The organism is Staphylococcus sp. SUC_1.2, from assembly GCF_026222585.1.
This window is the reverse complement of sequence record NZ_JANJPM010000004.1, coordinates 57,672-100,409: the sequence shown is the minus strand read 5'-3', so window position 1 is coordinate 100,409 and position 42,738 is coordinate 57,672. Positions and strand designations below refer to the sequence as shown.

Below are 42,738 nucleotides of genomic sequence, written 5' to 3'. Positions count from 1 at the left end.
TTAAACCTATGATTATTTAAAAAAATAAGTTATAATACATTCAAAAATATTTTTGAATGAGGTGTAATTATGATTCAGACTATTGTAACTGCTGCTATTCTTTATATTGTGACAGCATTAGACTTATTAGTGATTTTATTAATGTTCTTTGCTAGAGCAAAGACTAGGAAAGAATATCGCGATATTTATATTGGTCAATATGTAGGATCTGTGACATTGATTGTCATAAGTTTATTCTTTGCCTTTGTCTTAAATTATGTTCCTGAAAAATGGATATTAGGATTATTAGGGTTAATACCGATTTATTTAGGAATTAAAGTGGCTATTTATGGTGATAGTGACGGAGAAGAGAGAGCTAAAAAAGAATTGAATGAAAAAGGATTGTCTAAACTAGTTGGTACGATTGCAATTATTACCATAGCAAGTTGTGGCGCTGATAATATAGGTGTATTTGTTCCCTATTTTGTGACATTAAGTGTTACTAATTTATTAATTACTTTGTTTGTCTTTTTAATTTTAATTTTCGTCTTGGTATTTACTGCACAAAAATTAGCTAATATTCCAGGAGTTGGAGAAATTGTTGAGAAATTTGGTCGTTGGATTATGGCTGTTATTTATATAGCTTTAGGTTTATTTATCATTATAGAAAATGACACTATTCAAACAATTTTAGGATTTATATTTTAATTTAGGGTGTGATTTTATATGAGCTATGAAAATGCTTGTGATGTGATCTGTGTACATGAGGATAAAGTTAACAATGCTTTAAGTTTTTTAGAAGATGATAAATCTAAGAAATTACTTAACATTTTAGAAAAGATTTGTGATGAGAAGAAATTGAAAATTATATTATCTTTGATTAAAGAAGATGAGTTGTGTGTTTGTGATATTTCTTTGATATTGAAAATGAGTGTTGCTTCAACTTCACATCATTTAAGACTTTTATATAAAAATGATGTACTTGATTTTTATAAAAAGGGAAAGATGGCATATTATTTTATTAAAGACGATGAAATAAGAGAGTTTTTCTCTAAAAATCAGAAGGGTTTTTGAAACGAGTGAAACGAGTTTCTTCTTGAACTTTGGTTTAAAGAAAATATTATTAAACACCGACACGTCGGTGTTTTAGTGTTCATGTGAATATTAAAAAATAATGGAGTGATAACACATGAACACATTCGTTTTCGGCGTGATTTTAAAGAGATTAGAAGAAAAAGGACTAATGTACACGAAGTATTCAATATGAGCGATAAACAGACTAAAAAAGACTTATTTGATGATTTATACCATTATGTCCGCTATACAAAGCCATGCGGTGCAGAATTAACGATGGTGGCATTAAATGCTGATGAATTGATGCACTACTTTGTATGCTGTTATATGGAACGTTATGCTTACAAATTGAACGCTTAACCGTTACGACATTTTGCAAATGTCGTGGAACTCAAAAAAGAGGTGACTGCAAATAGTCACCTCTTTTTTTACGTTTAATCTTCAAACTCTAAAGGTTGTACATACATTCTTATATAATAATCCTCAAGCTCATACAAAACATTCATAGCATTTAAATAATCATAGCCTTTAACACCACGTTTTTGTATAGACTTCCATTATTGTAAGCAATCTATACCATACACATCTTTAATTAAATCCACATAATCCTTACGACCAAAGCCCCTTAGGTTATTTTCTGCGAAAAAAAATAAGTGGCTAATTGCTAGCCACTAAGTTCAAATTCATAAATACTAAATAATAAAGTTCTTTCGTCATCTGTTTGTATTTGAGTTATAAATTATAGATGCTAATCCTAAAATGGCAACAAAAGCTACCAATAAATATACTGATAAATTATCAGTTTGAATATAAAATTTAAATAGTAAAAATGCTAAAAGTGCAACTATAAAATAAACAGGAATAAAAGATTTCTTCCAAAATATTGAATCTTTCATATAATCAACTCCTTAAATAGGAATTAAATTGACTAGAAGCATGAAGCCGCAGCACCAGTTGCTGTACCTAAAGCAGGAACTACTGAACCAGCACTAGCTCCACCTAAACCACCAGTTCCTGCACCACCGGCTGTGCCTAGTGCACATTTACCCCAATTAGTCTTTCTTTCTTGAGATGATTTAATTACTTGTACATCAAATCCATCTCCAGATTTTTTATATGCTAGTACAACCTCATTACCATTTTTATCAGTAGCATTTGTAGGCATTTGCTTTGTTTCTTTACCATCAGATAAAGTTAATTCGCTGTTTGAACTAACTGTACCCTTTATATTTTTATTGACTGATAAATGTAGTGTGCTTTCATTTTTTTGACTTAATTTGCCTATACCTTCTTGCTTTTCTGCTGCATGCGTTTGATTATGATCAGAAATTACAAATGGAGCAGCCACAGAACCTGTTACAATCGCAGTACTTAAAATTACTTTTGATAGAATGTTATGTTTCATAACTGAGATTTCTTTCAATTTATTTAATTAATTTTAGATTATCAAATTATTACGTAAATATAGTGAATATTTCTTAAATGTTATATCATAGTTCCAAACTGTATTTAATTTATTTTCAATTTCCAAAACATTTTCAAGGAGAATGTACCATAATATTATTTAATTAATAATTTATTAATTCGACAAAATTGCAAAGTACAGTTATAGAAGTGTGTGTAAAATAAAAAATTTATAAAGTTAATAATGTATGAGTTATACAAAGTGACTACCCATAACACTTTATTATGTTAACTAACTCAAAAGGCTTAAACATTGTTAGATCAACGTTTAAGCCTTTTGCTTATGATTATCATTTATACAGATTTTATACATCACTGGTCTGACACGTTTTCATTTGTTTTCATTAGTTAGTATCTTGTATCTTTATTCAAAATTCTAAATTAAAAATAAGAGTTACTTTTTTTTATCTAATTTTCTTCCTAAAGTTCCTAAGATACCACCTATTAGAAATAAAATTATAATGGAAATTAAGTTGACTAATTGATTATTTATATCTAGATTAGGCAAGATATACAAAGCATAAATTATAATAATAAATAAAAAAATGCTACCCATAATTATTCTGTTTTTCATAAGTATTCATCCTATATTATTTATTTTTTCTATTTTTCTTGTGATTTATTTTATAAAGTGTATTCATAAAAACTATAAACAAACCGATTACAGTAAAAATAATGTACAGTTTAAATCCAGTTCCAGTAAAAGTTTTTAAAGATGTGAATTTAAAAACAAAAAACACTATAAGAGCAAGTATTAAAGCATAAAGTATTGTAAAAAAATTATTGAAATATTTCATTATACAAAACTCCATTCTTGCGTTTTTTTGACTTTTATTTTAATAACGTAATTTATTGCTATTATTCTATTCTTTCCAATCAACTTCCAACTGTTTAGAAAATTCTTTTCTTTTTTCTTCAAATTGGGGATCATATTCTTCGTTTTGTATTTCTTGATGGTATGAACGTTCTTTTAACCATTGTGGTGTTTTCTCTCGGCTTATGAATTGTTTCTGTTTATCTATATCTTTCATTTGAGGTTGTCGTTTGCTATGAATACGTTTCTCAGCGTCAAAAGTAAATTCTAAGTATTCAATTTTGCGACCTTTTCTAGCTTTAATTTTATTAATATGTAAATTTATAAAGATAAACCCCAATTCTTTGGTTCTGTTGCAAACTTGAAAATTATATAATATAGATACAAAGAAATGAAAAATAATAAAATCCAACCGAATAATCTGTTGATATAATAGTATATAATTTACTGCTTTTGCATAACTTTGTATATTAATTTAACTTTGCAACAGAACCCTAGAAATTCTTGTTCACATCACAACCACAGTCATCAGTGGTTGTATTGTTGTGTTATTTACGCATTGGCTACGTAATCGCAACGATAAATAGGCGACTTTAGTCACACCTAAAAAATCCCCTTAACACAAAGTACTATATTAAACTTAAGATTAAATATTTATCTTTCAACTTTACAATAGAACCTAGACGAATATGATATATAACACATGTAAAAAGATTTTTACAAAACAAAAATTTATCATCATTACACGTAAACAAATAGAAACAACTCAGATACAATTCAAAAAATAAAAGTATCTTGTCTTCTAAAATATTAGAAAACAAGATACCTAATGCTAGTTAATTATTCTTAATTATTTTTTTTATAAAAAAAGCACCTAAAATAACGAAGATTACACCAAGTACTACATTCAATAACATATTATTACTTAATGAGGACAAAGTAGTAGTTAATATTACTACAAGGAATAAAATTAAAAAAACTAAAAATGTTTTTTTCATTTAGAAACACTCTCTCAAATTTATTGTGGAGCAAATGTTATATTTTCACTTCCGTGTGGTTTTCCATACATTATAATTCCATTCTTAGGTATAGCTTTACCTGCATAAGCATTAACTAATTGACTAGCAAAAGCACCTGCAACAGCAGAACCAATTCCAGCAGTTAAACCGCCTATAGCAGTGGATGCGGCTGTAACGCCACCTTGAACTAAAGTAGTTGCAAATTTATGAGATAAATATATATCTATACCTCCATCTTTACCAAAAGTTACTTTAGTAACTCCACCTTTCTTCGCTGCAAAAGTAGTTACTGCAGGAGTATTTTCATCATTTTTTAATCCTTGCTCTGCTAATATATTGTTTTCTTCTACAGAACTGACATATCTAACGAAGTTACCATTTTCATATCTAACATTATTCGTGTTTTTAATATCATGATTTGTTGTTTGTAAATCGGATTCTATCTCTCTCACATCTTTAGAAGTGGCATTTGTTTCATCCATAAATTTTTCTTTATTAAATAAATACTTTTTAATTAGTTTGATCCGCGTAAATATATTTCTCTGCATGAGATAATGAAGACTTACCATTTTTCAAGGCAACATTTTGTGAGTCAGAATAATTTGTTTCTGAAGCTTTAACATCATTAAATGGAATTAAAGTAAAAGTTAAAGTAGCAGTTCCTGCAAAGAAAAGAGATAAAAATTTATTTTTACTATTCAAAAATAAAACCTCCATTATATACTGCAAACATTCCAACATCCCAAATTAAAAATAACAATAAAAATATAACTTATCAACATATATATTTTTATCCTAAATTGCATTATTCCAATTTTTTATTGTTAGGAACAACAAATTTTTATATGTTGTTAAGTTGGTATTTTTTTGAAATTAATCCCAACAAATCACTAAGCAATTCGCTAACATGTAGCTTATTCCAGATAATAAGTTTTCTCGGTATAATAATGCTCTTTACTTTTTATTTACGTATGCCCTATTATGTCTAGCCTGCTTTCTTTCTTGCTCTTAATATTCTTTAGAAATTCTATTGCAAAATTAATTTGATAGTATAATTTTAGCAAAAAAGGAGTCTTTTGTATGAACTATCTCAGATGTAAATACTTTAAAAGGACATTATCACTTGATCATTAAAAGTATTTAAAAATTTTTAACATGAGTAAAATTCCTTAAAAGATTATTATATAAGTACACCTAAAATATTATTTAAAATATGTATTAAAATAGGAACTTCTAACCGTTGAGTTTTCATAAATGATACAACGTAAACGATACTAGAAAAACCAAAAATTAAATATTCCCAAATGTTAGTGGGATTATGAGCTAATGTAAAAAGAATAATAGAAATTATACAACCAATAATGGGAGCCCCTCTAAAAACACCTTTGATTATGAAACCTCTAAAAATACATTCTTCAATTATAGGCACAAATATACCGAAAGTTAATAACAAGAGAAATGTAGAAGCTCTAGAGGTCATAGTATCTAAAGTATTTTCATTACTAACAGAAGATAAATTAAGATTGATAATAAAATTAATTAGACACAATATAAAAATAGCAATAGTTACAACTATCCACTGTTTTTTGGTGATTAATTTCCATTGAAACAATTTAATTTTTAGTAACTTACATAATCCAAAAATACCTATGAGATAGACTACTGTGATTGAATAAAGTAAGAATTTATCGACGAAAACCACAAGTAAGATTTCAGCAGAAAATAGCAATAAAATAATAAAAAGCGATTGAATTAACAATATAATATAGGACTTATTAGATAAATTATATGTATTGTTTTTAGACATAATTATTTGATTCCTTTCTTTAATTCTATTTTTATTTACACATTTACCAAGGCAGATATATTTTCATTAATAAAACCCCATTATGACAACTATTCGACGAGTTTTAGATTCTTTAAGTAAGGATTTCGAGACTCAACGTTAACAAAGCAAATATGTTAATATTGCTTAAAAAAAGTGGCTATTTTGAATAAAAACACAGTGCTAGATAAAGGTTATTTTAAATATTTTCTTTTTATTTAGATTAACTTTTATATGTGGTTTAGAAAATTTATATATATTAATTCCATATACTATTTTAATAGTAATAAATGCTGTTTATTTAGTTGTTAAAGTGGTTAAGGGCAATAAGAATAATTCAAAGAATTAAAAGCGATTTGAAATGAGTTTCCTCTTGTCTTGATACTATATAGAAATAACGCTTTTTAAAAATAGGGATATATACTAATATATCAGTATTTTTCCTGTTTTTTGTTAAGTTAAGAATACATATAAATTATTCATTATGTGGATTATAATTGGTATTTCTAGCCTTTTAGTTTTATAGTAAATCACTGAGTAAATAACTGCTGGAAGTCCATAGATTATAAAGTCTGTTATGCTTGTGGGACCATGAGCAAAAGTAAATAAAAGTATAGAAATTATTACGCCTATACGTTGCTTTTTTTGAAATAGAACTTTAATAAATATTCCTCTACAAATACACTCTTCTATTATAGGTATCAAAATTCCAAGTGTTATTATTGCAATAATTAAATTCGAATGATCAACTAGATTGTCTAAACTTTCCTGGTTATTTGGTATAGGAAAAAAAGTAGTTAGTAAATAAGTTGTTATTTCGATAACAAGAAAGCTTATTATAATTAAAGCTACTTCATTACGTTTTAAAGGTTTGAAAGAAAATAAATTAAATTTAAATACATTACATAATCCTAGAGTTAATAGCAAACAAATTACACCTATTATGTAAAATGCGGGTTTGTTTAAGTATGTAAAAAGAAGGGCTTCACAAGTAAAAAATAATGTAACAACAATTATTGATTGCACTATGAGTGTAATTTGGCATTTATCTTCTAGTTTTTTCATCGTCTCACTCTCCATTTTAGATTTTAGAAAAGTGTTACTTCTTTACATAACGATCTGTGTTTTTTAGGGTTTTTAATTCAAGTTTTATTTATTCACTTGTTAAGGATAAATTTTCATTAATAACATACAAGATAGAATAAAACATATCTTTCTTTTGTTATTACTAGTAGATATCTAAGTTAGTAATCATTGTGAAAGAATAACAAGTTTTTTAGGCATTTTACTAAAATCAAGGTTATTATTGTTACTTTTTGATGTTTATTTAAACATAAAAATGACTTATCGGAAGTTATCTGTAACTCAATTATTAGAAATGATATAATACAAAAGTCGTCGTTCACTTCTGTGCTGTATTTAGCATGGAAGGAGGTGACATCATGTTCAGTACACTATTTGTAACTATTATAGCTCCTATCATAGTAGGAGTTATACTCACGTTATTTTCTCATTGGCTGAATAATCGTGAAAAGTAATTTAGCGACGACATATAGCTAATACACCAAAAGAGCCCGATAACTATTCGCAGTAGTTATCGGGCTCGGTGTTTATCATGTTAGTACACTATTTGTTAATCAAATTATAACACTGGTTAGTAGAGGAATGCAAAGTAAAGAAAGTTCTTAGGAATCAATTTCTAATTTTTTTAATAATATTACTTAATTTTTTTAAACTTCTATTAATATCATTCTCATCAATGTATGAGTAAGAAAATCGAATGTAGTTTTTGTAGTTAGAATCATATATTTCTCCAGGTTGTATAAGTATATTTTCTTTTATAGATTCATTAAACAATTTTTTTACGTTTATTGATATAGAGAACTCAAACCAAATATAAAATGATCCACTAGGGTCATTCCAACTACCATACATAGATAAATGAGTTTTTAGGGCGTCTATAAATATATCTTTACGTTTTTTTAATTCTAATTTTAATTCAGATATATGTTTTTCATGATAAGTATTTAGCCATTTTGTGGCAATATATTGTGATATAGAACTAGCACCATAGTCATTCTGCATTTTTAAATCAGATAAGTGATTAATTACATTTTTATCTGCTACTATCCATCCAATACGCAGACCAGGACTTACCGTTTTAGATAAACTTCCTAAATATAAAACATTGTCACTATTTTTCAAAGATTTCATGGGCATCGGTCTTTTTTCATCAAACCATAAATCAGAATATATACTATCTTCAACAATAGGTATTCCGTTTTTTTGACATTGATCTATAATTTTTTGCTTTTCTTCTTTAGTATAAGTATTTTGAGTAGGATTGTGTAAAGTAGGTATACAATAAAATATGCTGTTTTTGTAGTTACTACTTATTTTAAATATATTATTAATATTTCGCTTTATATAGTTGATTGATAAAGGGATCATTTTCGATTTGATATTATGCCAAGTACGTATGGAATTAATATAAGAAGGTGTTTCAATAATAATTTTAGATTGAGGAACTAATAATCCATCAGCTATTAGTTTTAATCCTTGAACAGCACCTGAAGTGATACATATGTTATCCACATCACATATGACTCCCCTTTTTTTCATATAATTTACTACTTCTAATCTAAGACTTAATTTTCCTTTTGGTTCCTCATAATTCGTTTGTATAGAGTCACTAATACTGTTTGATATTATTTCTTTGAACAAATGATTTGGAATTAACTTTGGAGATAACTCGCCAGTACCTAGACGTATAATATTAGGATTGAATTCTAATTCATTGATTCTTTGAATATAAAATTGGTTGCTTTTAGACATGCTGTTCCCTATATAATTTTGCCAATGAATATTACTTGTAATATAAGCATTCCATTTATATTGAGATACATAAACGCCTTTTTTTTCAATAGTTTCCAAAATACCATAACTTTTCAAAATATCTAATGACTGTATAACTGTAGATCTATTCACATTATAATATTGAGAAATTTCTCTTTGAGATGGTAATTTATCTCCTGATGATAATTCGCCATTGTTAATCTTATTAATAATATCATCTATTATCATTTTGTATTGAAAATTTCCCATACTTCTTCTCCTTAAATCTGGTTGGAATTTTATCTTTAATCTGGTAGTTTTTTAAAATTTCAGATTATTATAACATACAATCCAAAGGAGGGGTTATGATGTCACTGAAATTAGAAAAAGCAGTTTTTTCTAAAGAAATCAAAAAAGAATTAAAACCTTTGATGAAAAAAGATAACTATCATAATATTTTTGCTTTACTTTTTGATTGGTTGGTTATTTTTGGAAGTGCTTATTTAAGCATAACAACAGGAAATATATTTGTTTACCTGCTTAGTATTATTTTAATTGGAAGTCGAATGCGAGCTTTTGACAATTTAATGCACGAAGCATGCCATCGTTCATTATTTACGAATAAATTTTATAATAAGTGGATTACTTGTATTTTTATAGCATTCCCCATTTTTACAAGTTTTACTACATATTGTAATTCTCACTTTCAACATCATAGGAATTTATGGGATGAAGAAAATGATCCTGATACAAAAAGATATCGTATTGTTGGACTAGATAAGCCACAGGAAAACATCAATAAATTTATAAAAGATCACATTATAAAGGTGTTATTACTGTTTCATGTGCCAAAGTATATACTAGGTACGGTATCAGCTAACCTTTATAGTAAGGACATACCTAAGTCAGAACTTTGGACTAGAAATATTTTATGGTTGGTTTTGATATCAACATCTATAGTATTTAATTTTTGGTTTTACCTTATTATCTTTTGGTTTGTACCACTTCTTACAACTTTTCAAATTATTCGTTACTGGGCAGAAATGGCAGAACATTCAGGATTAAACAATGATACTGAATTAACAGCAAGTAGAAATACGTTTGGTATGCCTTAGACAATATTTTTATTTCACCCACATCATGATAATTATCACTTGGTACATCATTTATTCCCAGCTATTCCGCACTATAATTTAAAGAAGGCACACTCTATTTTGATGCAAGATAAAAAATATAGAGAAGCACATCATTGCACAGGATTTTTCAAAACTACATTACCAGGATTTTATAGTGTGGTAAAAGATATTTGTACACCCAATAGTAAAATGAAAGAGAGTTAGTATTATGTTGCAACCAATCGTACATGGTGTTTTATTAGCGCTAGGTCTAATTCTACCGTTAGGAGCACAGAATGTTTTTGTATTTAATCAAGGAGCTAATCAAAAGAAATTTACAAAAGCTTTACCAGTCATAATAACAGCTGGACTATGCGATACATTTTTAATAACAATTGCAGTTTTAGGCGTTTCATTGATTTTAATGTCTTTACCTACGTTGCAATTAGTTATATATATTATAGGCCTTATGTTTTTATTATATATGGCGTGGTCATTATGGAATGAAAAACCTAATAATTTAGAAAATCATGACTCTATGAGTGCTAAAAAGCAAATTGGCTTTGCTATATCTGTATCACTATTAAATCCTCATGCAATCATGGACACAGTAGGAGTAATTGGAACAAGCGCTTCTGTTTATTCAGGTTCAGAAAAATTCTTATTCAGTATTTCTACTATTATGATTTCATGGATATGGTTTATTTTATTAGCTGTATTAGGGAAGATTTTAGGATCTATAGATCAAACTGGAAAATATATAATAATTTTAAATAAGATATCAAGTTTTATTGTTATTGTAGTTAGTTTGATAATTGTGAAAAACATCTTACATTTAATTTTTGGTTAGATGATAAAAGAGGTATTTTTATAAAATGAAGGCGTGGTCTTAAATGTCTAAAAGAACAGATGCAGACAATTATGTTATCAAAAAATACGGAAATGATATCAAATTCATTCGAGAAAGTGGAGGCATCTTCTATTATGAAATTAGTACTTTCTGGAGTGGAAAGTTTACAATAAAAGTTAAAGATGGTTTTCTTGGGTGGAGTGATGAAAAACTATAAGTAAAATTAGCGTTATATAAAATTACTTATCGGAAGTTATCTATTATCCCTTATTCAGAGATGATATAATATACAGGTTGCCTATCTCTCAGGCGTCAATTTAGACGCAGAGAGGAGGTGCATATCAGATGGTCGAAGCTCTTGTTCACATCACGACCACAGTCATCAGTGGTTGTATTGTTGCGTTATTTACGCATTGGCTACGTACACGTAACACTAAGAAAAAATAGGCGATATTAGCCAACACCTAAAAATCCCCTCACTATTGCGAGTAGTGAGGGGATTGGTGCATATAATGCACGAAGCTCTTGTTATCTAAATTATAACACTGGTTAGTAGAGGAACGCAAAAAGTAAATTTTATATAATAGATATAGAAAGTGTAATATATGATAGGTGGTATTTATGACAAAAGAGAGAAAAGATACTATGGATAGTAAGTATAAAAAAGTCAATTGTGTAAATAAAATTAAAAAAATACTCTTTTATTTATCATTAATCTGTTCTTGTTTCGTTACATTTATTTTAGATAATGACTTTAAATATTTAATTATAGTACTCTACATAGTAGTATTAGTGTTTTTCTTTGCAATTGATACTATTTTAACAGTCTGGTTGATTCCTAAAGTAGAAAATATAAGAAAAACTCATTTACTATCGAATTCGTTTGGAATACCTTTAAATGATGAAAAAACTAAAGGTTACTATAATAATGAAAGTTCGCCATCTATATTTCGTTTAGGTTTAAATACTTTTGAGAATTCATTATTTTCTTTTGAAATTAGTAAAAAAATGTTACATAAAGAAAGATGTAAATCAATAATTTCTTTAACAATTTTGTTGTTTCTATTAATATTACGTTCAACTCATATAGAGTTACTTTTATTTATAATACAGCTGTTATTTGGTACTAATATAATAATTAATTGGATAAAATTAGAAAAATATAAAATTGAAACAGAAAAAATTTATAAAAAATTTCGATATATATATCTTATAAATACAAAAGACGAAGGAAAATTTAACGAAAAATTATCTAAAATACTAGATGTTACTATTGAATATGAAATTCTTAAAGCTAGAATGGGAGTAATGCTTTCGACAAAAATATTTAATGAGATTAATAAAAAAACATCAGAAGAATGGGAAAGTATAAAAAAAGATCTGAAATTGAAATAAATAATTATCTTTATTTATAAAGGAGAGATTTAATGGTAAAGACAGTAGAAGCAGCATTTGAAAAATTCTTAAAAGATTATGTGAGATTAGATAGAATTGAAACGGATAAAGCCTTAAAAAGTAGAGATTGGTTAGTAGAACAACAAATAAAAATATTTCCGGATAAAGAAGAAACGTTTCCGAATTTATATATTGAGAAGAATATATATTTTGGTTCTTTTGCTCGAAAAACTAAAATTAAATATTTAGATGATATAGATATAATGATTGCATTAAATGCAGAAAATGGATCTTACATTGAATATTTAGATAAAATTGAAATAATAGTTGATGAGAATGCAAATATGTTAAGAAAATTATGTTTTGATGATTCAAATAAACTTAATTCTAGAAAAGTAATAAATAAATTTATTGAGTTATTGAATAAGATACCACAATACGAATACTTAGAAATAAAGAGAAATCACGAAGCAGCTACTTTAAAATTATCATCCTACAAGTGGAATTTTGATATTGTTCCTTGTTTTTTCACTAAAAAAGATTTAAACGGAGATACTCACTATTTAATACCTGATGGTAATGGTAATTGGAAAAAAACTGATCCTCGAATTGAAAAAAGTATAATTTCAGACTTAAATCAAATTAATGGTGGAAAGCTATTAGATGTAATACGTATTATTAAATATTGGAATAAAAATAGTATGGCACCTACAATGCCTTCTTATTTATTAGAAGTAATAATATTAAATTATTATCAAGATAATAAAAGAATAAAACAACATATTAATTTAGAGATACCTAACGTTTTAAATTTTATTCAAGAGGAAATTTATAATATGATTTTTTCTCCGGATAATCCAGAAGTTGATATTAACATTTTGACTCAAGAAGAAAAATATAAAATATCTCAAAAAGCTATTGAACACTCTAAAATATCTCAAAATGCCATAAATTTTGCATTAAATCTTGATGATGAAAAAGCAATAGATGAGTGGCGAAAAGTATTTGGTAAAGATTTCCCGTTATATGGTTAATGAATAAGAAAATATAGATTTGTTGCACAAGTATGATAAAATATTTTAAAATTAATTTTGTTATTTTTAAGTACATTCAAAACCCCCTCACAATAATAATAGTGAGGGGGGGTAGTATATTATTTGTTAATCACAAAATACATTGAACTTATTTAGATATTTTTCTTTCTGAAGACAAATACTACAAGAATTAAGAAAATAAATATATAAACAATATTACCAATAAATAATTCATGTAATTCTAATTTTGTAATTTTTTTAAAGCTTTTATCAATAATTTGAACCATGATATTCATCATGTTAATTGGATTCCATTTTAACCATTCCCATTTATCAATAACAATTGTTAATAAACCAGATAAAATAGAAGTAGCAAAATAAAAGACAATGCCGACTGCAATAGAAACACCTGGACTTTTCATTGCACATGAGATTAATAAAGTGATGCTTAAAACTAACCAAGTTCCAATAAATGTACCTAATCCAGTTAATAACATTTTACTTAATAGTGATAGTTCATCACCTTTACTCTCAAGTAAATTAATATCGTTAAAGAAAATAGCCCATAAAACAATAGCTATAGCTATTGTAATAATAAAATAAATTAACGAAAAAATAATTAAGGTTACGATTTTACTAATAATGATACTTGATCTTGTATATTTACGGTAAAGCAGATTTTTAATTGTACCATGATAAAATTCCATTGAAATGATTGTACTTGCTTGAATGATTAATAAGAAGATTAACCATGAAAATCCACTAAATGCTGATGAAATAGCTAATTTTGGAGAAAAAACGTCATCATAATTTTTAGAAACTACTGCTTGAGCAAGCATTAATATTATAATAATAATAGGGATAATATATGTTGACTTCTTTTTAAATAACTTGAAACACTCTTGTTTGATTAGCGTACTCATTTTATGATTGTTCCTCCTTATCTATAATATCTAATAATACATTTTCTAAATCATTATCCTCGTATTTATTTAATTCTTCTTCTGTAGTTTCTGTTACAATTTTCCCTTTATTGATAATAAAGATAGAATTGGTGATTTTTACTAATTCACTTAAGATATGACTAGAAATTAAAAAAGTAACGCCCTCTTGTGCTTTTTTAATGATAAGTTCTCTAACATCCCGTACAGCTTTAGGATCCAACCCATTCATAGGTTCGTCTAAAATAATTAATTGAGGTTGATTCAAGAAAGCTATTGCGATACCTAATTTTTGTTTCATACCAAGGGAGTATGTTTTTGCTTTATTATGTATATACTCATTCATTTTAAGTTGTGAGACAATGGTATCAATGTCATTAGAATTTTTAGATTCATTTAAAAGCTTTAGATTGTCATAGCCTGACATGAATGGATATATTCCTGGACTTTCAATTAATGCGCCAATATTACTTTTTTTATGTTTATTTTCAATAACATCAAATTGTCCTTTTTGATAGCTTGAATAACCCAATATAACTTTCATTAAAGTTGTTTTACCTGCTCCATTAGCTCCTACAAGACCAGCAATTTGACCCCGATCTAACTTTAATGAAACATCTTCAAGAATAGTTTTTTTACCTATCTTTTTGGTTAAATGTTCTACTGTTAAAACATTCATATGATAATCTCCTTTTAAGTTATTAAAATTTTTTATAAATCTAAACTTAATTTATCATAAAAAAGAACTAAGTTAAATTTTCATAAAATAACATCGATATAAAATTGCGAGATATTGTAGGTTATAGGTACGCCCTAATCAAACAAAATAAGTCATTGAAATTATTGTGGTTAGTACTTTACTTGTTATATGAGAATAAGTTTATCTAATAAATAAGAAGATAGTAGGCTGTTGAAATGATACAAAGCTCCTTTTTTAGTAATAAGAAGTTTATCCCAATGTAGTACATTGATTTTGGTTTAAAGATTACATTTAAAATTCATGATTATATACCAACCATTCGACAAGTTTTTGGTTTATTAAGTGTTCCGAAGCACAACGTCAATAAAGCAATTGGAATAAAGCAATTAACTTTGATAATATATTAAAAAAAAGGGGGGATATCTTGAGTAAATTTTTAAAATATTTAATTTCTGCTATTCTTTTTGCAATTGGGACGTTTATTTTAATTTTTATTTTTGATTATCTAAAATTAACTCCTAATGATAGCGGTTTTCTTGGTAATTTAAGTAATTTGGAATTGTTTTCTTTCTTTAATACACCAGAGTTCAATGGTCTTTTTGTCTTATGTTTATTTGTTTCTGTTTTAATTCTTATTTTTGGTTTGTTGAGTAGTTTAAAAAAAGAAAGTGAATCTTAGGATTTGCTTTCTTTTTTATTTTTAGAAAAGAGTTGAAAACGAGCTACTTCTTGTCTTGATACTATATAGAAATAATTTAAATTAAACCAAAAATAAAAAGCCGATGTATCGGCTTTTTTTAGTGTTCATGTGAATATTAAAAAATTATGGAGTGATAATACATGAACACATTCGTTTTGGTGTGGTCTAAATATCTTCTTAAAATACAAAATAGATATATTGAATTATATTACACGTAAATTTGATTTTAGAACATACCTTTTAGGTGTTTAAGTACTCCTTTGGATATATAAAATAAAAAAGCTATTCGCAAAATACTAGTAACTTAAATCTTAGTTGAATTTTGAGGTAGTATTAATTTTTATATCTGTGCTATAACACCGATTACTTAAAACTAAGGTAAAAATCGACGAATGTCGACATAGAAGAGCTATGAGCCTGATCATTCGATAATTTTAGGGAGTGTTAAGTGTTCTTAGAATTAACGTCAATAAAGCAATTGGAACAAAGTAATTATGGTAAAATTTAAAAAAAAGGAGGAGATATTTTGAATGAAAAAGGCGAGTTAGATATAACTTTTATTATGTCTACCATTTTGAATATTTTATTTTTAGTTGGATTAACTTTCTTAATTCAATTAGAAAATTTATATATTTTAATTCCATACACTATTCTGACTTTTATAAATGCAGTTTATCTAGTTGTTAGGGCTATAAATATCACTAAAAATAGAGCATGACATTTAGGCGAATTTGAAACGAGTTTCTTCTTGTCTTGATACTATAAGAAATAATTTCCTTTTTTTTAATTATGAATAGATACTAATATTTCAGCATTTCTCTCTACTATTTTGCATTTTAAGAGTCGTTAAATAGTTCGCAAACTATAAAAAACACCCTAAATGCTCTAAAAAGTATCTTACAATTCCAAATAAGGATATTTAAAATTGTAAATAGCTTTTAAGATAAAGTTTTTTAAAAGGAGTGGTTTATTTTATGTCGATTAAACAAATATGGAATTATATTTTAAATAAAAAATGGGGTTGGGATGATTTAACTTTGTTAATTCTCTCGATTGTTATAGCAAGTATGTTTACAACGCCATTATTAGGTATCCCGATTGGGATTGTAGTTTATTTTTTATGCTTTAACTTTAGCGACGAAACTAAAGAATATATAAAACAATATGATTTGAAAAGAAAAAAATAGAACATGCATTTATGCCGAGAAAATTTATTGATGTTGAGTGGAACTATTTTGGAATAAAGCAATTTTATTTTTTTGAGAAGAAAACAAAAGGAGTTTTTACATGAAATTCGGAAATTACAAAATTGATTCGTTTTATATAATTATGATTATAGGTTTTTTAGTTACTTCTATATTTTTCCCTTTTATGCTTTTATCTGTTCTTATTTTATTAATCATTGGTTTAGAAAAAGTTGATAAAGAGGGTTAGTTTTTGATTTTGCTTTTTGAAACGAGTTTCTTCTTGTCTTGATACTATGTAGAAATAACTTTTTTAAAATATGAATAAATACTGATATATCAATGTTTCTCTTTGCTTTTTTACATTTTAAGAGATGTTAAATAGTTCATAAACTATATAAAACCCCCTAAATGTTCTAAAAAGTATCTTAAAATTGCAAATAAGGGTATTTAAAAATTAAATAGCTCTTATGATAAAGTTCTTCTAAAAAGGAGTGATAATTTTGAAATGGATTTTGTTTAGTATACAAATGATTTTGGCAATATTTTTGGTGTTCTTTGCTTATAAACAAATGAATCAAAACTATTTAGATTCTTGGTTTGGCATTTATGTGGTACTTTTCATGATTTTTGTATATTGGAATGCTAAACGTTATCACAATTATTAAATGACGCATTTATGCCGAGAAAATTTATTGAAGTTAAGGGTTCCGAGGCTCAACGTCAATAAACCAAAACAATTGTTAGAACTATAGCCTTATATACTTTTAAATTTAAAGTGGTATTATTAGTATAAATATAGAGGGGGTTTTATTATGTCTGTAAAAAATATATTTAAACAATCTTGGGAAGATCTTAAAAATTTAGAGTTAAATTTTAAGAATGTAAGTATTTTGGTTGTTGTAACATTTATACTTAGTAATATTTTAACACCATTAGTCGGCGTTCCTGTCGGTTTATTAGGTAGTGCATATTGGATTCAAAATAGAAAAAGAAAATAATCAATTAAACCAAAAATAAAAAGCCGATGTATCGGCTTTTTTTAGTAGAAATAAGGTGTATATATATTCTATATTTGACAAGGTAGTAGTTTTTTATTATTAATAATGTTTATACCACTATTGTGTTAGAAATCATTCTATTTAAAGTTATATGTGTTAATATTTTTATCTTTTAAAAATTCTTCTATTTTCTCTTGTTCCTTGCCATTTACTATAGTATTATCTTTTTGTAATTTTTCTACATCTTTATTTGAAAGTTTTCCATCTATACCCCCATCTATAACAGAATCTAAACTACTATCATAACGATTTGACGTAGAAATATATTTGCTAATTTTAAAGGCATTTTTTTTAGTCATATAAGTAAATTTTTTAAATTTTTCAGTTTCACTTTGATTTAATTGTTTATTTTCATTAATTTTATTTTCATAATACTCCTTTTTTTTAGATAACACAGCATCTGTGTCTAAATATAGTTTAATATCCCTTTTCATCTCTTTCTCCGATATTTTAGAGCCTACAACATTTTTATCAAAAACTTTTATAGGAAGTTTTGATAAATCCTTTTCTCTACTGTTTTCATTACTTTCAGAGGTTGAATCTTTATTAGAGCACCCTGTAAGTATGACAATTAGTGATAAAATTATAGATAAATATCTTTTTTTCATACTATATTCTCTCTTCTCACAATACTTATGTTCCACTTTAAAAAAGAAATAATTAATTTGAAGAAAATTTTAACAATAAAATATCCTAATATGGCTAAAAACAGACCTAACATAATACCTTTAATCACCTCAAAAATATTTTCTAAGTTAAATACAGAAAAACCATTTGTAAAACTTAATATTATTAATATTATTGGAGAAAATAACATTACCGGAATAGCTATAATACAAGCTAATATAATTGGTAATAATAAGAAAAAAATGAAAATGCTAGATAATATTATTATAAAATTCACTATACTTAGCCCCATAACTGAGAATATAGCGTGTATAAAATTTTTAATACCTTTTTCATTTTCAACTCTTTCTATATCATTTAATGCGTTAATTTCTTTTGCTATAAAAAAAGGATTTCCCAAATTATTAGAAATTTCATCGTCACTCTTATTATCTTTATATCCATTAAGGAAATGTGTCTCATATTCGTTTAAAACATCATTTTTTTCAGTTTTATCAAGTCTTTTTATGTTTTTTTTCAAAATCTTAATATATTCGTCTTTACTCATGAAAATCACTCTCTTTCATAAAGGAATCTATTGCTTGAGTGAATGTTTTCCATTCTTCTATTAAATTATTTAAATGAATAATTCCACTTGATGTAATCCTATAATACTTACGTGCAGGCCCTTCATTAGATGGTTGATAGTAACATTCAAAATAACCCTCCTTAACCATTTTTCTTAATAATGGATAAATAGTTCCTTCTGATATTTCAACTTTCTTTTTTATAAGTTGAATTAAAGAGTAACCGTATTGATCGCTTTTTCTTATAATTAATAAAATTAATAATTCTAAAGAATCTTTTTTGAATTGTATATTCATGAAATTCTACACCTCTATATTATATACTATTATAAAAAATATAATAGTGTAAAGTACATAATAGTGTGCGGTCTGAAATAAGGTACGTTTTATGTATTATCACAATGTATTTAAAAACGTGTATAATTATAGAAAAGGTTGATATTATGGGGTTGTTCACATATTTCAGCATAATAAATACTAATGTTCATAAATTTCGATAGAAAAAAATGAGATTAAATATATCTTAAAGTTAGGGAGCAAAAATAATTTGGAAACAAAAATTGGTCATCAAATACAAAAGTTAAGAAAAAGTAAAAATATGTCTCAAGAAAAATTAGCAGAAAAGTTAGACGTATCGAGACATTCTATTTCTAATTGGGAAAGAGAAGTAAGTAATCCAGATTTAAAAACAATTTTAGAAATCACTAAATTATTTAATGTATCTCTAAATCAATTAATTAAAGGAGTGGAAATCATGCAAGTTAATAAATATGTTTACTCGGCATTAGCATTTTTTCTAGGAGGTTTCGGGGCTCATAAGTTTTATGTTAAGAAAAATAAAAAGGCTCTTCTTTATTTATTATTTTGTTGGACTGGAATACCAGGTGTGATAGGTATGATAGAAGGTGTTTTGACAATTATACGTCCGAGCGATAGTGAAAATAATATAGAAATAAATTAAACCAAAAATAAAAAGTCGATGGATCGGCTTTTTTTAGTGTTCATGTGAATATTAAAAATTTATGGAGTGATGATACATGAACACATTCGTTTTCGGCGTGGTCTAAATATCCTCTTAAAATACAAAATAGATATATTGGATTATTACACGTAAATTTGATTTTAGAACATACCTTTTAGGTGTTTAAGTACGCCTTTGGATATATAAAATAAAAAAAGCTACTAGCAAAAAACTAGTAGCTTAAATCTTAGTTAAAGATTTTTCGTAGATATAATTTGCTAATAAAGTTTTTGTCATAATTGATAAGGAATAATATAATAAAACTAATCCAAATAGTGGAGGAGTTAAATGTGAAATTTGTGTTTGATTTAGATGGGACTATTTGTTTTAAGGGAGAACCAGTATCAGATAAAATTCTTAATTCTTTAGAAAGTCTTACGAATAGTGGTCATCAAGTTATTTTTGCATCTGCGAGACCAATTAGAGATATGCTTCCCGTTATAAGCAAGGAATTTCATAATTATACAATGATAGGCGGTAATGGTTCGCTTATTTTAAGTAACGGAAAAATTATAAAATCTGTTTCTTTTTCGTTATCAGAAATGAAAAAGATTAAGAAATTAATCAACGAATTTGATGCTACTTATTTAATTGATGGGGATTGGGATTATGCATATACTGGCCCTCAAAACCATTCCATATTAAAAAATTTAGATCCCTTAAATTCGGCTAATCTAGTTGATTTAGATTCTTTAAAATCTGTTGTGAAAGTTTTGATTTTGACATCGAATAATAATGAATTATTGAGTAAAAAATTAAGTGAATTAGATGTATATGTAAATAATCATAGAAATGAGAATGTACTTGATATAAGTCCTAAAGGTATACATAAATGGGCTGCACTTAAAATGTTAGGAATAGATAAAGGTGATTATATAGCTTTTGGTAATGATTCAAATGATATATCTATGTTTGAAAATGCACTTTATACAGTAATGGTTGGACATCATGAAGAATTAAGCAGTTTTGCTAAAGAATCTATTGAAAGTAAAGAGAATTTGGATTTAAAAATTGTAGAAAAAATTGAAGAAATTGCAAATAAGGATATTAGCGACTTTTATGCCGAGAAAATTTATTGAAGTTGAGAAGAACCCTTAACTAAACTTGTAGACGAATGTCGGCATAGCGTGAGCTATTAAGCCGACCATTCGTCTACAAGTTTTGGGTTTATTAAGGGTTCGGAGGTACAACGTCAATAAAGCAATTGGAATAATGCAATTTATATTATTTTTATAGTACTGGAATAGCGAGTGTAATCGTTCAAATAAAATTTTTAAGCTAATTTATACGTAACATATATTTTACTAAGATGAAAGAGAAGTAAAAAATCTGTTTTCTTTACTTTTATTTCAGTTATATTTGACGAATACATGAGCTTTCAAACCAAAATATACAAAGTATCGAATATATACAATATATACCATGTATCCAGTGTATATATTGTATACACGTATAACCTACATAAAAATCAAAATATAAAACAATGAAAATGTGTCAGAATAATGATATATAAAAGATGAATAAACAATAATCATAAGTAAAAGGCTAAAACGTTGATTTAATAACGTTTTAGCCTTTGTTTACAGTTAACATAATTAAATATTATAGGTAGTTAAATTGTATCTATTTTGCATCTTACTTTTCTTTTAATATATTCACCAATGGTATGAATATATTTTCATCTTTTTTCTCTCTATCTTTTAATGTGAAAATGAATTTTTGTTTTCCCTCTGCTGAGTTAACCATATTAAACCTCCTACTTTTAGTGTAATTTTATATTATAACACTTACCTGATTTTTTTGAATATTCATTAATTTTTTGTGATATACTCTTAATATTCTAGGAGGACTTTATATGGATTTAATGACGACCTTAGTAATTAGCTTTTTTGGATTTTTAGCATCGTTTATAGATGCCGTAGTAGGTGGCGGGGGACTTATATCTATTCCTGCTTTAATGGCTGTGGGGTTACCACCCGCAACTGCTTTAGGTACGAATAAACTAGCGAGTTCTTTCGGATCTCTTACAGCCGCTATATCCTTTATTAGAGCAAAAAAAGTAAATCTTAAATTGATGGCAAAAATATTCCCTTTTGTTTTTCTTGCTTCTATTATTGGAGCTTATATTGCAACTATAATTCCAGCTCAATATTTTAAGCCTTTAGCGATTATAATGCTTTTTATAGTATTAATTTATACACTCTTCAAAAAAAAATGGAATGGTAATACATTAATAAGTGAAACCTCTAAATTAAAATTGTTTATTGTTTTTTTCTTATTAATATTAATTGGCTTCTATGACGGTTTTTTAGGAGGCGGAACAGGTAGCTTCTTCATATTTATTTTATTAATCTTAGGATTAGACTTTTTAAAAGCTGCAGGAAATGCTAAAGTTTTAAATTTTGGAAGTAATATTGGCGCTTTACTTTTATTTATATTATTAAATAAAGTAGATTATTTATTAGGTTTCAGTATGGCTTTGTCTATGATCGTTGGAAGTTATATTGGTAGTTCTTTCGCAGTAAAAAAAGGTGTTTCATATGTGAAATTATTATTTATAATTGTTACTTTACTTTTGTTAATAAAAAACTTATATGATTATATATATCAATAATAGTGGCTAGCAAACTCAGTACTCCAAACCACTATATTACTTAAATAACCTTTGCATGTTTTATATGCTTAGATTACGTTAAGTAATAACTTTCGAAGAAAGCGTGGTGGGAATGAATGAACGAGACACATTTGTGTCTAGCGACGATACTGTTAGGAAAACTGAAAACCTAACCGTAAGGAGCCTAAACAAATTAGCTTTCGAGTGAGAGAAGACGAATATTTAAAGTTACAACAATTTGCGGAAACTTTAAATATGAGTGTGCCTGCTTTCGTAAAGAAAAAGCACAAGGTAGTCGATTGGTCGTACCAAAATTTGATAAAAAAACGCGATAATCTATTGCCAAATATTTAAGTATGTTGGGGGCAAACGCAAATCAAATCGCTAAATATTGTAACCAACATCAATATGAAGTACCGAATTATAAAGCATTAGAATATAATATCCATAAATTACGAGAAAGGCTGGATGACATATGGCAAAGGCTAAGATAAGAATTATTTCTTTTTTACTCTTATTTATATTTGTAATTACTTATGCGGTTCTTTCTTTCACAACAGATTATATTAATCATAGATATTCTCTTTTATTTGTATTAGTTTTCGCATTATGGGGCATTTTAACTGATATTTTAACTAAACCGAATAAACGAGATGATAATAGTGGCAACAACTAAAATCAGTTAAACTAAATCAACATTAAGAGTGAGCAAAAACGCTAAAAAGGATTTAAAAGCAACACGGGAACTATACGAAAAAATGAGTGACAACGAAGAATACGTAGTTACCAGTTATTTAATCTAGGGGAAGTAACACAACAGAAGGTAATTCACATGTAATAGAATTATCCGAGAAAATTGCACCACATCATTAAGTAACGATTAAAGAAATGTCAAAATACTCGACGAGGTCGTTAGATTATGCAAATAAGAGTATTTTAAAATTTAATAACTTTTACGATAAAGTTTACTTAAAAAAGGAGCGACTAAATTTATGAAAGTTATAAGTATTATTCTAGGAATTTTAGTTATTCTTTCTTGGTTATTTGTAATGAGAGAATACAGAAAAGGAAATGAAAAGACAGAAAAAGGTAAGTTAGTCATACTAATTGCTTGTTTATTAACTTTTATCATGACTTTAATGAATTTCTTTGATTAGACTACGTATTTATGCCAAGAAAATTTATTGAAGTTGAGAAGAACCCTTAACTAAACTTGTAGACGAATGTCGGCATAGCGTGAGCTATTAATCCGACGATTCGACAAGTTTTGGGATCCGAGGCTCAACGTCAATAAAGCAATTGGAATAAAGCAAAATAAATTGCAGTTAGAAAAAATGGAGGGGATTAATTGGATTTTGAAAATTGTAATTTTAATACTGATCGTTTGAGTATAAGACCACTAAATTTTTCGGATTATGACTCTTGGTTTTTAGGTTTTTCTGAGAGAAAAAAATCACAATATAGACACGATAAAGGTAGAATAAATTTATCTGATAAAGATAAAAAATGGTTCAATAATTTAGTAAAAAAGCATAGAGAATTATTTGAGAATGATGAGATTTATATTTTTTCTATTTTTGATAAAAAAGGTAAACATTTAGGAATGATAGACATAGTAACTATTGAAAGGGAGAATTTTCAATGGGGTGAGTGTGGTTTTTATATACATAATCAGTTTTGGAATAATGGTTATGCTTTTGAATCAATGTTAAAAATTTTGGATATTGCTAATAAAGAATTAGGGTTTCATAGACTTGAAGCGCACGTAAATTTGGATAATGAGCCGTCATTTAAATTATTAGAAAAGTTAGGCTTTGAATTTGAATGTACTAGAAAAGGTTTTATATATGAGTTTGGGGAATGGACTGATAATTATATATATTTTATAAATTTGCATGACGAAAAACTTTGATTTTTGAAACGAGTGGAAACGAGTTTCTTCTTGTCTTGATACTATATAGAAATAACGTTTTTTTAAATAGGGATAGGCACTTATATATTAGCTTGAATAATTTAAAAAATTTGAAGGTACTTATATTTTACTAAAATCAAGGTTTTTATTGTTAGTTTTTGATGTGTATTTAGACATAAAATGACTTATCGGAAGTAGATATGCTTCAAAAGATACAGATGGTATAATAATGGAGTCGCCTATCTCTCAGGCGTCAATTGACGAAGAGAGGAGGTGCATTACTTTGCTAATCATTTTCGTTCACATCATAGCACAAGTCATCAGTGGCTGTGCTGTTGCGTATTACACTTATTGGCTTAGTAAACGCAACAAATAATTAATAGGCGACTTTATAAGCCAGCATCGAAAAAATCCCCACACTACTGCAATAGTGTGGGGATTGGTGCATTCATTGTTAATCATTTTCGTTATCTAGATTATAACACTGGTTAGTATAGGAATGCAAAATAGTTTATTGATTACTAACTAGTGAGTGATCTTTAATAAAGATACTATTTCACTAGAGGGAATGCCTATCTTAAACATTATAAAAGATTTATGAAGTTGAAGAACAAAATTGGAGATATTAAATATATTATCTTTTTGAGGGTATTCGGATTTTATGGTGGAAAAGTTGCTTCCACTTTAAACATCATGTCGGATTCATTTTCTTGTGGTGGTTCTATTGTTTTAAGATCTGGTAGTAATAATAAGTCTGACATATTGTTCATCCTTTACTACTCTGTGGTGTTATAGTATTAAATATAGATTTGATATTGAAATTATCATTGCTAATTATTTTACTAACATCAATCTCATAAAGCATTTATATGATTGAAAACAAAAAGCCTATCATTCACTATCCTACAATAAAAAGGGTTATCCCATAGTTACACGGGATAACCTTACAATTATTAAATTATGCAGTTGCACAGCTACAATCTTTGCACTCGCAAACTTCATCAGTACAGTTGTCTACACATTCTTGACTACAGTAAACTTTTCCTGCTTCTTCTACTTTTGTTTCCCCAAGAACACAATTACAGTTCGGTCTCGCACATTTTTCCATACTAAACTCCTCCTTATTATTTAGGTAAATCTTCGGTTAAACACCAACCACGATCTAATAGACTAACGACGCAATTATCAACAATTCGGTACCGAATAAAATTGGCTTCACGAATACTGCGAACGATGCCTTTATCAACCAATCGTTGAAGTTGGTTAGAAATGGCTTGAGGTTTCATTTCAAGCTGTTCTGCCACCTCGCTAACAGATGCATTTGGAGTTCGAAGCAAGGTATGCAGTATTCTAAGCCGTGTCCCATTAGAAAGTATTTTAAAGGTCTCACTTAAACTTTCAGCGTTCTCTGTATCTAATAAGGGACGTTCCGTTAGTTTTGGTTTTGGTGTACACCAGTTTTCAGACATTATTTCCTCCTCCATTTCACAATTACATTATATAGTGTAATAGTTTTTGTGTCAAGAACCTGAAGTTCATATATGAGCATCTTTTTATCAGTACATTATAACGCCTTAATAAGATAAAATATAATTCCCTCTTGTTTGACTACCTACCCGTAATCACCCGTGTTTGATTTATAATTTTGTGGTATTATTATTTTTCCTTAGCATTCCACCAAACAATCCGATTTAACCACTATTTTTTTCGAATTATCAAAATGCTAATTCCACTATATATTCCGAAGACCCATTTTTAATAAGTCAACTAGATAATGTGCAATAAATTTTGGCGTATACATTAACTTTACCCTTATTACTACATGGGGCGTTCTGAAATGAACATGCCCGAAATGAATATGGAGCAAATGCAACAAATGATGATGGAACAACAAATTAAACAAAAACTAGGCTACTTATCCCCTGTAAAATACAGAGAATTAGCAGCCTAGAACATAGTGTTTTTATTAAGTTCCCATTTTAAGGGTTCAGTGCCTTGTAGTTATTGTGTTTTTATATACTTTACTACTTATTTTCGTTGTTATCATCAAAGGACTGCATGAAGTTCATGCATTCATTCATCATATTATCCATTCTCTGGTCATAATCAGAACCTTGGGTAAAACCAGTTTGTCCAATGACGATTAAACCAGCTAGTACAAACGACAGCACTAAAGGTAACTTCTTTTTCATCGCTTATTTCCCCTTTCATTCAAAGTATCCCTAATCTTTTTTTAACACTTTCTTTAATTTTTCATATTCATCTTCATTAATTTCACCTTGGGCCAGCCTTTCCTTTAAAATTTGTAAAGAATCATCTGATCTTACACCTTTTGGTTTTTCTGAAGCTTTTGCAATTAATATATATACACCATAAAATAACAAGCCAAGAATGATAATCCAAAAAATCATGCCAATGAACCCCATTTCGCCCATCATATGACCCATAACCATACAATTTGTCAATCCTTTCCTTCTTTCTCGTTTTACAATTATACCATAGGGGGGTATTAGTATCCCAAAAAAGTGTTTTTAATATTAGTAGCAGACGGCAATTTATTGTACAGCAAAATGGCCCGATTATTGAACTATTTTTTAATAAAATTAATTCCTACGTTCCCAGTTCCAGAAAGCAATAATACTAAAAGCTTCCTCATCTGCTTTTTCCACATTATCTTTGGTTTAAAGAAAACATAATTAAACACCGACACGTCGGTGTTTTAGTGTTCATGTGAATATTAAAAAATTATGGAGTGATGATATATGAACACATTCGTTTTCGGCGTGATTTTAAAGCGATTAGAAGAAAAAGGACTTAATGTACACGAAGTATTCAATATGAGCGATAAACAGGCTAAAAAAGACTTATTTGATGATTTATACGGTTCTGTTGCAAAGTTGAATTTATAGTATAATTTTAACAAAAAGGAGTCTTCTGTATGAACTATTTCAGATATAAACAATTTAATAAAGATGTTATCACTGTAGCCGTTGGCTACTATCTAAGATATGCATTGAGTTATCGTGATATATCTGAAATATTAAGGGAACGTGGTGTAAACGTTCATCATTCAACGGTCTACCGTTGGGTTCAAGAATATGCCCCAATTTTGTATCAAATTTGGAAGAAAAAGCATAAAAAAGCTTATTATAAATGGCGTATTGATGAGACATACATCAAAATAAAAGGAAAATGGAGCTATTTATATCGTGCCATTGATGCAGAGGGACATACATTAGATATTTGGTTGCGTAAGCAACGAGATAATCATTCAGCATATGCGTTTATCAAACGTCTCATTAAACAATTTGGTAAACCTCAAAAGGTAATTACAGATCAGGCACCTTCAACGAAGGTAGCAATGGCTAAAGTAATTAAAGCTTTTAAACTTAATCCCGACTGTCATTGTACATCGAAATATCTGAATAACCTCATTGAGCAGGATCACCGTCATATTAAAGTGAGAAAGACGAGATATCAAAGCGTCAATACGGAAAAGAATACACTCAAAGGTATTGAATGTATTTATGGTCTATATAAAAAGAACCGTAGGTCTCTTCAGATTTACGGATTTTCGCCGTGCTACGAAATTAATCACATGTTGGCCAGTTAAGGGAATACTACCATGTTAAAATGATAATTAGTTATATTTTTTCTGACTTTGCAACAGAACCAAAAAAATGGACTGATAAAGGTACACCCTAATCATACATATGTAGTTATTGAATTTATAGTAACTAAAACGTATGATTAGGGTGTATAATTAATTGTGAGGTGAAAATCAATGATTGTTGGTTATGCGAGAGTATCATCAATCGAACAAAATTTAGAAAGACAACTCGAAAATTTAAAGACGTTTGGTGCTGAAAAAATATTTATAGAAAAACAATCTGGGAAATCTATTGAAAATAGACCAATACTTCAAGAAGCACTTAACTTTGTAAGAATGGGGGATCGGTTTATAGTAGAATCTATTGATCGTTTAGGTCGTAATTACGATGAAGTGATTCATACCGTTAATTATTTAAAAGACAAAGAAGTTCAATTGATGATTACTAGCTTACCTATGATGAACGAAGTCATTGGCAATCCATTATTAGATAAATTTATGAAAGACTTAATCATTCAAATATTAGCAATGGTTTCAGAACAAGAACGAAATGAAAGTAAACGTAGACAAGCGCAAGGGATTAAAATTGCGAAAGAAAAAGGTGTGTATAAAGGACGCCCTTTACTATATTCACCTAATGCTAAAAATCCTCACAAGAGAATTGTTTACCATCGTGTTATTGAGCTACTAAATAAAGGAGAATCTATTAGTAAGATAGCCAAAGACGTGGGTATTACACGTCAAACAATTTATAGAATCAAAAGGGAAAGAACAGAACATTAATTTTATAAAACAAAAAGCCTTTTATGTATAGTTATTTGAAATTTAGAAATTTTTTGTGCTAAATCTTCCCCTGCTACGCTCTCAAGTGCTAATAGAAAAGGTTTTTCACTCACATCCAACGTTTTAAAATCTACGCTATTTTCTTCTCGAATCGATAACAATACTTTATAGACTATATCTTGTAACAACGTTCATCACCTCTTATTTATCTAGATGACGATACAAAGTTGCCCTACTTATGTTTGTCTGTTCTTTTATCTCATCTAAAGTGTATTTTTTGCTCATATACATTTCAATAGCATCTCTAAGATTTTTATCATCTCGCTTTGGTCTTCCTAAAGTTTTTCCATCTTTTGAATAATTCTCTAATCCTACACGAGTTCTAAATTTAACAATATCACTTTGAAAGTCTGTGATATCATGTAATATCTCTATAAATTCACCTTTGATGTCTTTATAAATGTAACGATTTAAATTAATAACATATAAAGATATATCCTCCTGAGAAAGATAATCTAATATATCTACTAAATGTTTCGTAGAATCTGCAAGAATACATAAATCCGTAACGTATAACATATCTCCAGGAACTAATTTTTCATTTAAAAGAACATCTAATATATTCCTCTTCTTATTATTAGCATGAATTTCTTCAACAATTTCATTTGTATGAGTTTCTATTTTCTTTTTTTGTTCATTTAAATCGTCGTTTATTGTAACGGGTCTAATATAACCGTATTTCATTTAATTGCACCACCCTGTAGCTAAAGTTTAACACAAAGTTTCATTAAGGGGTATACATATGAAACTTTTCTGATATACTTTACAATATAATTAAATAAAAAGGAGAGTAAGTTATGGTTGAAAAATTAAAAAATGAATGGCTTAACCAGCCAGGCAAAAATATACTTGCAGGTATTGTAGTTGCCTTAGCTTTAATCCCTGAAGCTATCGCATTCTCCATCATTGCTGGTGTAGATCCTATGGTTGGTTTATATACTTCGTTCATTATTGCTGTCGTCACTGCTATTGTAGGTGGTAGAGCGGCGATGATATCAGGTGCAACAGGGGCTATTGCCTTATTAATTGTGCCACTTGTGAAAGATTACGGTGTAGAGTATCTTCTAGCTGCTACTATACTGATGGGGTTAATTCAATTAATTTTAGGACTTCTTAAAGTAGGTCGTCTAATGAAATTTATACCTCGTTCTGTCATGATAGGTTTTGTGAATGCTCTAGGAATCATGATTTTTATGTCTCAAATAGAACATATCTTTGGGATATCAATTTCAACTTATATATATGTAATTGTAACGTTACTCATCGTATATATAATTCCAAGATTTTTTAAAGCTATACCTGCACCATTAATAGCTATTATCGTATTGACTGCCCTTTATATGTATACAGGTTCTGACGTTAGAACTGTGGGAGATTTAGGTAATATCAAACAAGCTTTCCCTCACTTTTTAATCCCTAATGTTCCCTTTAATTTAGAAACTCTTCAAATTATTTTCCCTTACTCTTTATCTATGGCTATTGTAGGTTTAGTTGAGAGCTTACTTACAGCTAAAATTGTAGACGATGCTACAGACACTTATAGTAGTAAAAATAGAGAGTCCTGTGGTCAAGGTATCGCTAACATGATTACCGGATTATTCGGTGGCATGGGAGGTTGTGCCATGATTGGTCAATCCGTCATCAATGTTAAATCAGGTGCAAACAGTAGATTGTCTACATTTACAGCGGGTATTGTACTTATATTTATGATTATTGTACTTGGAGGACTTGTAGTTCAAGTTCCAATGCCAATTTTAGCAGGTATTATGGTTATGGTTTCTATTGGTACATTTGATTGGAATTCCTTTAAATATATTAAGAAAGCACCAAAAACGGATGCAGTCGTTATGCTTATTACAGTGATTATTGTTTTAATGACGCATAATTTAGCTTTAGGTGTTGTTGCAGGCGTTGTTTTCAGTGCTTTATTCTTTGCTACTAAAATTTCAAAAGTAGAAGTTATTTCTGAAGAGTTCGGTAAAATAAACCGATTATCTTTTAAAGGACAAATCTTTTTTGTTTCTATTGATTCTATGATGGAGCAAATAAACTTTGAGATTGAAAATAGTACCATAGAATTAAACTTCAATAATGCACACTTATGGGATGATTCTGCAGTAGATGCAATTGACACGATAGTACGAAAATTCGAAGAAAAAAATAATATTGTTCGTATAGAAAAATTAAATTCAGATAGTCATAAAGTTGTTTCAGAGTTAAGCCAACTAAATGAAAATCATTTAAACTAAAGGAGCGTTATTTATGTATAAATCAATTTTATTAGCAGCAGATGGATCAGAAAATAGTTTGCGTTCAGCAAAAGAGGTTTTAAATTTTATAGATGATAATACGATTGTTACTATTCTTACAGTTGTAGATGTTGAGGAATCGAAAACAGATGTTTTACATGGTAAACAAAGTTCCAGTTTGACGAATGAAAGAGAAGACAAACTCTCTCATATCACTGAGTTATTTGTAGAGCATAATGTAAAATATGAAATGAAAATTGCACATGGTGTTCCTGCGGACACAGTTGTTTCAGTTGCCAATAGTGGAGAATTTCAAGCTATTGTTTTAGGAACACGTGGATTAAATAGTTTGCAAGAAATGGTGTTAGGTAGCGTCAGTCACAAAGTAGCAAAACGTTCAGAAATTCCCGTTGTTATTGTAAAATAGTCTGTCTAACTTAATCCTTTCACGGATTGAGTTTTATTTTAGAGGTGAATAATAGATGAAAACCAAAAATTTCTATTATGGTTGGGTTATTGTATTTAACGAGTCCATATTGTGAAACTTTGGAAGACTTACAACACGATATAACCACAAATCAACACTCTACGATTTTTTCAGAAGAAAATATAGTTGGCGCATTTGAAATTAAAGAAAACATAATAGTCAACATTTATATAAAATTTTCATTTCTCAAAATGAACAGAATAATGGAATTAGTAAATTAACTATGAAAATGATTTTCGAAAAATTTACTAATAAAAATAAATAGACCGTTTATACTCCTCATAAAAATTGTAGAAATTACCACTTCTATGAATCTTTAGGGTTTGAAAAGTATGGTGAGGCTATTTTATCAGATAAATTAACATTATTTAAATATGCTAAATATAACTAAAAATAATATCTCCATTATATATAGTTATGTATATCTCCTGGAGTTTATTCAACTAATATCTGACAGTAATTAACATAATCGATGATTATAGGTAGTAAGTTTGTATAATATATCATTTATTGTCTTTCCTCTTTATAAAAAAAAGCAGAGCTATTGTAATTATTAAGATTACTAAAGTTATCAACAAAGATTTTTCTATATCATTAATTAAAAAAAGCAATATCATAAAAATTGGAATTATTAGTATCATTAGCGAAAAGAACTTATTCAATTTAAAGTCATCCTTTCAACATTTTTATTTTCTTTGGTAATTCCTTAAAGTCATTAATATTAATAAAAGTACTATATTTATAATATTGATTTATCACAGTTTATTTTTTCAAAATACAATAGTTCTGATAATACAATATTACTTTCAATATTAGTCTGTTTAATATATTATTTTATATTAATTATAATTTGTTTAGTTATTTTTAAATATAATAGGAGGAATTATTATGAAAAATTTTAACTATACTGATACAGGAGATAAAATTAAGCCAGGAGATAAAATTATAATAGAAATGTCTTTTCCTCAAAAATTCTCTTTCGTAGGGAGAGCCGATTCAGTATTTAAAAAACTACTAGAAGATAATAATGCTAAAATAACAAAATCTGATAAAGAGTAAATTGAATTTAGAAATATTATTATATAAAATAAGTGGCTAATATCTAGCCACTTATTTTTTCGCAGAAAAAATCTTAAGGGGCTTGGGGATATTCCCCAACAAGCCGGCGACGCTACCACGTATGTGGCTAGCAAAGCCAGTGCTTGCCAAACCACTATATTACTTTAATAACCTTTACATATTTTATATGCTTAGGTTATTAAAGTAATAACTTTCGAAGAAAGCGTGGTGGGAATGAATGAGTGAACGAGGCACATTTGTGGCTAGCGACGATGCTGTTAAGAAAAACCGTAAACCTAACCGTAAGGAGCGTAAACAAATTAGTTTTCGAGTGAACGAAGGCGAATATTTAAAGTTACAACAATCTGCGGAAACTTTAAATATGAGTGTGCCTGCTTTCGTTAAGAAAAAGGCACAGGGAAGTCGATTGGTCGCACCAAAATTTGATAAAGAAACGCGACAATCGATAGCTAAGGATTTAAGCAAGCTAGGATCAAATGCTAATCAAATTGCTAAATATTGTAACTAACATCAATATGAGGCGCCGAATTATGAAGCATTAGAATATAATATCGAAGAATTACGTAGAAGGTTGGATGAAATATGGAAAGTCCTAAAATAAATATGATTTTAAGTCTAATTTTATTTATTGTCTGTTTAATTATGATTAGCTATTTTATTTTTTATGCACATCAATTTTGGGCAAGTATCTTTTTTTTACTTTTAGCCTTTATAGATGTTATTAAATGCTATACATCTTATAAAGAAATGAAAGAACGTGATATAAATGGCCACAGCTAAAATAAGTTCAACGAAATCAACGTCACGGGCTATTAATTACGCTGAAAAACGGGCTGAAGAAAAAAGTGGCTTAAATTGTGACATAGACTATGCCAAGGGAAGTTTCAAAGCGACACGTGAACTGTATGGAAAAACGGGTGGCAACGAAGGTCATGTGGTTATCCAGTCATTTAAGTCTGGCGAAGTAACACCAGCACAATGTAATCAACTTGGAATGGAATTAGCCGAGAAGATAGCACCTAATCATCAAGACAAGAAGAAACTCGTTTTCAACTCGTTTCAAAACAAAGACAAAGGAGATAATTATGAGTCAATTTAACCGAATTTTTGACGGTAACAATTATTTCGAATGTGATAAATGTGGAAGTTTAGCAACCATCAATGAAGATGGGAAGTTAATGCGAATGATTACGAATATACAAGGTTTGCCAGTAATTTACGAAGAAAAAAATAAAGAATCGTTTATAGATGAAAACGGAAACTTAAAATGCGACTGTAGTGATTAAAAAATTTAATATCGCTTTATTCCAATTGCTTTATTGACGTTGAGCCTCGGAACCCTTAACAATCCCCAAAACTTGTCGAATGGTCGACTTAATAGCTCATGCTATGCCGACATTCGTCTACAAGTTTAGTTAAGAGTTCTTCTCAACTTCAATAAATTTTCTCGGCATAAATGCGTGTCTAATCTTTTTTAGAACGACTAATCAAAAAATAATCTAAAAAATCACAAACCAAAATTAAAAAAATAAAAAAGCCTAAATACTCTCTCGATTTGTGAGAAAGTATTTAGGCTTTTTGAATTAATAAATTTCTTACTTCTTATGTTTATTTAACAATTAGTACTGGGACAGAACTTCTTTTAGCAATCTTATGTGTAACATCTCCTAAAACATGTTTAATATTCAAATCGACTCTATGATTACTCATAATTACTAAATCAAATTCACCATTATTTATATCTCCAGAAGTAATTTTTTCTAAGATTGTATCTTTAATATGCCCAAAATCTACATCTATTTTATATTGAATACCTCTTTTTTCTAATTCACGTAAAAATGGAGTGAGTTTTTTTTCTTTTTCTCTAATAATATCTTCTTTATGCTTATTATAATACTTTATACTAATTGCAAGATCATTTTCTGTTACAACGTGATAAATTACAACAACTGAATCTTCATCGGTGACTTTTTCTAAATAGTCAGGGATAGCACTAAAATCATTTTCGAAATCATAGGGTAATAATATATTTTTGAACATCTACACCAGCCTCCTATTACTTATTATTTAGATGTCTATTACTTATATATACCCTAAATATATATGCTTATTCTGGTTCTGTTATAAAGTAAAAAATATAGCTAACCACTATTTGAAATTTTAAGATACTTTTTTAGAGCATTTAGAGAGATTTATAGAATAATAAACAGGTTAAAAAGTAATAGGAAAAATAGGATTTGGATAAAAAAATCAATCCTATTTATAGCATTGACGTCGACTGAAGCCTATGAAATCAACTAAAATAATAGTATTCAGACAATTTAAAGTGGTCTTGTAACAATTGTAAATAGTATGCAATATTAGAGGTTATAGTATCGATAAATTCTTATTCAATATTAACTATAAGTATTGTTATATCAGCGTTTATGATAATTTTAAAAAGAGCACTTAATTAAAAGAAAATAGAGATATAGATGTATTCTAATATTGATTGGAGCATTTCAATTAATATTATTAAATAAGCAGTTAACATAAGTGATAATTATCAGAAGTTCCGTCACTATAAAACTAATTATTATCCATTTTTATCCTTTCTTTAAGATTGAGAGATAGTAAAAAAGTTAACTACACTTGTAGCTAACTTTTTTTGTTCGAAGAAAATAAAAATGCACCTAAGAATAATAAAGGAAAAATAACGAATAAACGAGTAATAAAAAAGTTGGTAGGTAAAAATATATAAATAATAAAAGATAATATGAAACAAAGAAAATATATTTTTTTATTTGTACTCATGTCATCACATCTCCAGTATTATTGTATTATAACTTTTTTAATTGTTCTTTAGGTTGCCAATCTCCGCTATTAGTTCAGAACATTATCTAAAGATTGCTACCAATCTAAAAATATAATACTAATGTAGGAGGCTAATAGATAAATGATAACTTTTATATACCAACTTATTTTATTTTTTATAATTATAGGAACGTATGCTTTAATGCGTGGAGGATATATGGATATTGAATGGAATTTTTTATTATCTATGTATGGCATGTTCGTTGGATACTTGGTAATGTTCTATTTTTCGATTTATACTAATACTGACTTTAGTAGAAGAACAATAAAAATAATAGCAACAATCAGTATTATTTTAATGACTATTATCTTAGTTATTTTAGGACATTTGTTGTTTATTTTATTAACAGAATAAAGATACAAAAGGGCTTTTCTAGACATGAATATATAATCTACTTTTTATTTTTATATAGATAATTACCAATAAATTCTACTAAAAAATGAATAATTGTACCTAAAATAATAGCTGATAAACAAAGTAAGGTGATACTATAATTGTCGCTTAATGAAAATAAAAAATACAATAAAATCAAAACTCCAACTAATGTTATTTTAAAAGTCTTTTTATCTACTTTTGCCATCTCCTTTTCTAAGTTTAAGTTAACAATAAATAATATTTATTATCATTTATGATTATCAAAAGTTATGTTAATGGAATAAATTAATAAACTTTTCATTAATAGAACAATAATATAGATGTCATACAGCTGAGACGTTTGATCGTCTCAGCTTTTTGCATAATAAAAGAGCAGTTATAATCGATTGTTATTATGACAAATGTAATAGTTAAAATCACACACAGAATGTGCTTAACACGTCATATCACATATTTAAAAGGAAGTGAGTGACTTAATAAATATATTCAAGATAAGTTATAACTACAGATTATTTCATTTGTATATTTATATCATTTTGTCGATCATTTCATAATGTATAAGATAGATATATTTTGAAGTAATTAAGTAAAAAATAAACGGAATTTTCAATTTAATTTAAAAAATTAAAAAATTCCGTGAAATATATTTCGTTTTTTAGTAAACTGTCTACTAAGGAAGAAAGTAAGTAGTGAGATATTGTTTGATTTGAAGCCATACCTCACATCTAAATTAAATATAAGGGGATGACAGTAGATTATGGATTTATTAATTGGTACGTTGTTTTTAGTTTTAGTCTTAGTGATTTTTACGTTATTTACATATAAAGCACCTAGTGGTATGCGTGCGATGGGAGCTTTAGCTAATGCAGCCATTGCGACATTTTTAGTAGAAGCTTTTAACAAATATGTAGGTGGAGAAGTATTTGGTATTAAATTTTTAGAACAACTAGGTGACGCTGCGGGAGGTCTTGGTGGTGTTGCTGCTGCTGGGTTAACAGCCTTAGCTATTGGTGTTTCACCTGTATATGCATTAGTTATTGGAGCTGCTTGTGGTGGTTTAGACTTACTTCCAGGCTTCTTTGCTGGTTATATTGTAGGTTATCTTATGAAATATACAGAAAAATATGTTCCAGATGGCGTGGATCTTATTGGTTCAATCGTTCTTCTTGCACCACTTGCACGTTTAATTGCGACGGGTTTAACGCCAGTAGTGAATAATACATTACTAAAAATTGGTGACATTATTAAAAGTAGTACGGACACAAATCCAATTATTATGGGGATTATTCTTGGAGGCATTATTACTGTTGTAGGTACAGCGCCGTTAAGTTCAATGGCTTTAACCGCCTTACTTGGTTTAACTGGCGTGCCAATGGCCATTGGTGCTATGGCTGCATTTAGTTCGGCATTTATGAATGGTACGCTGTTCCATCGTTTAAAATTAGGCGATCGTAAATCAACAATTTCAGTAAGTATTGAACCGTTATCTCAAGCTGATATTGTCTCTGCGAATCCGATACCAGTGTATGTGACAAACTTCTTTGGAGGAGCTGTTGCAGGTTTAATTATCGCTTTATCTGGTATGATCAATGACGCAACAGGTACAGCAACACCCATTGCAGGATTCTTAGTGATGTTTGGTTTTAATAGTCCAATGAAAGTGATTATCTATGGTGTTATAATGGCCATTGTAGGTGGTTTAGCAGGCTTCCTTGGTTCTCTTGCATTCAAAAAATATCCAATTGTTACAAAACAAGATATGATAGATCGTGAAGCAAAAAGAAAAGTTAAAACAGCATAAATATGAGTGACTTCTTTGTCGAAATATGGCAAAGAAGTTTTTTTGTTGTACGTTTTAAATTTTCTATCTCATATTTTTTGTGTAATAATATAATAAAAAGTTACACATATTGTAACGTTAATACACATGATGTGTATTGAATTTTCAATACTAAACCTCTGACAAAGGAGTGGGCTAAGATGCAAAATTTAAGAAATAGAAATTTTTTAACATTACTTGATTTTTCAAAAAAAGAAATGGAATTCTTACTTAATCTCTCTGAAGATTTAAAACGTGCAAAATATTCAGGCATCGAACAACAAAGACTTAAAGGTAAAAATATCGCTTTAATTTTCGAAAAAAATTCTACACGCACACGTTGTGCGTTTGAAACGGCAGCTTATGATCAAGGTGCTCATGTGACGTATCTTGGGCCTACAGGTACACAAATGGGAGTGAAAGAAACGGCTAAAGATACGGCTCGTGTTTTAGGTGGGATGTATGACGGTATCGAATATCGCGGTTTTTCTCAACGTACTATTGAAGAAATTGCAGAATATGCGGGTGTGCCGGTTTGGAATGGTTTAACGAATGAAGATCATCCAACACAAGTGCTTGCTGATTTTTTAACTGCAAAAGAAGTATTAAAAAAACCTTATGAAGACATTCATTTCACATATATTGGTGATGGACGCAATAATATGGCAAATGCATTGATGCAAGGCGCAGCGATTATGGGAATGACATTCCATCTTGTATGTCCGAAAGAGTTAAGACCTAAAGATGAGTTACTAAAAACATGTCAATCATTGGCTGATAAAAACGGCGGTACTATTTTAGTGACTGACAATATTGATCAAGGGGTGAAAGGATCTGATGTGATTGCTACAGATGTATGGGTGTCGATGGGTGAACCTGACGATACTTGGGAAGAACGTATTAAATTATTAGAACCTTATCGCGTAACAAAAGAATTAATAGAAAAAACAGGCAATCCACATACCATTTTTGAACACTGTTTACCTGCTTTCCATAATGCAGAAACAAAAATTGGTAAACAAATTAAAGAAAAATATGGTTTGAATGAAATGGAAGTCACAGATGAGGTCTTCGAAAGTGATCGTTCTGTTGTCTTTCAAGAAGCCGAAAACAGAGCACATACGATTAAAGCAGTAATGGTGGCAACTTTAGGCGAATAGAGAAAAAGGGGGACCTATGGATGTCTAAAATCGTGGTAGCATTAGGTGGCAATGCTTTAGGGGAATCACCGAAAGAACAATTAGAGCTTGTAAAAGGAACAGCTAAATCATTAGTTGGTTTAATAAAAAAAGGATATGAAGTTGTCATTAGTCATGGGAATGGACCACAAGTGGGAAGTATTAATTTAGGATTAAATTATGCAGCAGAACATGAACAAGGCCCGCCTTTTCCATTCCCTGAATGTGGCGCAATGAGTCAGGCGTATATCGGTTATCAAATGCAAGAAAGTTTACTTAACGAACTCCATACTTTAGGTATCAAGAAAGAAGTTGTAACACTCGTAACACAAGTCGAAGTAGCAAACGATGATCCAGCGTTTCAATCACCAACAAAACCAATTGGACTATTCTATACTAAAGAACAAGCTGAAAAAACAAAAGAAGAAAAAGGATATACTTTTATGGAGGATGCAGGACGTGGGTACCGTCGCGTTGTGCCCTCTCCTCAACCTATTAATATTGTTGAACTTGATAGTATTGAAACACTCATTAAACATGGCACGCTTGTGATTGCAGCGGGTGGTGGCGGTATCCCAGTTGTTAAGGAACAAGATCGTTATCAAGGTGTCGATGCAGTCATTGATAAAGATAAGACAAGTGCATTACTTGCAGCTCATTTACAATCGGATCAATTAATTATTTTAACAGCCGTTGATTATGTTTATATTAATTACGGAAAAGACAATCAAAAAGGACTAGGTGACGTCACAGTCGATGATATGAAAGGATATATTGCCGATAATCAATTTGCGAAAGGCAGTATGTTGCCAAAAGTAGAAGCAGCTCTTCAATTTATTGAAAAGAATCCCAAAGGTAGTGTATTGATTACTTCTTTATCAGGTTTAAATGATGCGCTAGAAGGTAAAATTGGTACACGTATTACACCATAGTCTTGAATGCGGATGACTTTAAAATCGTCATCATCCCTCATGGTTATTATATACAACAACCCTATATAATTATTAATAAGATAAGAACTTGAGCCTATTGCTTGTTTGTTGCATGCAACAGCTCAAGTTTTTTATTTTTAAAATAAAGAGAAAGAGATAGATTATAATACGGGTTGCCTGAAGTTAGACACCTGTCACTCTTAATTTTAAGAACTATTGCTTTATTTTAGAATTAATGTAAACTTATAAATATAAAAAGTTTACAATTTAGACAATCATATGCATTAGGTACTTTAAAAGATAGGAGTGACAACATCATGACATTAAATCTAGCAGAACGTGTATTGAATGGGGAAGAGTTAACTAAAGAAGAGTGTCTAAGTCTATTTCAAGACGAGACGATTGATACGTTTGAATTATTAAATGAAGCCTATATAGTAAGAAAACATTATTACGGTAAAAAAGTAAAACTGAATATGATTTTAAACGCGAAAAGTGGCATATGTCCGGAAGATTGTGGTTACTGTGGTCAATCTGTCAAAATGAAAGAAAAACAGCGTTATGCTTTGGTAGATCAAGAACAAATTAAAGCAGGGGCACAAGTCGCGACAGACCATAAAATTGGAACGTATTGTATTGTAATGAGTGGTCGTGGTCCTTCGAATAAAGAAGTAAATCATATTTGTGATACGGTAGAAGATATTAAAGCTATTCATCCACAACTTAAAATTTGTGCGTGTTTAGGTTTGGTTGATGATGAACAAGCAACACAGTTAAAAGAAGCCGGTGTTGATCGTTATAACCATAATTTAAATACAAGTGAACGTTACCATGAGGAAGTTGTTTCAACACATACATATGAAGATAGAGTGAATACGGTTGAAATTATGAAAGAACATAATATTTCACCATGTTCTGGTGTGATTTGTGGCATGGGAGAAACAGATGAAGATATTATCGATATGGCATTTGCGTTAAAAGAGATTGATGCAGACAGTATTCCAGTAAACTTCTTACATCCGATTAAAGGTACCAAGTTTGGTGGGTTAGACTTGTTATCTCCAACAAAGTGTCTACGTATCTTAGCTCTGTTTCGATTGATTAATCCTACTAAAGAAATTCGAATTGCGGGTGGTCGTGAAGTCAATTTACGTTCACTTCAAGCAACTGCACTTCAAGCAGCCAATTCTATCTTTGTAGGCGATTATTTAGTAACAGGCGGACAACCTAATGAGCTTGATTACCAAATGATTGAAGATATGGGATTTGAGATAGACGGGTAATGATATATAGATAAAAGAAACGTTCTCACTAAAAAATAGGGAGAACGTTTTTATTTTTGTTATTAGAATTTAATACTACATAGTAATGAGTCAATTAAATACATATAAATGTATGTTTAAGATTTTTCCGAATGATCATTATTTAGGGTTTTACTATCTTTTTCGCGTTTTTCGAGTGGAATAGAGTAATCTTTATCATCATTAACATATGACATTTGGAAATGCTTTGTATGTTCTCGTCGTAACGCACGCATAATAGATATCGTCATTAATAATAAAATAATCGAAAATGGTAAGCCAGTTACAACAGAGGCTGTTTGTAGACTTGTTAGTCCACCTGCAATGGTCATTGCGACTGAAATCGCACCAATTAATAAGCCCCAAATGACTTTGTGTTTTATTTTTGGATTCTCACTGCCTCCAGTAGCCATTCCAGCAACAATATGCGTTGTTGAGTCAGCACTTGTGACAATGAATAAAAAGATTAACAAAATGGCAAGACCGCTTGTAATATCAGATAATGGAAATTTTGATAATAATTCAAATAAAGCAACCGTATAATCTTTATCTACAAGACTAGCAATTTTATCGCCACCCATAGCAAATTTGACAGCCATACCACCGAAGCCACAAATCCAAACGAATGAAATGAGTGGAGGTACTATAAGCACACACATAATAAATTCTCGAATGGTGCGACCGCGTGATACACGTGCAACGAAACCTCCAATAAATGGTGACCAAGAAATAACCCATGCCCAATAGAAGACAGTCCATTGTTGAATCCAAGCATTGTTATTTGTATACGGATCAATACGTAAACTATATTCGACAAAGTGTCTTATGTAGTCTCCGATAGCAAGTGTGTAAGATTCAAAGATAAATTTTAAATCCCCGAAGATAAGCATAAAGACAAGTAATAAAGCGCCTAATATAATATTAAGGTTACTAAGCCATTTCACACCTCGTCCTAGACCTGTAATACCAGATCCAATGAAAATAATCATCATTAATACTGTAATAGAAATTTTAGTGATATTGTTATTTGGTACATGGAAGACATGATTTAATCCACCACTAATTTGCATAATACCAAGTCCAATTGATGTTGCTATCCCCATTACGGTAGCAATAATTGCTAAGATATCAATGATATTTCGAAAAGGACGTTTGTAGGCTTCACCGAAGACAGGTTCCATTGCAGTAGAAATTAAACCATCACGTTTCTTACGGAATTGAAAATATGCGACGATAAGCCCAGCCATTGCAAAAATAGACCATTGTGAGATTCCCCAATG

54 protein-coding genes and 7 pseudogenes (1 of these 61 cut by a window edge) are annotated in these 42,738 nt (G+C 28.9%); 40 read left to right on the top strand and 21 right to left on the bottom strand.

The annotated features are described in order from the left end of the window. Window positions 1–69: 69 nt before the first annotated feature. The 3 genes and pseudogenes from NR218_RS02745 (at window position 70) to NR218_RS02735 (ending at window position 1,413) form a co-directional block, all read left to right on the top strand. Window positions 70–687: a CadD family cadmium resistance transporter gene (locus NR218_RS02745; protein WP_002454671.1), complete on the top strand. Its 618-nt coding sequence runs from the start codon at window positions 70–72 to the stop codon at window positions 685–687. Between the two features lie 18 nt (window positions 688–705). Beyond that, window positions 706–1,053 carry an ArsR/SmtB family transcription factor gene (locus tag NR218_RS02740; RefSeq protein ID WP_002454672.1) on the top strand — a complete coding sequence of 116 codons (348 nt, stop codon included), beginning with the start codon at window positions 706–708 and terminating at the stop codon, window positions 1,051–1,053. Between the two features lie 115 nt (window positions 1,054–1,168). Further along, a pseudogene (locus tag NR218_RS02735) lies at window positions 1,169–1,413 on the top strand (hypothetical protein). A gap of 353 nt (window positions 1,414–1,766) precedes the next feature. On the opposite strand, the gene NR218_RS02730 reads toward NR218_RS02735, so the two are convergent. From NR218_RS02730 to NR218_RS02720, 3 genes and pseudogenes are all read right to left on the bottom strand, one after another. Beyond that, window positions 1,767–1,949 (bottom strand): hypothetical protein, encoded by a 183-nt coding sequence (locus NR218_RS02730; protein ID WP_072291442.1) that lies wholly within the window; start codon window positions 1,947–1,949, stop codon window positions 1,767–1,769. Between the two features lie 32 nt (window positions 1,950–1,981). Continuing rightward, complete coding sequence (locus NR218_RS02725) at window positions 1,982–2,458, bottom strand: hypothetical protein (RefSeq protein WP_049434223.1); 477 nt, start codon at window positions 2,456–2,458, stop codon at window positions 1,982–1,984. A gap of 922 nt (window positions 2,459–3,380) precedes the next feature. After that, window positions 3,381–3,674 (bottom strand): annotated as a pseudogene (locus NR218_RS02720) (RepB family plasmid replication initiator protein); the annotation flags it as partial. A gap of 157 nt (window positions 3,675–3,831) precedes the next feature. Between NR218_RS02720 and NR218_RS02715 the strand changes: the two are divergent. Then, window positions 3,832–3,918, top strand: a complete 87-nt coding sequence (locus NR218_RS02715; RefSeq protein ID WP_141768627.1) for a type I toxin-antitoxin system Fst family toxin — start codon at window positions 3,832–3,834, stop codon at window positions 3,916–3,918. Window positions 3,919–4,349: 431 nt separating this feature from the next. Here the strand turns inward: NR218_RS02715 and NR218_RS02710 are convergent, their stop codons facing one another. The 4 genes from NR218_RS02710 to NR218_RS02695 all read right to left on the bottom strand — a co-directional run bounded on the left by NR218_RS02710 (window position 4,350) and on the right by NR218_RS02695 (window position 7,240). Beyond that, window positions 4,350–4,832, bottom strand: a complete 483-nt coding sequence (locus NR218_RS02710) for a hypothetical protein (RefSeq protein WP_265883242.1) — start codon at window positions 4,830–4,832, stop codon at window positions 4,350–4,352. 28 nt (window positions 4,833–4,860) lie between these two features. Beyond that, window positions 4,861–5,052: a hypothetical protein gene (locus NR218_RS02705; RefSeq protein ID WP_265883241.1), complete on the bottom strand. Its 192-nt coding sequence runs from the start codon at window positions 5,050–5,052 to the stop codon at window positions 4,861–4,863. 478 nt (window positions 5,053–5,530) lie between these two features. After that, on the bottom strand, window positions 5,531–6,157 hold the full coding sequence (locus NR218_RS02700; protein ID WP_072291440.1) for a CPBP family intramembrane glutamic endopeptidase: 627 nt from the start codon (window positions 6,155–6,157) through the stop codon (window positions 5,531–5,533). 471 nt (window positions 6,158–6,628) lie between these two features. After that, a complete protein-coding gene (locus NR218_RS02695; RefSeq protein WP_072291439.1) occupies window positions 6,629–7,240 on the bottom strand; it encodes a CPBP family intramembrane glutamic endopeptidase in 612 nt (203 codons plus the stop codon). A gap of 377 nt (window positions 7,241–7,617) precedes the next feature. Here NR218_RS02695 and NR218_RS02690 point away from each other — a divergent pair, with 377 nt between their 5' ends. Continuing rightward, the gene (locus NR218_RS02690; protein ID WP_000493114.1) at window positions 7,618–7,713 is read left to right on the top strand and encodes a type I toxin-antitoxin system Fst family toxin; all 96 of its coding nucleotides are present in this window, start codon (window positions 7,618–7,620) and stop codon (window positions 7,711–7,713) included. Between the two features lie 154 nt (window positions 7,714–7,867). Here NR218_RS02690 and NR218_RS02685 read toward each other — a convergent pair whose 3' ends face one another. Then, a complete protein-coding gene (locus NR218_RS02685) occupies window positions 7,868–9,280 on the bottom strand; it encodes a PLP-dependent aminotransferase family protein (RefSeq protein WP_000526300.1) in 1,413 nt (470 codons plus the stop codon). A gap of 98 nt (window positions 9,281–9,378) precedes the next feature. Between NR218_RS02685 and NR218_RS02680 the strand changes: the two are divergent. From NR218_RS02680 to NR218_RS02655, 6 genes and pseudogenes are all read left to right on the top strand, one after another. After that, window positions 9,379–10,350: pseudogene (locus tag NR218_RS02680) on the top strand (fatty acid desaturase). A gap of 4 nt (window positions 10,351–10,354) precedes the next feature. Next, window positions 10,355–10,975: a LysE/ArgO family amino acid transporter gene (locus NR218_RS02675; protein ID WP_000941203.1), complete on the top strand. Its 621-nt coding sequence runs from the start codon at window positions 10,355–10,357 to the stop codon at window positions 10,973–10,975. Window positions 10,976–11,018: 43 nt separating this feature from the next. After that, window positions 11,019–11,192, top strand: coding sequence for a hypothetical protein (locus NR218_RS02670; protein ID WP_000044738.1), 174 nt, complete (start codon window positions 11,019–11,021; stop codon window positions 11,190–11,192). Between the two features lie 128 nt (window positions 11,193–11,320). After that, window positions 11,321–11,422, top strand: a complete 102-nt coding sequence (locus NR218_RS02665) for a type I toxin-antitoxin system Fst family toxin (protein WP_141768459.1) — start codon at window positions 11,321–11,323, stop codon at window positions 11,420–11,422. 174 nt (window positions 11,423–11,596) lie between these two features. Next, window positions 11,597–12,370 carry a hypothetical protein gene (locus tag NR218_RS02660; protein WP_071561003.1) on the top strand — a complete coding sequence of 258 codons (774 nt, stop codon included), beginning with the start codon at window positions 11,597–11,599 and terminating at the stop codon, window positions 12,368–12,370. 32 nt (window positions 12,371–12,402) lie between these two features. Beyond that, window positions 12,403–13,404: a nucleotidyltransferase gene (locus NR218_RS02655; RefSeq protein ID WP_265848326.1), complete on the top strand. Its 1,002-nt coding sequence runs from the start codon at window positions 12,403–12,405 to the stop codon at window positions 13,402–13,404. A gap of 152 nt (window positions 13,405–13,556) precedes the next feature. Here the strand turns inward: NR218_RS02655 and NR218_RS02650 are convergent, their stop codons facing one another. Beyond that, window positions 13,557–14,327: an ABC transporter permease gene (locus tag NR218_RS02650; RefSeq protein ID WP_265848325.1), complete on the bottom strand. Its 771-nt coding sequence runs from the start codon at window positions 14,325–14,327 to the stop codon at window positions 13,557–13,559. Between the two features lies 1 nt (window position 14,328). After that, a complete protein-coding gene (locus NR218_RS02645) occupies window positions 14,329–15,024 on the bottom strand; it encodes an ABC transporter ATP-binding protein (RefSeq protein ID WP_002449258.1) in 696 nt (231 codons plus the stop codon). Between the two features lie 445 nt (window positions 15,025–15,469). Here NR218_RS02645 and NR218_RS02640 point away from each other — a divergent pair, with 445 nt between their 5' ends. From NR218_RS02640 to NR218_RS02615, 6 genes are all read left to right on the top strand, one after another. Continuing rightward, complete coding sequence (locus NR218_RS02640) at window positions 15,470–15,724, top strand: hypothetical protein (protein ID WP_265848324.1); 255 nt, start codon at window positions 15,470–15,472, stop codon at window positions 15,722–15,724. 547 nt (window positions 15,725–16,271) lie between these two features. Beyond that, on the top strand, window positions 16,272–16,463 hold the full coding sequence (locus tag NR218_RS02635; RefSeq protein WP_265848323.1) for a hypothetical protein: 192 nt from the start codon (window positions 16,272–16,274) through the stop codon (window positions 16,461–16,463). A gap of 256 nt (window positions 16,464–16,719) precedes the next feature. Then, complete coding sequence (locus tag NR218_RS02630) at window positions 16,720–16,932, top strand: VraH family peptide resistance protein (RefSeq protein ID WP_242267376.1); 213 nt, start codon at window positions 16,720–16,722, stop codon at window positions 16,930–16,932. A 100-nt stretch (window positions 16,933–17,032) separates the two neighbouring features. Continuing rightward, on the top strand, window positions 17,033–17,179 hold the full coding sequence (locus NR218_RS02625) for a hypothetical protein (protein ID WP_262617951.1): 147 nt from the start codon (window positions 17,033–17,035) through the stop codon (window positions 17,177–17,179). A 253-nt stretch (window positions 17,180–17,432) separates the two neighbouring features. Beyond that, on the top strand, window positions 17,433–17,597 hold the full coding sequence (locus NR218_RS02620; protein WP_002449165.1) for a hypothetical protein: 165 nt from the start codon (window positions 17,433–17,435) through the stop codon (window positions 17,595–17,597). A gap of 147 nt (window positions 17,598–17,744) precedes the next feature. After that, window positions 17,745–17,930: a VraH family peptide resistance protein gene (locus NR218_RS02615; protein WP_053019837.1), complete on the top strand. Its 186-nt coding sequence runs from the start codon at window positions 17,745–17,747 to the stop codon at window positions 17,928–17,930. Window positions 17,931–18,067: 137 nt separating this feature from the next. Here the strand turns inward: NR218_RS02615 and NR218_RS02610 are convergent, their stop codons facing one another. The 3 genes from NR218_RS02610 to NR218_RS02600 are packed head-to-tail and all read right to left on the bottom strand — an operon-like array spanning window position 18,068 to window position 19,480. Beyond that, complete coding sequence (locus NR218_RS02610) at window positions 18,068–18,598, bottom strand: NDxxF motif lipoprotein (protein WP_265848322.1); 531 nt, start codon at window positions 18,596–18,598, stop codon at window positions 18,068–18,070. After that, the gene (locus NR218_RS02605) at window positions 18,595–19,164 is read right to left on the bottom strand and encodes an HAAS signaling domain-containing protein (protein ID WP_053019845.1); all 570 of its coding nucleotides are present in this window, start codon (window positions 19,162–19,164) and stop codon (window positions 18,595–18,597) included. Before NR218_RS02605 ends, NR218_RS02610 begins: the two co-directional genes overlap by 4 nt. Further along, entirely contained in the window at window positions 19,157–19,480 is a 324-nt protein-coding gene (locus tag NR218_RS02600) for a PadR family transcriptional regulator (protein ID WP_053019846.1), read from the bottom strand. Before NR218_RS02600 ends, NR218_RS02605 begins: the two co-directional genes overlap by 8 nt. Before the next feature lie 250 nt (window positions 19,481–19,730). Here NR218_RS02600 and NR218_RS12705 point away from each other — a divergent pair, with 250 nt between their 5' ends. The 8 genes and pseudogenes from NR218_RS12705 (at window position 19,731) to NR218_RS02560 (ending at window position 25,106) form a co-directional block, all read left to right on the top strand. Then, entirely contained in the window at window positions 19,731–20,144 is a 414-nt protein-coding gene (locus NR218_RS12705; RefSeq protein WP_265848320.1) for an NINE protein, read from the top strand. A gap of 350 nt (window positions 20,145–20,494) precedes the next feature. Continuing rightward, window positions 20,495–21,283, top strand: a complete 789-nt coding sequence (locus NR218_RS02590; protein WP_155975206.1) for an HAD-IIB family hydrolase — start codon at window positions 20,495–20,497, stop codon at window positions 21,281–21,283. A gap of 776 nt (window positions 21,284–22,059) precedes the next feature. After that, a complete protein-coding gene (locus NR218_RS02585; protein ID WP_070653589.1) occupies window positions 22,060–22,818 on the top strand; it encodes a TSUP family transporter in 759 nt (252 codons plus the stop codon). Between the two features lie 112 nt (window positions 22,819–22,930). Continuing rightward, window positions 22,931–23,312 (top strand): annotated as a pseudogene (locus NR218_RS02580) (plasmid mobilization protein). Continuing rightward, window positions 23,294–23,494, top strand: a complete 201-nt coding sequence (locus tag NR218_RS02575) for a mobilization protein (RefSeq protein WP_265848318.1) — start codon at window positions 23,294–23,296, stop codon at window positions 23,492–23,494. Before NR218_RS02580 ends, NR218_RS02575 begins: the two are co-directional and overlap by 19 nt. Before the next feature lie 316 nt (window positions 23,495–23,810). Beyond that, window positions 23,811–23,975: a hypothetical protein gene (locus tag NR218_RS02570; RefSeq protein WP_176746051.1), complete on the top strand. Its 165-nt coding sequence runs from the start codon at window positions 23,811–23,813 to the stop codon at window positions 23,973–23,975. Between the two features lie 191 nt (window positions 23,976–24,166). Further along, entirely contained in the window at window positions 24,167–24,730 is a 564-nt protein-coding gene (locus NR218_RS02565) for a GNAT family N-acetyltransferase (RefSeq protein ID WP_103288018.1), read from the top strand. 283 nt (window positions 24,731–25,013) lie between these two features. Continuing rightward, on the top strand, window positions 25,014–25,106 hold the full coding sequence (locus NR218_RS02560; RefSeq protein ID WP_107505521.1) for a type I toxin-antitoxin system Fst family toxin: 93 nt from the start codon (window positions 25,014–25,016) through the stop codon (window positions 25,104–25,106). Window positions 25,107–25,854: 748 nt separating this feature from the next. Here NR218_RS02560 and NR218_RS02550 read toward each other — a convergent pair. Continuing rightward, on the bottom strand, window positions 25,855–26,199 hold the full coding sequence (locus NR218_RS02550; protein ID WP_024937206.1) for an ArsR/SmtB family transcription factor: 345 nt from the start codon (window positions 26,197–26,199) through the stop codon (window positions 25,855–25,857). A 353-nt stretch (window positions 26,200–26,552) separates the two neighbouring features. On the opposite strand from NR218_RS02550, the gene NR218_RS02545 reads away from it, so the two are divergent. Then, on the top strand, window positions 26,553–26,681 hold the full coding sequence (locus tag NR218_RS02545) for a hypothetical protein (RefSeq protein ID WP_256324335.1): 129 nt from the start codon (window positions 26,553–26,555) through the stop codon (window positions 26,679–26,681). 73 nt (window positions 26,682–26,754) lie between these two features. Here the strand turns inward: NR218_RS02545 and NR218_RS02540 are convergent, their stop codons facing one another. Then, complete coding sequence (locus NR218_RS02540) at window positions 26,755–26,922, bottom strand: hypothetical protein (RefSeq protein WP_002469039.1); 168 nt, start codon at window positions 26,920–26,922, stop codon at window positions 26,755–26,757. Window positions 26,923–26,952: 30 nt separating this feature from the next. Next, window positions 26,953–27,183, bottom strand: a complete 231-nt coding sequence (locus NR218_RS02535; protein ID WP_145421935.1) for an SHOCT domain-containing protein — start codon at window positions 27,181–27,183, stop codon at window positions 26,953–26,955. Between the two features lie 309 nt (window positions 27,184–27,492). Between NR218_RS02535 and NR218_RS02530 the strand changes: the two genes are divergently transcribed. The 3 genes from NR218_RS02530 to NR218_RS02520 all read left to right on the top strand — a co-directional run bounded on the left by NR218_RS02530 (window position 27,493) and on the right by NR218_RS02520 (window position 29,123). Continuing rightward, window positions 27,493–27,639 (top strand): hypothetical protein, encoded by a 147-nt coding sequence (locus NR218_RS02530; RefSeq protein WP_265883239.1) that lies wholly within the window; start codon window positions 27,493–27,495, stop codon window positions 27,637–27,639. Window positions 27,640–27,668: 29 nt separating this feature from the next. Continuing rightward, window positions 27,669–28,343, top strand: a complete 675-nt coding sequence (locus NR218_RS02525; protein ID WP_265883238.1) for an IS6 family transposase — start codon at window positions 27,669–27,671, stop codon at window positions 28,341–28,343. 171 nt (window positions 28,344–28,514) lie between these two features. Continuing rightward, complete coding sequence (locus tag NR218_RS02520; RefSeq protein WP_000635273.1) at window positions 28,515–29,123, top strand: recombinase family protein; 609 nt, start codon at window positions 28,515–28,517, stop codon at window positions 29,121–29,123. A gap of 2 nt (window positions 29,124–29,125) precedes the next feature. Here the strand turns inward: NR218_RS02520 and NR218_RS02515 are convergent, their stop codons facing one another. Both NR218_RS02515 and NR218_RS02510 read right to left on the bottom strand, forming a co-directional pair. After that, the gene (locus tag NR218_RS02515; RefSeq protein WP_000938699.1) at window positions 29,126–29,311 is read right to left on the bottom strand and encodes a hypothetical protein; all 186 of its coding nucleotides are present in this window, start codon (window positions 29,309–29,311) and stop codon (window positions 29,126–29,128) included. 13 nt (window positions 29,312–29,324) lie between these two features. Then, window positions 29,325–29,867, bottom strand: a complete 543-nt coding sequence (locus NR218_RS02510; protein WP_000873696.1) for a recombinase family protein — start codon at window positions 29,865–29,867, stop codon at window positions 29,325–29,327. A gap of 113 nt (window positions 29,868–29,980) precedes the next feature. Here NR218_RS02510 and NR218_RS02505 point away from each other — a divergent pair, with 113 nt between their 5' ends. From NR218_RS02505 to NR218_RS02480, 6 genes and pseudogenes are all read left to right on the top strand, one after another. Further along, on the top strand, window positions 29,981–31,432 hold the full coding sequence (locus tag NR218_RS02505; RefSeq protein WP_000229534.1) for a SulP family inorganic anion transporter: 1,452 nt from the start codon (window positions 29,981–29,983) through the stop codon (window positions 31,430–31,432). A gap of 13 nt (window positions 31,433–31,445) precedes the next feature. Continuing rightward, window positions 31,446–31,859, top strand: a complete 414-nt coding sequence (locus tag NR218_RS02500) for a universal stress protein (protein WP_000278297.1) — start codon at window positions 31,446–31,448, stop codon at window positions 31,857–31,859. A 948-nt stretch (window positions 31,860–32,807) separates the two neighbouring features. Further along, on the top strand, window positions 32,808–32,978 hold the full coding sequence (locus NR218_RS02495; RefSeq protein WP_153298853.1) for a hypothetical protein: 171 nt from the start codon (window positions 32,808–32,810) through the stop codon (window positions 32,976–32,978). Window positions 32,979–33,216: 238 nt separating this feature from the next. Continuing rightward, a pseudogene (locus NR218_RS02490) lies at window positions 33,217–33,600 on the top strand (plasmid mobilization protein). A 165-nt stretch (window positions 33,601–33,765) separates the two neighbouring features. Next, window positions 33,766–34,029: pseudogene (locus tag NR218_RS02485) on the top strand (relaxase/mobilization nuclease domain-containing protein); the annotation flags it as partial. A 55-nt stretch (window positions 34,030–34,084) separates the two neighbouring features. Further along, on the top strand, window positions 34,085–34,285 hold the full coding sequence (locus NR218_RS02480; RefSeq protein ID WP_265848314.1) for a hypothetical protein: 201 nt from the start codon (window positions 34,085–34,087) through the stop codon (window positions 34,283–34,285). Window positions 34,286–34,607: 322 nt separating this feature from the next. Here the strand turns inward: NR218_RS02480 and NR218_RS02475 are convergent, their stop codons facing one another. Then, on the bottom strand, window positions 34,608–35,039 hold the full coding sequence (locus NR218_RS02475) for a universal stress protein (protein ID WP_017175581.1): 432 nt from the start codon (window positions 35,037–35,039) through the stop codon (window positions 34,608–34,610). Window positions 35,040–35,934: 895 nt separating this feature from the next. Between NR218_RS02475 and NR218_RS02470 the strand changes: the two genes are divergently transcribed. Beyond that, window positions 35,935–36,207: a hypothetical protein gene (locus NR218_RS02470; RefSeq protein ID WP_017175582.1), complete on the top strand. Its 273-nt coding sequence runs from the start codon at window positions 35,935–35,937 to the stop codon at window positions 36,205–36,207. A 777-nt stretch (window positions 36,208–36,984) separates the two neighbouring features. On the opposite strand, the pseudogene NR218_RS02465 reads toward NR218_RS02470, so the two are convergent. Next, window positions 36,985–37,068: pseudogene (locus NR218_RS02465) on the bottom strand (hypothetical protein); the annotation flags it as partial. Here NR218_RS02465 and NR218_RS02460 point away from each other — a divergent pair. From NR218_RS02460 to bioB, 4 genes are all read left to right on the top strand, one after another. After that, window positions 37,028–38,029, top strand: coding sequence for a PTS sugar transporter subunit IIC (locus NR218_RS02460; RefSeq protein ID WP_232501188.1), 1,002 nt, complete (start codon window positions 37,028–37,030; stop codon window positions 38,027–38,029). The pseudogene NR218_RS02465 and the gene NR218_RS02460 overlap by 41 nt on opposite strands. A 179-nt stretch (window positions 38,030–38,208) precedes the next feature. Further along, window positions 38,209–39,207, top strand: a complete 999-nt coding sequence (argF, locus tag NR218_RS02455; RefSeq protein WP_119633058.1) for an ornithine carbamoyltransferase — start codon at window positions 38,209–38,211, stop codon at window positions 39,205–39,207. A 20-nt stretch (window positions 39,208–39,227) separates the two neighbouring features. After that, window positions 39,228–40,157, top strand: a complete 930-nt coding sequence (arcC, locus tag NR218_RS02450; protein ID WP_002449469.1) for a carbamate kinase — start codon at window positions 39,228–39,230, stop codon at window positions 40,155–40,157. Between the two features lie 317 nt (window positions 40,158–40,474). Beyond that, window positions 40,475–41,440, top strand: coding sequence for a biotin synthase BioB (bioB, locus tag NR218_RS02445; RefSeq protein WP_002449522.1), 966 nt, complete (start codon window positions 40,475–40,477; stop codon window positions 41,438–41,440). Window positions 41,441–41,556: 116 nt separating this feature from the next. Here the strand turns inward: bioB and NR218_RS02440 are convergent, their stop codons facing one another. Further along, window positions 41,557–42,738, bottom strand: the 3' portion of a protein-coding gene (locus tag NR218_RS02440) for a BCCT family transporter (RefSeq protein WP_131566187.1). It continues 426 nt past the right edge of the window; 1,182 of the gene's 1,608 nt are visible here — the last part of the coding sequence; its start codon lies off the right edge, out of view — the gene reads right to left on this strand; it ends in the stop codon at window positions 41,557–41,559.

Bases quoted from the DNA above. Each gene is read 5' to 3' on its own strand.
- NR218_RS02745 (WP_002454671.1), top strand. From the start codon at position 70: ATGATTCAGACTATTGTAACTGCTGCTATTCTTTATATTGTGACAGCA.
- NR218_RS02740 (WP_002454672.1), top strand. From the start codon at position 706: ATGAGCTATGAAAATGCTTGTGATGTGATCTGTGTACATGAGGATAAA.
- NR218_RS02730 (WP_072291442.1), bottom strand. From the start codon at position 1,949: ATGAAAGATTCAATATTTTGGAAGAAATCTTTTATTCCTGTTTATTTT.
- NR218_RS02725 (WP_049434223.1), bottom strand. From the start codon at position 2,458: ATGAAACATAACATTCTATCAAAAGTAATTTTAAGTACTGCGATTGTA.
- NR218_RS02710 (WP_265883242.1), bottom strand. From the start codon at position 4,832: ATGGATGAAACAAATGCCACTTCTAAAGATGTGAGAGAGATAGAATCC.
- NR218_RS02700 (WP_072291440.1), bottom strand. From the start codon at position 6,157: ATGTCTAAAAACAATACATATAATTTATCTAATAAGTCCTATATTATA.
- NR218_RS02695 (WP_072291439.1), bottom strand. From the start codon at position 7,240: ATGAAAAAACTAGAAGATAAATGCCAAATTACACTCATAGTGCAATCA.
- NR218_RS02690 (WP_000493114.1), top strand. From the start codon at position 7,618: ATGTTCAGTACACTATTTGTAACTATTATAGCTCCTATCATAGTAGGA.
- NR218_RS02685 (WP_000526300.1), bottom strand. From the start codon at position 9,280: ATGGGAAATTTTCAATACAAAATGATAATAGATGATATTATTAATAAG.
- NR218_RS02675 (WP_000941203.1), top strand. From the start codon at position 10,355: ATGTTGCAACCAATCGTACATGGTGTTTTATTAGCGCTAGGTCTAATT.
- NR218_RS02670 (WP_000044738.1), top strand. From the start codon at position 11,019: ATGTCTAAAAGAACAGATGCAGACAATTATGTTATCAAAAAATACGGA.
- NR218_RS02665 (WP_141768459.1), top strand. From the start codon at position 11,321: ATGGTCGAAGCTCTTGTTCACATCACGACCACAGTCATCAGTGGTTGT.
- NR218_RS02660 (WP_071561003.1), top strand. From the start codon at position 11,597: ATGACAAAAGAGAGAAAAGATACTATGGATAGTAAGTATAAAAAAGTC.
- NR218_RS02655 (WP_265848326.1), top strand. From the start codon at position 12,403: ATGGTAAAGACAGTAGAAGCAGCATTTGAAAAATTCTTAAAAGATTAT.
- NR218_RS02650 (WP_265848325.1), bottom strand. From the start codon at position 14,327: ATGAGTACGCTAATCAAACAAGAGTGTTTCAAGTTATTTAAAAAGAAG.
- NR218_RS02645 (WP_002449258.1), bottom strand. From the start codon at position 15,024: ATGAATGTTTTAACAGTAGAACATTTAACCAAAAAGATAGGTAAAAAA.
- NR218_RS02630 (WP_242267376.1), top strand. From the start codon at position 16,720: ATGTCGATTAAACAAATATGGAATTATATTTTAAATAAAAAATGGGGT.
- NR218_RS02625 (WP_262617951.1), top strand. From the start codon at position 17,033: ATGAAATTCGGAAATTACAAAATTGATTCGTTTTATATAATTATGATT.
- NR218_RS02615 (WP_053019837.1), top strand. From the start codon at position 17,745: ATGTCTGTAAAAAATATATTTAAACAATCTTGGGAAGATCTTAAAAAT.
- NR218_RS02610 (WP_265848322.1), bottom strand. From the start codon at position 18,598: ATGAAAAAAAGATATTTATCTATAATTTTATCACTAATTGTCATACTT.
- NR218_RS02605 (WP_053019845.1), bottom strand. From the start codon at position 19,164: ATGAGTAAAGACGAATATATTAAGATTTTGAAAAAAAACATAAAAAGA.
- NR218_RS02600 (WP_053019846.1), bottom strand. From the start codon at position 19,480: ATGAATATACAATTCAAAAAAGATTCTTTAGAATTATTAATTTTATTA.
- NR218_RS02585 (WP_070653589.1), top strand. From the start codon at position 22,060: ATGGATTTAATGACGACCTTAGTAATTAGCTTTTTTGGATTTTTAGCA.
- NR218_RS02575 (WP_265848318.1), top strand. From the start codon at position 23,294: ATGGCAAAGGCTAAGATAAGAATTATTTCTTTTTTACTCTTATTTATA.
- NR218_RS02570 (WP_176746051.1), top strand. From the start codon at position 23,811: ATGAAAGTTATAAGTATTATTCTAGGAATTTTAGTTATTCTTTCTTGG.
- NR218_RS02550 (WP_024937206.1), bottom strand. From the start codon at position 26,199: ATGTCTGAAAACTGGTGTACACCAAAACCAAAACTAACGGAACGTCCC.
- NR218_RS02545 (WP_256324335.1), top strand. From the start codon at position 26,553: ATGGGGCGTTCTGAAATGAACATGCCCGAAATGAATATGGAGCAAATG.
- NR218_RS02540 (WP_002469039.1), bottom strand. From the start codon at position 26,922: ATGAAAAAGAAGTTACCTTTAGTGCTGTCGTTTGTACTAGCTGGTTTA.
- NR218_RS02535 (WP_145421935.1), bottom strand. From the start codon at position 27,183: ATGGTTATGGGTCATATGATGGGCGAAATGGGGTTCATTGGCATGATT.
- NR218_RS02530 (WP_265883239.1), top strand. From the start codon at position 27,493: ATGAACACATTCGTTTTCGGCGTGATTTTAAAGCGATTAGAAGAAAAA.
- NR218_RS02525 (WP_265883238.1), top strand. From the start codon at position 27,669: ATGAACTATTTCAGATATAAACAATTTAATAAAGATGTTATCACTGTA.
- NR218_RS02520 (WP_000635273.1), top strand. From the start codon at position 28,515: ATGATTGTTGGTTATGCGAGAGTATCATCAATCGAACAAAATTTAGAA.
- NR218_RS02510 (WP_000873696.1), bottom strand. From the start codon at position 29,867: ATGAAATACGGTTATATTAGACCCGTTACAATAAACGACGATTTAAAT.
- NR218_RS02505 (WP_000229534.1), top strand. From the start codon at position 29,981: ATGGTTGAAAAATTAAAAAATGAATGGCTTAACCAGCCAGGCAAAAAT.
- NR218_RS02500 (WP_000278297.1), top strand. From the start codon at position 31,446: ATGTATAAATCAATTTTATTAGCAGCAGATGGATCAGAAAATAGTTTG.
- NR218_RS02495 (WP_153298853.1), top strand. From the start codon at position 32,808: ATGAAAAATTTTAACTATACTGATACAGGAGATAAAATTAAGCCAGGA.
- NR218_RS02480 (WP_265848314.1), top strand. From the start codon at position 34,085: ATGAGTCAATTTAACCGAATTTTTGACGGTAACAATTATTTCGAATGT.
- NR218_RS02475 (WP_017175581.1), bottom strand. From the start codon at position 35,039: ATGTTCAAAAATATATTATTACCCTATGATTTCGAAAATGATTTTAGT.
- NR218_RS02470 (WP_017175582.1), top strand. From the start codon at position 35,935: ATGATAACTTTTATATACCAACTTATTTTATTTTTTATAATTATAGGA.
- argF (WP_119633058.1), top strand. From the start codon at position 38,209: ATGCAAAATTTAAGAAATAGAAATTTTTTAACATTACTTGATTTTTCA.
- arcC (WP_002449469.1), top strand. From the start codon at position 39,228: ATGTCTAAAATCGTGGTAGCATTAGGTGGCAATGCTTTAGGGGAATCA.
- bioB (WP_002449522.1), top strand. From the start codon at position 40,475: ATGACATTAAATCTAGCAGAACGTGTATTGAATGGGGAAGAGTTAACT.